59 protein-coding genes and 2 other annotated features (2 of these 61 only partly in view) are annotated in these 57,671 nt (G+C 47.4%); of the genes, 53 read left to right on the top strand and 6 right to left on the bottom strand.

The genetic code is table 11. From position 1 onward, the window contains the following. The 9 genes from leuB to yihA all read left to right on the top strand — a co-directional run. Positions 1 to 238, top strand: partial view of a 3-isopropylmalate dehydrogenase gene (gene leuB / locus GNE05_RS14175; RefSeq protein ID WP_061046579.1) — the 3' end only. It extends 860 nt beyond the left edge of the window; the window shows 238 of its 1,098 coding nt (coding positions 861-1,098); the start codon falls outside the window, past its left edge; the stop codon is at positions 236 to 238. A gap of 49 nt (positions 239 to 287) precedes the next feature. Beyond that, complete coding sequence (gene leuC, locus GNE05_RS14170) at positions 288 to 1,706, top strand: 3-isopropylmalate dehydratase large subunit (RefSeq protein WP_160182902.1); 1,419 nt, start codon at positions 288 to 290, stop codon at positions 1,704 to 1,706. Between the two features lie 15 nt (positions 1,707 to 1,721). After that, positions 1,722 to 2,321, top strand: a complete 600-nt coding sequence (gene leuD, locus GNE05_RS14165) for a 3-isopropylmalate dehydratase small subunit (RefSeq protein ID WP_007408146.1) — start codon at positions 1,722 to 1,724, stop codon at positions 2,319 to 2,321. Between the two features lie 118 nt (positions 2,322 to 2,439). Next, the gene (ddcA, locus tag GNE05_RS14160) at positions 2,440 to 3,444 is read left to right on the top strand and encodes a DNA damage checkpoint antagonist DdcA (protein WP_160182901.1); all 1,005 of its coding nucleotides are present in this window, start codon (positions 2,440 to 2,442) and stop codon (positions 3,442 to 3,444) included. Between the two features lie 216 nt (positions 3,445 to 3,660). Next, the gene (gene tig, locus GNE05_RS14155) at positions 3,661 to 4,935 is read left to right on the top strand and encodes a trigger factor (protein WP_003152618.1); all 1,275 of its coding nucleotides are present in this window, start codon (positions 3,661 to 3,663) and stop codon (positions 4,933 to 4,935) included. Between the two features lie 271 nt (positions 4,936 to 5,206). After that, on the top strand, positions 5,207 to 6,469 hold the full coding sequence (gene clpX, locus GNE05_RS14150) for an ATP-dependent protease ATP-binding subunit ClpX (RefSeq protein WP_007408149.1): 1,263 nt from the start codon (positions 5,207 to 5,209) through the stop codon (positions 6,467 to 6,469). 150 nt (positions 6,470 to 6,619) lie between these two features. After that, positions 6,620 to 8,278 carry an ATP-dependent protease LonB gene (lonB, locus tag GNE05_RS14145; RefSeq protein WP_063094637.1) on the top strand — a complete coding sequence of 553 codons (1,659 nt, stop codon included), beginning with the start codon at positions 6,620 to 6,622 and terminating at the stop codon, positions 8,276 to 8,278. A 198-nt stretch (positions 8,279 to 8,476) separates the two neighbouring features. Then, a complete protein-coding gene (gene lon / locus GNE05_RS14140; protein ID WP_160182900.1) occupies positions 8,477 to 10,801 on the top strand; it encodes an endopeptidase La in 2,325 nt (774 codons plus the stop codon). After that, positions 10,798 to 11,385, top strand: a complete 588-nt coding sequence (gene yihA, locus GNE05_RS14135; protein ID WP_003152626.1) for a ribosome biogenesis GTP-binding protein YihA/YsxC — start codon at positions 10,798 to 10,800, stop codon at positions 11,383 to 11,385. The genes lon and yihA overlap by 4 nt, the downstream gene beginning before the upstream one ends. Positions 11,386 to 11,417: 32 nt before the next feature. Here yihA and GNE05_RS14130 read toward each other — a convergent pair whose 3' ends face one another. Continuing rightward, positions 11,418 to 11,909 (bottom strand): hypothetical protein, encoded by a 492-nt coding sequence (locus GNE05_RS14130; protein ID WP_007612894.1) that lies wholly within the window; start codon positions 11,907 to 11,909, stop codon positions 11,418 to 11,420. A 194-nt stretch (positions 11,910 to 12,103) separates the two neighbouring features. Here GNE05_RS14130 and hemA point away from each other — a divergent pair, with 194 nt between their 5' ends. From hemA to ysxE, 8 genes are all read left to right on the top strand, one after another. Beyond that, positions 12,104 to 13,471, top strand: coding sequence for a glutamyl-tRNA reductase (gene hemA, locus GNE05_RS14125; RefSeq protein ID WP_060562760.1), 1,368 nt, complete (start codon positions 12,104 to 12,106; stop codon positions 13,469 to 13,471). A gap of 7 nt (positions 13,472 to 13,478) precedes the next feature. Then, positions 13,479 to 14,309 (top strand): cytochrome c biogenesis protein, encoded by an 831-nt coding sequence (locus tag GNE05_RS14120; protein WP_007408154.1) that lies wholly within the window; start codon positions 13,479 to 13,481, stop codon positions 14,307 to 14,309. A 34-nt stretch (positions 14,310 to 14,343) separates the two neighbouring features. Continuing rightward, positions 14,344 to 15,285, top strand: coding sequence for a hydroxymethylbilane synthase (gene hemC, locus GNE05_RS14115; protein ID WP_007408155.1), 942 nt, complete (start codon positions 14,344 to 14,346; stop codon positions 15,283 to 15,285). Then, positions 15,275 to 16,054 (top strand): uroporphyrinogen-III synthase, encoded by a 780-nt coding sequence (locus GNE05_RS14110; RefSeq protein ID WP_060562688.1) that lies wholly within the window; start codon positions 15,275 to 15,277, stop codon positions 16,052 to 16,054. The genes hemC and GNE05_RS14110 overlap by 11 nt, the downstream gene beginning before the upstream one ends. Positions 16,055 to 16,059: 5 nt before the next feature. Then, positions 16,060 to 17,034 (top strand): porphobilinogen synthase, encoded by a 975-nt coding sequence (gene hemB / locus GNE05_RS14105; protein WP_160183213.1) that lies wholly within the window; start codon positions 16,060 to 16,062, stop codon positions 17,032 to 17,034. A 28-nt stretch (positions 17,035 to 17,062) separates the two neighbouring features. Further along, entirely contained in the window at positions 17,063 to 18,352 is a 1,290-nt protein-coding gene (hemL, locus tag GNE05_RS14100; protein ID WP_060562686.1) for a glutamate-1-semialdehyde 2,1-aminomutase, read from the top strand. Between the two features lie 132 nt (positions 18,353 to 18,484). After that, positions 18,485 to 20,413 carry a LysM peptidoglycan-binding domain-containing protein gene (locus GNE05_RS14095; protein WP_160182899.1) on the top strand — a complete coding sequence of 643 codons (1,929 nt, stop codon included), beginning with the start codon at positions 18,485 to 18,487 and terminating at the stop codon, positions 20,411 to 20,413. 33 nt (positions 20,414 to 20,446) lie between these two features. Beyond that, positions 20,447 to 21,469 (top strand): spore coat protein YsxE, encoded by a 1,023-nt coding sequence (gene ysxE, locus GNE05_RS14090; protein WP_160182898.1) that lies wholly within the window; start codon positions 20,447 to 20,449, stop codon positions 21,467 to 21,469. A 15-nt stretch (positions 21,470 to 21,484) separates the two neighbouring features. On the opposite strand, the gene GNE05_RS14085 is transcribed toward ysxE, so the two are convergent. Beyond that, positions 21,485 to 21,676, bottom strand: coding sequence for a hypothetical protein (locus GNE05_RS14085; RefSeq protein WP_003152639.1), 192 nt, complete (start codon positions 21,674 to 21,676; stop codon positions 21,485 to 21,487). 172 nt (positions 21,677 to 21,848) lie between these two features. Further along, positions 21,849 to 22,070, top strand: a binding site (T-box leader). Positions 22,071 to 22,128: 58 nt separating this feature from the next. Here GNE05_RS14085 and GNE05_RS14080 point away from each other — a divergent pair. From GNE05_RS14080 to pheA, 20 genes are all read left to right on the top strand, one after another. Continuing rightward, a complete protein-coding gene (locus GNE05_RS14080) occupies positions 22,129 to 24,771 on the top strand; it encodes a valine--tRNA ligase (protein WP_012118109.1) in 2,643 nt (880 codons plus the stop codon). A 58-nt stretch (positions 24,772 to 24,829) separates the two neighbouring features. Continuing rightward, positions 24,830 to 26,122: a bifunctional folylpolyglutamate synthase/dihydrofolate synthase gene (locus GNE05_RS14075; RefSeq protein ID WP_017418285.1), complete on the top strand. Its 1,293-nt coding sequence runs from the start codon at positions 24,830 to 24,832 to the stop codon at positions 26,120 to 26,122. A gap of 140 nt (positions 26,123 to 26,262) precedes the next feature. After that, positions 26,263 to 27,015 carry a prepilin peptidase gene (locus GNE05_RS14070; protein WP_022552879.1) on the top strand — a complete coding sequence of 251 codons (753 nt, stop codon included), beginning with the start codon at positions 26,263 to 26,265 and terminating at the stop codon, positions 27,013 to 27,015. Between the two features lie 126 nt (positions 27,016 to 27,141). Continuing rightward, the gene (locus GNE05_RS14065; protein WP_022552880.1) at positions 27,142 to 28,143 is read left to right on the top strand and encodes an SPOR domain-containing protein; all 1,002 of its coding nucleotides are present in this window, start codon (positions 27,142 to 27,144) and stop codon (positions 28,141 to 28,143) included. A 140-nt stretch (positions 28,144 to 28,283) separates the two neighbouring features. Further along, on the top strand, positions 28,284 to 28,853 hold the full coding sequence (locus GNE05_RS14060) for a Maf family protein (protein WP_160182897.1): 570 nt from the start codon (positions 28,284 to 28,286) through the stop codon (positions 28,851 to 28,853). Positions 28,854 to 28,884: 31 nt separating this feature from the next. Then, positions 28,885 to 29,580: a RadC family protein gene (radC, locus tag GNE05_RS14055; RefSeq protein ID WP_007408165.1), complete on the top strand. Its 696-nt coding sequence runs from the start codon at positions 28,885 to 28,887 to the stop codon at positions 29,578 to 29,580. Between the two features lie 91 nt (positions 29,581 to 29,671). Then, entirely contained in the window at positions 29,672 to 30,685 is a 1,014-nt protein-coding gene (gene mreB, locus GNE05_RS14050; protein ID WP_003152647.1) for a cell shape-determining protein MreB, read from the top strand. 30 nt (positions 30,686 to 30,715) lie between these two features. Further along, positions 30,716 to 31,579, top strand: coding sequence for a rod shape-determining protein MreC (gene mreC, locus GNE05_RS14045; RefSeq protein WP_007408166.1), 864 nt, complete (start codon positions 30,716 to 30,718; stop codon positions 31,577 to 31,579). Beyond that, on the top strand, positions 31,576 to 32,094 hold the full coding sequence (mreD, locus tag GNE05_RS14040) for a rod shape-determining protein MreD (protein WP_003152650.1): 519 nt from the start codon (positions 31,576 to 31,578) through the stop codon (positions 32,092 to 32,094). Before mreC ends, mreD begins: the two co-directional genes overlap by 4 nt. A gap of 53 nt (positions 32,095 to 32,147) precedes the next feature. Continuing rightward, on the top strand, positions 32,148 to 32,828 hold the full coding sequence (gene minC / locus GNE05_RS14035; RefSeq protein ID WP_003152653.1) for a septum site-determining protein MinC: 681 nt from the start codon (positions 32,148 to 32,150) through the stop codon (positions 32,826 to 32,828). Positions 32,829 to 32,830: 2 nt separating this feature from the next. Continuing rightward, positions 32,831 to 33,634 carry a septum site-determining protein MinD gene (gene minD, locus GNE05_RS14030; protein WP_016938784.1) on the top strand — a complete coding sequence of 268 codons (804 nt, stop codon included), beginning with the start codon at positions 32,831 to 32,833 and terminating at the stop codon, positions 33,632 to 33,634. Between the two features lie 123 nt (positions 33,635 to 33,757). Next, positions 33,758 to 34,561 (top strand): M23 family metallopeptidase, encoded by an 804-nt coding sequence (locus GNE05_RS14025; protein ID WP_080130327.1) that lies wholly within the window; start codon positions 33,758 to 33,760, stop codon positions 34,559 to 34,561. Next, a complete protein-coding gene (locus GNE05_RS14020; RefSeq protein WP_007408169.1) occupies positions 34,554 to 35,420 on the top strand; it encodes a M50 family metallopeptidase in 867 nt (288 codons plus the stop codon). The genes GNE05_RS14025 and GNE05_RS14020 overlap by 8 nt, the downstream gene beginning before the upstream one ends. A gap of 58 nt (positions 35,421 to 35,478) precedes the next feature. Continuing rightward, positions 35,479 to 35,552: a sequence feature (ribosomal protein L21 leader region), on the top strand. Positions 35,553 to 35,565: 13 nt separating this feature from the next. Continuing rightward, positions 35,566 to 35,874, top strand: a complete 309-nt coding sequence (rplU, locus tag GNE05_RS14015) for a 50S ribosomal protein L21 (protein ID WP_003152660.1) — start codon at positions 35,566 to 35,568, stop codon at positions 35,872 to 35,874. Between the two features lie 2 nt (positions 35,875 to 35,876). Continuing rightward, a complete protein-coding gene (locus tag GNE05_RS14010; protein WP_012118103.1) occupies positions 35,877 to 36,218 on the top strand; it encodes a ribosomal-processing cysteine protease Prp in 342 nt (113 codons plus the stop codon). A gap of 12 nt (positions 36,219 to 36,230) precedes the next feature. Further along, positions 36,231 to 36,515, top strand: a complete 285-nt coding sequence (rpmA, locus tag GNE05_RS14005; protein WP_003152662.1) for a 50S ribosomal protein L27 — start codon at positions 36,231 to 36,233, stop codon at positions 36,513 to 36,515. Positions 36,516 to 36,832: 317 nt separating this feature from the next. Then, complete coding sequence (locus GNE05_RS14000) at positions 36,833 to 37,411, top strand: sporulation initiation phosphotransferase B (RefSeq protein ID WP_014418543.1); 579 nt, start codon at positions 36,833 to 36,835, stop codon at positions 37,409 to 37,411. A 31-nt stretch (positions 37,412 to 37,442) separates the two neighbouring features. Then, on the top strand, positions 37,443 to 38,729 hold the full coding sequence (obgE, locus tag GNE05_RS13995; RefSeq protein WP_007408172.1) for a GTPase ObgE: 1,287 nt from the start codon (positions 37,443 to 37,445) through the stop codon (positions 38,727 to 38,729). A gap of 53 nt (positions 38,730 to 38,782) precedes the next feature. Beyond that, positions 38,783 to 39,226, top strand: coding sequence for a transcriptional regulator ThrR (gene thrR, locus GNE05_RS13990; protein WP_007408173.1), 444 nt, complete (start codon positions 38,783 to 38,785; stop codon positions 39,224 to 39,226). A 13-nt stretch (positions 39,227 to 39,239) separates the two neighbouring features. Further along, a complete protein-coding gene (pheA, locus tag GNE05_RS13985) occupies positions 39,240 to 40,097 on the top strand; it encodes a prephenate dehydratase (RefSeq protein WP_003152668.1) in 858 nt (285 codons plus the stop codon). Between the two features lie 25 nt (positions 40,098 to 40,122). Here pheA and GNE05_RS13980 read toward each other — a convergent pair whose 3' ends face one another. After that, positions 40,123 to 40,665: a transcription repressor NadR gene (locus tag GNE05_RS13980; RefSeq protein ID WP_014418541.1), complete on the bottom strand. Its 543-nt coding sequence runs from the start codon at positions 40,663 to 40,665 to the stop codon at positions 40,123 to 40,125. Next, complete coding sequence (locus tag GNE05_RS13975) at positions 40,662 to 41,813, bottom strand: IscS subfamily cysteine desulfurase (RefSeq protein ID WP_159354428.1); 1,152 nt, start codon at positions 41,811 to 41,813, stop codon at positions 40,662 to 40,664. Before GNE05_RS13975 ends, GNE05_RS13980 begins: the two co-directional genes overlap by 4 nt. Positions 41,814 to 41,918: 105 nt before the next feature. Here GNE05_RS13975 and nadB point away from each other — a divergent pair, with 105 nt between their 5' ends. The 13 genes from nadB to yajC all read left to right on the top strand — a co-directional run bounded on the left by nadB (position 41,919) and on the right by yajC (position 52,836). Beyond that, positions 41,919 to 43,484, top strand: coding sequence for an L-aspartate oxidase (nadB, locus tag GNE05_RS13970; protein ID WP_053573157.1), 1,566 nt, complete (start codon positions 41,919 to 41,921; stop codon positions 43,482 to 43,484). Further along, complete coding sequence (gene nadC, locus GNE05_RS13965; RefSeq protein WP_021494389.1) at positions 43,466 to 44,314, top strand: carboxylating nicotinate-nucleotide diphosphorylase; 849 nt, start codon at positions 43,466 to 43,468, stop codon at positions 44,312 to 44,314. Before nadB ends, nadC begins: the two co-directional genes overlap by 19 nt. Position 44,315: 1 nt before the next feature. Then, positions 44,316 to 45,419, top strand: coding sequence for a quinolinate synthase NadA (gene nadA, locus GNE05_RS13960; RefSeq protein ID WP_014418538.1), 1,104 nt, complete (start codon positions 44,316 to 44,318; stop codon positions 45,417 to 45,419). Positions 45,420 to 45,545: 126 nt separating this feature from the next. Beyond that, entirely contained in the window at positions 45,546 to 46,736 is a 1,191-nt protein-coding gene (gene safA / locus GNE05_RS13955) for a spore coat assembly protein SafA (RefSeq protein WP_160182896.1), read from the top strand. Between the two features lie 147 nt (positions 46,737 to 46,883). Continuing rightward, complete coding sequence (locus GNE05_RS13950; RefSeq protein WP_038461552.1) at positions 46,884 to 47,477, top strand: YhcN/YlaJ family sporulation lipoprotein; 594 nt, start codon at positions 46,884 to 46,886, stop codon at positions 47,475 to 47,477. A gap of 133 nt (positions 47,478 to 47,610) precedes the next feature. Then, positions 47,611 to 47,730 (top strand): hypothetical protein, encoded by a 120-nt coding sequence (locus tag GNE05_RS21540; RefSeq protein WP_007612850.1) that lies wholly within the window; start codon positions 47,611 to 47,613, stop codon positions 47,728 to 47,730. A gap of 130 nt (positions 47,731 to 47,860) precedes the next feature. Continuing rightward, entirely contained in the window at positions 47,861 to 48,370 is a 510-nt protein-coding gene (locus GNE05_RS13940) for an intercompartmental signaling factor BofC (RefSeq protein WP_127069593.1), read from the top strand. 134 nt (positions 48,371 to 48,504) lie between these two features. Next, a complete protein-coding gene (gene ruvA / locus GNE05_RS13935; protein WP_003152683.1) occupies positions 48,505 to 49,110 on the top strand; it encodes a Holliday junction branch migration protein RuvA in 606 nt (201 codons plus the stop codon). Positions 49,111 to 49,120: 10 nt separating this feature from the next. Further along, positions 49,121 to 50,125, top strand: a complete 1,005-nt coding sequence (gene ruvB / locus GNE05_RS13930; protein WP_003152685.1) for a Holliday junction branch migration DNA helicase RuvB — start codon at positions 49,121 to 49,123, stop codon at positions 50,123 to 50,125. Beyond that, complete coding sequence (locus GNE05_RS13925; protein WP_003152687.1) at positions 50,118 to 50,318, top strand: DUF2905 domain-containing protein; 201 nt, start codon at positions 50,118 to 50,120, stop codon at positions 50,316 to 50,318. The genes ruvB and GNE05_RS13925 overlap by 8 nt, the downstream gene beginning before the upstream one ends. A 25-nt stretch (positions 50,319 to 50,343) precedes the next feature. After that, positions 50,344 to 51,372: a tRNA preQ1(34) S-adenosylmethionine ribosyltransferase-isomerase QueA gene (gene queA / locus GNE05_RS13920; RefSeq protein WP_100261919.1), complete on the top strand. Its 1,029-nt coding sequence runs from the start codon at positions 50,344 to 50,346 to the stop codon at positions 51,370 to 51,372. A 27-nt stretch (positions 51,373 to 51,399) separates the two neighbouring features. Continuing rightward, positions 51,400 to 52,545, top strand: a complete 1,146-nt coding sequence (gene tgt / locus GNE05_RS13915; protein WP_014305500.1) for a tRNA guanosine(34) transglycosylase Tgt — start codon at positions 51,400 to 51,402, stop codon at positions 52,543 to 52,545. A 30-nt stretch (positions 52,546 to 52,575) separates the two neighbouring features. Then, a complete protein-coding gene (gene yajC / locus GNE05_RS13910) occupies positions 52,576 to 52,836 on the top strand; it encodes a preprotein translocase subunit YajC (RefSeq protein WP_007408187.1) in 261 nt (86 codons plus the stop codon). A gap of 51 nt (positions 52,837 to 52,887) precedes the next feature. Here yajC and GNE05_RS13905 read toward each other — a convergent pair whose 3' ends face one another. Then, positions 52,888 to 53,274 (bottom strand): TIGR04086 family membrane protein, encoded by a 387-nt coding sequence (locus GNE05_RS13905; RefSeq protein ID WP_003152697.1) that lies wholly within the window; start codon positions 53,272 to 53,274, stop codon positions 52,888 to 52,890. Positions 53,275 to 53,440: 166 nt separating this feature from the next. Here GNE05_RS13905 and GNE05_RS13900 point away from each other — a divergent pair, with 166 nt between their 5' ends. After that, positions 53,441 to 54,097, top strand: a complete 657-nt coding sequence (locus tag GNE05_RS13900; RefSeq protein ID WP_095061077.1) for a DUF421 domain-containing protein — start codon at positions 53,441 to 53,443, stop codon at positions 54,095 to 54,097. 7 nt (positions 54,098 to 54,104) lie between these two features. Here the strand turns inward: GNE05_RS13900 and spoVB are convergent, their stop codons facing one another. After that, positions 54,105 to 55,661, bottom strand: a complete 1,557-nt coding sequence (gene spoVB / locus GNE05_RS13895; RefSeq protein ID WP_007408188.1) for a stage V sporulation protein B — start codon at positions 55,659 to 55,661, stop codon at positions 54,105 to 54,107. A 115-nt stretch (positions 55,662 to 55,776) separates the two neighbouring features. Here spoVB and GNE05_RS13890 point away from each other — a divergent pair, with 115 nt between their 5' ends. After that, positions 55,777 to 56,073 (top strand): post-transcriptional regulator, encoded by a 297-nt coding sequence (locus tag GNE05_RS13890; protein ID WP_021494385.1) that lies wholly within the window; start codon positions 55,777 to 55,779, stop codon positions 56,071 to 56,073. Positions 56,074 to 56,109: 36 nt separating this feature from the next. After that, positions 56,110 to 57,671, top strand: the 5' portion of a protein-coding gene (secDF, locus tag GNE05_RS13885; protein WP_022552888.1) for a protein translocase subunit SecDF. The gene runs 658 nt beyond the window's last position; the window shows 1,562 of its 2,220 coding nt (coding positions 1-1,562); it begins with the start codon at positions 56,110 to 56,112; its stop codon lies off the right edge, out of view.

Genomic DNA, 57,671 nt, shown 5'->3' with positions numbered 1-57,671 from the left:
CGCCGGTAAAGGGATGGCCAATCCGTTTGCGGCGATTTTATCAGCGGCGATGCTTTTGAGAACATCTTTCGGGCTTGAAAACGAAGCGCAGGCGGTGGAAAAAGCGGTCGCAAAGGTGCTTGCAGATGGCAGCCGTACACGTGATATCGCCCGGGACGGCCAATATGCCGGAACGCATGACATTACTGAAAAAGTAAAAGCCGCATTAGCCGGCTCGAATACAAAATCTATAGTGTGACGCTTTAAAGAAAGCGGTCTTAGTTCATAGGTAGAGGGAGGAAACAAAGATGATGCCTCGAACAATCATCGAAAAGATTTGGGATCGGCATATTGTAAAAAGCGGTGAAGGAAAACCCGACCTTCTCTATATTGATCTGCACCTAATTCATGAGGTGACGTCTCCTCAGGCGTTTGAAGGGTTAAGGCAGAAGGGGAGAAAGGTCAGACGGCCGCAGAACACATTCGCGACGATGGACCACAATATTCCGACCGTCAACCGTTTTGACATTAAAGATGAAGTCGCAAAGCGCCAAGTAACCGCGCTTGAACGGAATTGTGAGGAGTTCGGCGTCCGTCTTGCGGATCTTCACAGCGCAGACCAGGGAATCGTTCACGTGGTCGGGCCTGAGCTTGGTCTGACACTGCCGGGAAAAACGATCGTTTGCGGAGACAGCCATACATCGACTCACGGCGCATTCGGAGCGCTTGCCTTCGGTATCGGCACAAGTGAGGTGGAACATGTTCTTTCCACTCAGACATTATGGCAGCAGCGGCCGAAAACGCTTGAAATCCGCGTTGACGGAACGCTCCAAAAAGGAGTGACCGCGAAGGATGTCATCTTGTCGGTCATCGGAAAATACGGGGTGAAATTCGGTACCGGATATGTCATTGAATACACCGGGGAAGTATTCAGAAACATGTCTATGGACGAACGCATGACGGTCTGCAATATGTCAATTGAAGCGGGAGCACGGGCGGGACTGATCGCTCCGGATGACACGACGATTGAATATTGTAAAAACCGTAAATACGCGCCAAAAGGCGAGGAATTTGAAAAAGCCGCCGCAGAATGGAAAGCGTTAAAAACCGATCCGGGCGCCGTATACGATCATTCCATCGTACTAGACGGCAGCGAGATTTCTCCAATGGTAACATGGGGCGTCAATCCCGGCATGGTTCTTCCGGTCGATGCCCAAATACCGGCGCCGGAAACGATTGATTCTGAAGACGGTAAAAAAGAAGCCATCCGCGCGTACGAATACATGGGAATCGCACCGAATCAAAAAATTGAAGATATTAAAGTCGAGCATGTGTTTATCGGCTCCTGTACAAATTCGCGGATGACCGATCTTCGCCAGGCTGCGGATATAATCAAAGGCCGAAAAGTCGCCGGCAGCGTCAGAGCCATTGTGGTGCCGGGTTCTCAAAGCGTGAAACAGCAGGCCGAAGAAGAAGGGCTGCACCGCGTGTTTCTCGAGGCCGGATTTGAATGGAGAGAATCAGGCTGCAGCATGTGCCTCAGTATGAACAATGATGTCGTGCCTGAAGGGGAACGATGCGCTTCCACTTCCAACCGCAACTTCGAAGGCAGACAGGGAAAAGGCGCGAGAACACACCTTGTCAGTCCGGCGATGGCGGCAATGGCAGCCATTCACGGGCATTTCGTCGATGTAAGAAAGTTTTATCAAGAAAAAACAGTTGTGTAAGGAGTGCGCGAAAAGATGGAACCTTTAAAAACGCATACGGGAAAAGCGGCTGTCTTAAATCGGATCAACGTCGATACGGACCAGATTATTCCGAAACAGTTTTTGAAAAGAATTGAAAGAACAGGATACGGCAGATTCGCGTTTTTTGATTGGAGATACCTTGAGAACGGTGAGCCTGATCCTGAATTTGAATTAAACCGCAAAGTCTATGAAGGCGCGTCCATATTAATTGCCGGAGAGAATTTCGGCTGCGGATCATCCCGTGAGCACGCTCCTTGGGCGCTGGATGATTACGGCTTCAAAATCATCATTGCTCCGTCATTTGCCGATATTTTTCATCAAAACTGTTTTAAAAACGGTATGCTTCCCATCCGTATGCCGTATGATCAGTGGAAAAAACTCGCCGGTCAATATGAAAATCAGTCTCTTAACATGACGGTTGATTTGGAAAACCAGCTCATTCACGACAGTGAAGGAAAAGAGATTTCATTTGAAGTCGATCCTCACTGGAAGGAAATGCTGATAAACGGCTATGATGAAATTTCATTAACGCTTCTGCTGGAAGACGACATACAGCAGTTTGAATCGAAAAGAAGTTCATGGCTTCAAGCCTGAAAAAAAGCCGCCCGGCATCTGTCCGGCGGCTTTTTGTACCGTGCGCACCATCCTTTCTTGTGTTTCATGACGCGTGTTGATACACTTGAACAAAATAGCGCCTGAAAGGAAATAAAGTATGACGCATGACAAGAAAAAAGCTGATATCATTCCTTTCCCCCGTCTGAAAGAACGCTTGGTTGATAAAGGGATGGCCGCCATGAAGGACAAACAGTATGAGGAGGCCCTCGAACTGTTTTCAGAGGCGGTAAGCCACGGCGATACCGAGTCCGACGTACATTTAGGCATGGCGATTTGTTTTCTGGAACTCGGGGAATTGGAAGAAGCAAAACAAGTTTGCGAGAAAATGCTGAATGAAGGGTACGGCCATTATTTCACCGTACTGCAGGTGTACATGACCATTTTAATTCAGCTGAAACAATATGAAGAAGTCAAAAGCACAATTGAAGCTGTGCTGGAAGAAAACCAGCTGCCCGCAGAAAGTGCGGAGCAATTCTACCGGCTGCTCGAATTCAGCCGCAAAATGACCGATCCCGACCAGCAGGATGAAGCGTGGGAGGAGGAATACGGGGACATTCTTGATGCGGAAAAAGTGCTGAACAGCCCCGCTGAACAAATGAATCTCATTCATTCTCTCAAAGACCGCAATATTGCAAAATACACGGGTCTCTTAAAAACAATTCTTCAAGATCCGGGCGCGCATCCTCTTATCAAGACGATGATTTTGACGCTGATGGCGGAGCATGACTACAGCAAGCCGGTCCATATTACAAAATTCGGCGATTCAATGACCGCGGTTCCGAGTGAAACGGTTCAGCCTGATGCGGCTCCGATTTTGCATCGCGTTCTCCGGGTGCTTGATGAAACGCTCGGCAATGAAAACCCTACATTATACGCTGCCGTCGAGGAGCTGTGGAGAAGGCATCTGTACGTCCTGCACCCTTTTATGCCGAAGTTTTTGAACGCAGATTTATGGGCGGCGGCGCTTCATAAGGTCGGTTACGAGATGCACGGCATTGACATTGAGCCGGAGGAACTTCATATGATGTACGAGTTTGACAGCCGCGAACTCGAAGAAGCCTGCACGATGATTAAGGATATTGAAGAAATTTCTTATTTGTAAATCACGCCATATAGTTGAAAGCGGTAGGCGTTATGTTATAATATAGTGGTTGTATTTATGTATAGCGGTTTAACTGAAATGAGAATTACGGTTGGACAGGCTGCCAGTTCATTACATAATGATTCTGATTCAAAGCGGTTTTTTCTTTGACAAAGCCGCGGATTGCTTTAGAATGGAAGACCGACACAACCTGAATAGATTTTTGGAGGGAAACACATGTCTGTAAAATGGGAAAAACAAGAAGGCAACGAAGGCGTATTAACGGTTGAAGTTGATGCCGATACGTTCAAAACAGCTCTTGATGATGCATTTAAAAAAGTAGTAAAACAGGTTTCTATTCCTGGATTCCGTAAAGGGAAAGTTCCCCGCGGTTTATTCGAACAGCGTTTCGGCGTTGAAGCTCTTTACCAGGATGCTTTAGATATTTTACTTCCTGTAGAATACCCTAAAGCGGTTGAAGAAGCCGGCATTGAGCCTGTAGACCGCCCTGAAATCGATGTTGAAAAAATCGAAAAAGGCGAAAGCTTGATTTTCACTGCAAAAGTGACTGTAAAACCGGAAGTGAAACTTGGCGACTACAAAGGCTTAGGAATCGAAAAAGATGACACTGCCGTTACTGACGAAGATGTACAAAACGAACTTAAAGCGCTTCAAGAGCGTCAGGCTGAGCTTGTCGTGAAAGAAGAAGGCGCTGTTGAAAACGGCGATACAGTCGTTCTTGACTTCGAAGGTTTCGTTGACGGCGAAGCGTTTGAAGGCGGAAAAGCTGAGAACTACTCACTTGAAGTAGGATCAGGTTCATTCATCCCGGGCTTCGAAGAGCAGTTAACAGGCCTTGAAGCAGGCGCTGAAAAGGATGTTGAAGTAACATTCCCTGAAGAGTACCACGCTGAAGAGCTTGCCGGAAAACCAGCTGTTTTCAAAGTGAAAATTCATGAAATCAAAGCGAAAGAGCTTCCTGAGCTTAACGACGAATTCGCAAAAGACATTGACGAAGAAGTTGAAACGCTTGCTGAATTAACTGAGAAAACAAAAAAACGCCTTGAAGAAGCAAAAGAAAACGAAGCTGACGCTAAATTGCGTGAAGAGCTTGTTCTGAAAGCATCTGAAAACGCTGAAGCTGATGTTCCTCAAGCGATGATCGACACTGAGCTTGACCGCATGCTGAAAGAATTCGAACAGCGTCTGCAAATGCAAGGCATGAACCTTGAGCTTTACACTCAATTCTCAGGCCAAGACGAAAACGCGTTAAAAGAGCAAATGAAAGAAGATGCCGCAAAACGCGTAAAATCAAACCTGACTCTTGAAGCGATCGCTCAAGCAGAAAACCTTGAAGTAACGGACGAAGAAGTTGAAGCTGAGCTGACTAAAATGGCTGAAGCTTACAACATGCCGGTTGAAAACATCAAGCAGGCAATCGGTTCAACTGACGCGATGAAAGAAGATTTAAAAGTTCGAAAAGCAATTGATTTTCTTGTAGAAAACCGTTAATATGGTTCATAATAATAGACATAATAAAACAGGGCGCGATTAATTCGTGCCTTGTTTTGTACAATTATGATATAACTCTTTTTCTTGGGGCAAGATAGTCATTGCCGGGCTGTTTTTCGTCATACATATAGAATGTGCAAGTGCGAAACACATTGTTACCGTCTTACTGGAAAGTATGGTAAAATGCAATACATACTCGATCGTAGCAAGAACCGTTTTCTTTTGCCCTTCAGGTAAAAGAAAAAGTGAGACAAGATTAAGGGGTGAAAGAATGTTTAAATTCAACGAGGAAAAAGGACAATTGAAATGCTCGTTCTGCGGAAAAACGCAAGATCAGGTTCGTAAGCTGGTTGCAGGACCGGGTGTATATATATGCGACGAATGTATTGAGCTCTGTACAGAAATCGTAGAAGAAGAGCTTGGTACAGAAGAAGAAGTCGAATTTAAAGACGTTCCGAAGCCGCAGGAAATCCGTGAGATTCTGAATGAATATGTCATCGGACAGGATCAGGCGAAGAAATCACTTGCGGTTGCGGTATACAACCATTACAAACGCATCAACTCCAACAGTAAAGTGGATGATGTCGAGCTTTCTAAAAGTAATATTTCTTTAATCGGACCGACTGGAAGCGGGAAAACACTTCTTGCCCAGACGCTTGCGCGTATTCTGAACGTGCCGTTTGCGATTGCGGACGCTACATCTCTGACTGAAGCCGGATATGTCGGTGAGGACGTAGAAAACATCCTCCTCAAGCTGATTCAGGCAGCAGACTATGATGTGGAAAAAGCAGAAAAAGGCATTATTTATATCGATGAAATCGATAAAGTAGCGCGAAAATCTGAAAACCCGTCCATTACACGCGACGTATCAGGCGAAGGCGTTCAGCAGGCGCTGCTGAAAATTCTTGAAGGAACGGTTGCAAGCGTGCCGCCTCAAGGAGGACGCAAACATCCTCATCAGGAATTCATCCAGATCGATACGACGAACATTCTGTTCATTTGCGGCGGTGCATTTGACGGCATCGAACAAATCATCAAACGCCGTCTCGGACAAAAAGTCATCGGCTTCGGCTCTGATAATAAAGCGGCAGACCTGGAAAAAGAAGAACTGCTTTCTAAAGTGCTTCCGGAAGACTTGCTCCGTTTCGGTCTGATTCCTGAATTCATCGGCCGTCTTCCTGTCATTGCAAGCCTTGAGCAGCTTGACGAAACGGCACTGGTTGAAATTCTGACTAAACCGAAAAACGCACTCGTCAAACAATACAAGAAAATGTTAGAACTTGATGATGTCGAGCTTGAATTTGAAGACGAGGCATTATCTGAAATTGCGAAAAAAGCGATCGAGCGTAAAACAGGCGCACGCGGCCTGCGTTCTATCATTGAAGGCATCATGCTTGACGTCATGTTTGATCTGCCGTCCCGCGATGATATTGAAAAATGTGTCATTACCGGAGCGACAGTCGCAGACGGTGAAGCACCGCGTCTTGTATTAAAAGACGGCACAGTTGTCGGCCAAGATAAAACATCAGCATAACATGACAAAACCTCCTGACCCGAATTGATCAGGAGGTTTTTTTTCTTGTCCTGACCCTTCTGAAAATGTTTATTCCGGGCTTTGCTGGGAGATACTAGCGGACAGAGGAATGAATTGGATACATAAATCGTTTTTTCAGGAGGGACCAGCATGAGTTGGACAGGGATCGCATTATTTGTACAGCTGTTTTTCGGGATAGTCATCGGATTATATTTTTGGAATCTGCTCAAAAACCAGCGTACACAAAAAGTGACGATAGATAAAGAATCAAAAAAAGAAATGGAACAGCTGCGCAAAATGCGCGCCATCAGTTTATCAGAACCTTTATCAGAAAAGGTGCGGCCGAAAAGCTTTCAGGACATTGTCGGCCAGGAAGACGGAATTAAAGCGTTAAAAGCAGCGCTTTGCGGACCGAACCCGCAGCACGTCATTATTTACGGTCCTCCGGGAGTCGGTAAAACGGCTGCGGCGCGGCTGGTATTGGAAGAAGCGAAAAAACATAAACAGTCACCGTTTCAAAAGCAGGCTGTATTTGTTGAACTTGATGCGACGACCGCGCGGTTTGATGAACGGGGGATTGCCGATCCGCTTATCGGTTCAGTGCATGATCCGATTTATCAGGGAGCGGGTGCGATGGGCCAAGCAGGCATTCCGCAGCCGAAACAGGGGGCTGTGACCCATGCTCACGGCGGGGTATTGTTTATTGATGAAATCGGCGAGCTTCACCCGATTCAGATGAATAAAATGCTGAAGGTGCTTGAAGATCGAAAAGTATTTTTAGACAGTGCGTATTACAGTGAAGAAAATACGCAAATACCGAATCACATTCATGATATTTTTCAAAATGGGCTTCCGGCAGATTTCCGTTTGATCGGAGCGACAACGAGAATGCCGAATGAAATTCCGCCGGCCATCCGTTCGCGCTGTCTTGAAGTATTTTTCCGCGAGCTGGAAAAGGATGAACTTAAAATCGTTGCGAAAAAAGCAGCCGACAAAATTCAGAAAGAGATTTCTGACGAAGCTCTCAGTGTGCTGACCACATATACGAGAAACGGACGTGAAGCCGTCAATATGATCCAGATCGCCGCCGGCATGGCGGTGACTGAGGACAGAAAAGAAATTACGACAGAAGATATAGAATGGGTTGTTCATTCCAGTCAGCTTACACCTAAAAATGAGCAGAAAATCGCCGATGAACCGCAAGTCGGCATCGTGAACGGACTTGCCGTCTACGGGCCGAACAGCGGCGCATTGCTGGAAATCGAAGTGAATGTCACACCTGCGCAGGACAAAGGAAGCCTGAATATCACGGGAATTGCAGAGGAAGAAAGCATCGGCAGCCAATCGAAGTCGATCCGCCGCAAAAGCATGGCGAAGGGATCTGTGGAAAATGTTCTGACGGTTCTCCGCACAATGGGCATCAAACCTTCAGACTATGATATTCACGTCAATTTTCCGGGCGGAGGCCCGATTGACGGACCTTCAGCAGGTATCGCGATGGCTGCGGGGATTTTTTCCGCGATTCACCGCATCCCGATCGACCATACGGTGGCGATGACGGGAGAAATCAGCCTGACGGGGCTTGTCAAACCGATCGGCGGCGTCATTCCGAAAATTAAAGCCGCAAAACAGGCCGGAGCAAAAACGGTCATTATCCCATATGAAAATCAGCAGTCCATTCTGAAACGAATAGACGGAATCACCATTAAAACGGTAAAAACGTTCCAGGAAGTGCTGGACGTCATATTGGTTGACCCTCCTTCAGAACAAAAACCGTTTGATATCCAAATGAATAAAGAATCCGTATAAACCCCATTTTTATAATGGGGTTTTTTTATGGAGGACATCTTTTCCTTTTTCAGAACAGAAAGAAAGGGTATACTACGAAGAGACTGTTTTATATACAGGGCAGGCGGATAAGCCGATTTTGCCCGATCCCGGAATTGTACAACGATGAAAAAGTTGTATTATAATGGTTCATACTAAAGTCACGGAGGTGTCAGTCACATGGCAGAAGATACAAAACGCAGCATCCCGCTCCTCCCTTTAAGAGGCTTATTGGTATACCCGACAATGGTTTTACATTTAGATGTAGGCCGTGACAAGTCGGTTCAGGCTCTTGAACAGGCAATGATGCATGATCATATGATTTTTTTAGCCACTCAGCAGGATATTTCGATAGACGAACCGGGTGAAGAGGATATTTTCGCCGTCGGCACTTATACAAAAATTAAACAGATGCTGAAGCTGCCCAACGGTACGATCAGAGTGCTTGTAGAAGGAATTCAGCGGGCGCAGATCCTTGAATACACCGAGCTCGAAGATTATACTTCGGTCGATATACAGCTGATGCATGAGGATGATTCAAAAGACGTGGAAGACGAAGCGCTTATGCGGACGCTGCTGGACCATTTTGACCAGTACATAAAAATTTCTAAAAAAATCTCCGCAGAAACGTATGCGGCTGTGACTGATATTGAAGAGCCCGGCAGAATGGCGGATATCGTCGCTTCTCATCTCCCGCTGAAATTAAAGGACAAGCAGGACATTTTAGAAACGGCGGATATTAAAGAACGTCTGAATAAGGTCATCCGTTCCATTCATAATGAAAAAGAAGTGCTGGAGATTGAGAAAAAAATCGGTCAGCGCGTCAAACGTTCGATGGAACGCACTCAAAAGGAATACTACTTGCGTGAACAGATGAAAGCCATTCAGAAGGAGCTTGGCGACAAAGAAGGAAAAACCGGCGAAGTTCAGTCGCTCGCGGAAAAGATAGAAGAAGCAGGCATGCCTGAGCGTGTCAAAGAAACGGCGCTTAAGGAATTAAGCCGTTACGAAAAAGTGCCGTCAAGCTCAGCGGAAAGCTCTGTTATCCGCAACTATATTGACTGGCTCATCGCCCTTCCGTGGTCGGATGAAACAGAAGATAAACTTGATATTAAAAAAGCCGGGGAAATCTTAGATAAAGAGCACCACGGCTTAGAGAAAGTGAAAGAGCGGATTTTGGAGTATTTGGCCGTGAAACAGCTGACGAAAACGCTGAAAGGGCCGATTCTTTGTCTGGCCGGACCTCCGGGAGTCGGTAAAACATCTCTTGCAAAATCAATCAGTACGAGCATGGGGCGCCGTTTTGTGAGAATTTCACTGGGCGGAGTGCGCGATGAGTCTGAAATCCGCGGGCACCGGCGTACATACGTCGGAGCGATGCCGGGCCGTATTATACAGGGGATGAAAAAAGCCGGTAAACAAAATCCGGTCTTTCTCCTGGATGAGATCGACAAAATGTCGTCTGATTTCAGAGGCGATCCGTCTTCAGCGATGCTTGAGGTGCTGGATCCGGAACAAAACAGCACATTCAGCGACCACTATATTGAAGAGACGTTCGATTTATCGAAAGTGCTGTTTATCGCGACTGCGAATAACCTTGCTTCCATCCCGGGCCCTCTCAGAGACAGAATGGAGATTATCAGCCTGTCAGGCTATACTGAAAACGAAAAGCTGGAGATCGTGAAGGACCACCTGCTTCCGAAACAAATCAAAGAGCACGGGCTCACAAAGAGCAACCTGCAGATTCGGGACCAGGCGATTACGGACATCATCCGCTACTACACGAGGGAAGCCGGCGTGAGAACGCTTGAACGCCAGATTGCTGCCATTTGCCGAAAGGCTGCAAAAGCCATTGTGTCTGAGGAGAGAAAACGCATTACCGTTACAGAGAAAAATCTGGCCGACTATCTCGGAAAACGGATATTCAGATACGGACAGGCGGAAACCGAAGATCAAATCGGGGTTGTCACGGGGCTCGCGTATACGACGGTCGGCGGAGATACGCTGTCAATCGAAGTGTCATTGTCACCGGGAAAAGGAAAGCTGATTCTGACCGGGAAGCTTGGAGATGTCATGCGGGAATCAGCGCAGGCCGCTTTCAGTTATGTCCGCTCGAAAGCGGAACAGTTCGGAATCGATCCGAAATTCCATGAGAAGTATGACATTCATATCCATGTCCCTGAAGGAGCGGTGCCGAAAGACGGCCCTTCTGCCGGAATTACGATGGCCACGGCGCTCGTTTCAGCATTAACGGACCGTGCGGTAAAACGCGAAGTCGGTATGACGGGAGAAATCACGCTGCGGGGCCGCGTGCTTCCGATCGGCGGACTGAAAGAAAAGGCGCTCGGCGCGCACAGAGCGGGCCTGACCACTATTATTGCGCCTAAAGATAACGAAAAAGATATAGAGGATATTCCAGAAAGCGTCAGAGAAGGACTGAAGTTTATATTCGTTTCTCACCTGGATGACGTTTTGGAACATGCCTTAGTAGGAGAGAAGAAATGAAAGTCACAAAGTCAGAAATCGTGATCAGCGCGGTCAAACCCGAACAGTACCCTGATGGGGGGCTTCCGGAAATCGCGCTGGCGGGAAGATCAAATGTAGGAAAGTCATCTTTTATCAATTCATTAATCAATCGGAAAAACTTGGCCAGAACGTCATCAAAACCGGGGAAAACACAGACCTTAAACTTTTATATCATCAATGATGAATTGCATTTTGTCGATGTTCCCGGGTACGGATTTGCGAAAGTTTCCAAAAGCGAGCGGGAAGCATGGGGGAGAATGATTGAAACCTATATGACGACCCGCGAAGAGCTGAAAGCCTGCGTGCAGATTGTCGACCTCAGGCACGCGCCGTCTGCTGAAGACGTGAACATGTATGAATTCCTGAAGTATTACGGCATTCCCGTCATCGTTATCGCGACAAAAGCGGATAAGATTCCAAAAGGAAAATGGGACAAGCACTTAAAGGTTGTCAAACAGACGCTTGATATGGATCCTGAAGATGAGCTGATTTTATTTTCCTCTGAAACGAAAAAAGGCAAAGATGAAGCATGGGGAGCCATTAAAAAAATGATCAGCCGGTAATGAAAAACCCAAAACGCAGTGCGTTTTGGGTTTTATCGTATAGTTTTGTTCCGCTTGATAAACAATAATAAAAGGCTGATTCCGATGAAAACATACGGCCAGTATGTTTTGAAGTGTTCCGTCGGAATATGGACGGACTCCAGCCACGCCGTAATTTGTTTAAAAAAGTATAAAAAGAGGGAAAAACCTATCATGGCAACCGCTTCGTATACATATTCTTTTCTGGCTGCCGCAAATAAGGAGAATCCGAAGACGAAGAGAATCATTTCAAAATCTCCCGGCCACCATGAGAGCTCAGGTTTGGCGAAAAAGTGTAAACCTATGCCGAAAAGAAGCATGCCGATCAGGACGTGAGGCCCGGCCGCTTCCTTTTTGCCCTGATACAAGAGCACGGCGCCCAAAAGCATAAGGAGCACCGGCCATTCCCCCTGATTCTCAAACAGGTGAACCTGTCCGCTCTGAAGCCATGCGAATAATGAAGCGGCAAGCAGAAGTCCCGGTAATAAAATTGATGTTTTTTTCATCCTGTCACCTACCCGCAGTAAAGGATTTTTAGTATGATGATTACAGTGGAAACGAGCTTTTTATACTATAGCATAACATTTTTGAAATCTGTTCACATTTTCCCGAAGAAACTATGTTATAATTATTATAAATAATAAATTCTATGTTAGAATGATTATAAATAAATTGCGATGTACGGGGGTGCATGAAAGCGATGCATATTCTTGTTGTGGGAGTAGATTATAAATCCGCCCCTATTGAAATACGCGAAAAAATAAGTTTTCAGCCGGATGAGCTTGCAGAAGCGATGCTTCGTTTAAAAGAAGAAAAAAGCGTTCTTGAAAACATTATCGTGTCAACCTGCAACCGCACCGAAATATATGCGGTGGTCGACCAGCTTCATACCGGCCGTTATTATATAAAGACATTTTTATCCGAATGGTTCTCGCTGCCGAAAGAAGAGCTGTCTCCGTTTCTGAAATTTTATGAGAGCGACGCGGCGATCGAGCATTTATTCCGTGTGGTGTGCGGCTTGGATTCCATGGTCATCGGAGAAACGCAAATACTCGGCCAGGTCCGCTCAAGCTTTAAAACGGCGCAGGCAGAAAAGACGATCGGCACCATTTTCAATGAGCTGTTTAAACAGGCGGTGACCGTCGGCAAACGCACGCATGCTGAAACCGATATCGGCGCCAATGCCGTTTCCGTCAGTTACGCCGCCGTTGAACTCGCGAAAAAAATCTTCGGCTCATTGTCAAATAAGCACATTTTGATTCTCGGTGCGGGAAAAATGGGCGAGCTCGCCGCAGAAAACCTGCACGGTCAGGGCATCGGCAAAGTAACGGTCATCAACAGAACGTTTTTGAAGGCAAAAGCGCTCGCTGACCGTTTCTCCGGAGAAGCGCGCAGCTTAAACCAGCTTGAACATGCACTTGCTGAAGCTGATATTTTAATCAGTTCGACAGGCGCAAGTGATTTCGTTGTGTCTAAAGAAATGATGGAGAGAGCGGGCAGACAGCGGAAAGGCCGTCCGTTATTTATGGTGGATATCGCTGTGCCGCGAGACCTCGATCCGGCGCTGAACGATCTTGAAGGTGTTTTTCTGTACGATATTGATGACCTTGAAGGAATCGTTGAAGCCAACTTACAAGAACGCCGTGAAACCGCTGAAAAAGTCGAGCTGTTTATTGAAGCGGCAATTGTTGAGTTTAAGCAGTGGCTTAATACGCTCGGCGTCGTGCCGGTCATTTCGGCGCTGCGTGAAAAGGCGCTGTCCATCCAGTCCGATACGATGCAGAGCATTGAGCGCAAGCTGCCTCATCTGACGGTAAGAGAGAAAAAACTTCTCAGCAAACATACGAAAAGCATCATTAACCAAATGCTGCGCGACCCGATTCTGAAAGCGAAAGAGCTTGCGGCTGAAGCGGATTCAGATGAAAAGCTAAAGCTGTTTATGCAAATATTCGATATTGAGGAAGAGGCCGGCCGCCAGCTGGACAAAAGCCTGGATAACCGCCAGACGGTTCATTCGTTTCAAAAGGCAGAAGCAAAAACGGGCTTACGTCCGCTTGTAAGTGAGTGAGGGCTGTATGATTGATACAGCAATGGCAAGACTTAATGAAGCGACAATTGTTATTTATGCAGTAAGCGTCCTTTTTTACTTTATAGATTTTCTTCAACACAACCGGAAGGCTGGGAAAATGGCCTTCTGGTTGCTTTCTATTGTCTGGACTCTGCAAACCGTCTATCTTTCTTATTTCATGTGGCAGACGGGCAGATTTCCGGTCTTGAATATTACAGAGGCCCTTTACTTTTATGCGTGGGTGCTTGTCACGCTCTCACTTGTGGTCACGCAGATTCTGCGCGTTGATTTTATCGTGTTTTTCACGAATGTCATCGGTTTCTCGATGATTGCGATCCATACGTTTTCACCGACGGATCAGCATTCGGCCGCTTTTTCCGGCCAGCTGGTCTCAGAGCTTTTGGTCATTCATATTACAATGGCGATTCTGTCTTACGGCGCTTTTTCCCTTTCTTTTGTCTTTTCGCTTCTTTATCAGTTTCAATACTCTTTATTAAAGAAGAAAAAGTGGGGAAAATGGCTGTTGAGAATTGAAGATTTGTCAAAACTTGATTATATGGCTTACGTTTTAAATGTCATCGGGGTTCCGATGCTGCTGTTGAGCCTGATATTAGGCGTGATCTGGGCGTATGTGTCGCTGGAAACGCTGTACTGGTTTGATTCAAAAGTGCTCGGCTCGTTTATTGTGCTGCTTTTATACAGCTACTATTTATATATCAGAATGATTAAGGAACTGCAGGGAAAAGTGGCGGCGTTATGGAATTCAGCATGTTTTCTCGTGCTGATGATTAATTACTTCCTGCTCGGAAGCCTGTCGCAATTCCATTGGTTCAGTTAACGCACGCGCCCAAACAGATTCGGGAGGAAAGAAAATGAGAACGATTAAGGTAGGTTCCAGACGGAGCAAACTGGCTATGACCCAGACAAAATGGGTGATTAACAAATTGAAGGAATTGAACCCTTCCTATAACTTTGAAATCCGGGAGATTGTCACAAAAGGCGACCGCATCCTCGATGTTACGCTGTCAAAAGTGGGCGGCAAAGGTTTGTTTGTCAAAGAGATTGAACAGGCGCTGCTGCATCAGGAGATTGATATGGCGGTTCACAGCATGAAAGACATGCCCGCCGTTTTGCCTGAGGGCCTTGTGATAGGCTGCATACCGAAACGTGAGGACCCGCGTGATGCGCTCATTTCAAAAGGGCATCAAAAGCTGGACGACATAAAAGAAGGGGGCATCATCGGCACCAGCAGTTTAAGAAGAAGCGCCCAGATTCTTGCTGAACGCCCTGACCTTACAATTAAGTGGATCAGAGGCAATATCGATACGAGACTTCAAAAGCTTGAAACGGAAGATTACGATGCTATTATTTTAGCGGCTGCGGGACTTTCGAGAATGGGCTGGAAAGATGATGTTGTATCTGAATTTCTCGAACCGGACCGCTGTCTGCCTGCGGTCGGCCAAGGCGCTCTTGCCATTGAATGCAGAGAGTCGGATGAGGAGCTTTTGAAGCTGTTTGCGCAATTTACCGATGAGTATACGCAGCGCACGGTGGCAGCCGAACGGGCTTTCTTACACGCGATGGAAGGCGGCTGCCAAGTGCCGATAGCCGGGTATGCGTCCGTCAATGACCGGGATGAGGTTGAATTGGTCGGTCTTGTCGCGTCTCCGGACGGAAAAACGATTTATAAAGAAACAGCGGCGGGACATGATCCGGAAGAAATCGGAAAACGCTGTGCGGCGATGATGTCTGAAAAAGGAGCCAAAGCATTAATCGACAGCGTGAAACAGGAGCTCGATCAGGATGGCAAATGACCTTCCTTTACAAGGAAAGACCGTGCTTGTCACTCGGAACAAAAGACAGGCCGCACCGTTCCGAAAAAAAGTGGAGGCGCTCGGCGGAACGGCTGTTTCCGCTTCTCTGATCGCTTTTCAGGAAGCGCTCCCGGATGAATGTGCGGACAGTCTCCGGGAAGACCTTTCTGAGCCGGGATGGCTTGTGTTTACAAGCGTAAACGGTGTCCGGTTCTTTTTTTCCTATCTTGATCGTCACGGTCTTGCGCTTTCGGGACGGAAAAAAATCGCAGCCGTCGGTGAAAAGACTGCGCGCGCCCTGAAAGAGCGGGGAGCCCGGACGGATGCGATGCCTGACGAGTATGTGGCGGAATGTCTGGCTGATACTTTAAAACGGCACGCATCAGCTGCCGAACCCATTTCAGTGATAAAGGGCAATTTATCACGCGATGTCATAAAAGCGGAGCTTGAGCCGCTTGGCTATCAAATAAGGGAATGGGTGTTATACAATACCATTCAGGATGAAAAAGGCATGGACGAGCTGAGACGGGCTGCATCCCGCTCTCATTTTGATTTTATTACGTTTACCAGCTCATCGGCGGTGCATACGTTTATGAACGCGGTCGGAGACGGAGAAAAAGCGTGGGAAAACAGCGGTGCGAGCTATATCAGCATCGGCCCTTTGACAGAGAAAGCGCTCTTGGAATACGGGATCTCATCCCATGTGCCTGACACTTATACGATTGAAGGCATGCTGGACGTCATGTGCAGCATGTCGGGAAAGGATTGATAATGATGAATCAAACATTTAACAGACACCGCCGTTTGCGCGCGAACGCTGCGATGAGAGATTTAGTAAAAGAAACACGTCTTCGCCCCTCAGATTTTATTTACCCGTTATTTGTCGTTGAAGGACTCGAAGGAAAAAAAGAAGTTCCTTCCATGCCGGGGGTTTATCATGTATCACTTGATTTGTTAAAGGATGAAATGGCTGAGCTGATATCGCTCGGCATTAAGTCGGTCATCGTTTTCGGCGTGCCGGAAGAAAAAGACGCCTGCGGAACCCAGGCTTTTCACGATCACGGCATTGTGCAGAAAGGGATTGCTGAAATTAAAAAGCATTATCCTGAAATGATCGTAATCGCTGATACGTGTCTCTGTGAATACACGGATCACGGCCATTGCGGCGTCGTGAAAGACGGAGAAATCCTCAATGACGAGTCGCTTGAACTGCTGGCTCAGACGGCCGTCAGCCAGGCCAAAGCCGGCGCTGATATCATCGCTCCTTCAAATATGATGGACGGTTTTGTCACAGTGATCAGGGAAGCGCTCGACAAAGAAGGATTCACGAATATTCCGATCATGTCTTATGCCGTGAAATATTCAAGTGAATTTTACGGTCCGTTCCGCGACGCCGCTGACAGCACGCCGCAGTTCGGAGACCGAAAAACATATCAGATGGATCCGGCCAACCGCTTGGAAGCGCTCCGTGAGGCTGAATCAGACGCGGCAGAAGGCGCTGACTTTTTAATCGTCAAACCGTCTATGTCATACTTAGATATTATGCGTGATGTGAAAAACCGCCATCACCTGCCGCTGGTCGCATATAATGTGAGCGGGGAGTATTCCATGGTGAAAGCGGCAGCCCAAAACGGCTGGATTAAAGAAAAAGAAATGGTGCTGGAAATTTTAACGAGCATGAAACGTGCAGGAGCCGATCTGATTATGACGTATCATGCAAAAGACGCAGCAAAATGGCTTGCTGAGTAACGATTTCATTTGACGGGAGCTGAGGCAGATGAGAAGCTATGAAAAATCAAAAGCCGCTTTTAAAGAAGCGCAGAAACTGATGCCGGGCGGAGTGAACAGCCCGGTGCGCGCGTTTAAATCAGTCGATATGGATCCGATTTTTATGCAGCGCGGAAAAGGATCGAAAATATTTGATATTGACGGCAATGAATATATCGACTACGTCCTGAGCTGGGGGCCGCTCATTTTGGGCCACACGAACGACCGGGTCGTTGAAAGCCTGAAAAAAGTAGCCGAGAACGGGACAAGTTTCGGGGCATCTACTGAAGTGGAAAACGAACTGGCCAAATTGGTCATTGACCGTGTGCCGTCTGTTGAAATCGTGCGGATGGTCAGCTCCGGCACAGAGGCGACAATGAGCGCCCTGCGTCTTGCAAGAGGATATACCGGCCGCAACAAAATTTTGAAATTCGAAGGCTGTTACCACGGCCATGGAGATTCGCTGCTGATCAAAGCGGGATCCGGAGTGGCGACACTCGGCCTTCCGGACAGCCCGGGCGTGCCGGAAGGAATAGCAATGAATACGATTACCGTTCCATACAACGACTTGGAAAGCGTTGCACTCGCATTCCGGGAGTACGGTGAAGATATTGCCGGGGTCATTGTTGAACCGGTAGCAGGCAATATGGGCGTTGTTCCGCCGCAGGAAGGCTTTTTACAAGGACTTCGCGACATGACGGAACAGTATGGCGCGCTGCTCATTTTTGATGAGGTCATGACCGGTTTTCGCGTGGATTATAACTGTGCGCAAGGGTATTTCGGCGTGACGCCTGACTTAACGTGTCTCGGCAAAGTCATCGGCGGCGGTCTTCCTGTCGGTGCGTATGGCGGAAAAGCTGACATTATGGAACGAATCGCGCCGAGCGGTCCGATCTACCAGGCGGGAACATTGTCAGGAAATCCGCTTGCCATGACAGCGGGACTTGAGACGCTACAGCAGCTCACACCTGAATCTTACCAAGAATTTGTGAAAAAAGGCGATATGCTTGAAGAAGGCATTTCAAAAGCAGCTGAAGCACATGGCATTCCGCACACGTTTAACCGGGCGGGTTCAATGATCGGCTTCTTTTTCACAAATGAGCCTGTCATTAACTATGAAGCAGCCAAATCATCTGATTTAAAGCTGTTTGCTAAATATTATAAAGGGATGGCTGATGCAGGCGTATTTCTGCCGCCGTCTCAATTTGAAGGATTGTTTCTCTCCACTGCGCATACAATGGAGGATATTGAAAAAACCATTCAAGCCGCTGAGAAAGTGTTCCAGGCGATCAGCCGCTGATACAGAAAAGCCGATGCAAGCAAGACTTGTATCGGCTTTTTTCAATGCCTCCATTATCATATTTTTCCGGATTGCGGCATACACCTTTAGTGACATCTAATTGTATGGATTAGATGAAAGGAGGATATGAACTTGCCGCATAATCACCGATTGCAATTTTCTGTTGAAGAATCAATCTGTTTCCAAAAAGGACAGGAAGTTTCTGAATTACTTTCGATTTCATTAGACCCTGACATCAGGGTGCAGGAAGTAAATGATTATGTCTCAATTAAAGGATCATTAGAACTTACTGGCGAGTACAACATAGATCACAGCAGTCATTTTGAAGAGCTTAATAGGGAGCTGAGGCATGTAGAGGAAGTGAGGGCGAGGGAGGATGGCACGGCCGAGCTCATTCATTGTTTCCCGGTGGACATTACGATTCCGAAAAATAAAGTGAGCCACCTCAATGATGTTTTCGTATTTATCGATGCCTTTGATTATCAGCTGACGGATTCAAGGATCTTAACCATTCAGGCTGATTTGGCAATTGAAGGGCTGCTTGAGGAATCCGAGCCAAAAGAGCCGGAGATCCCTCTGTACGTGGCGCCTGAATTTGCCAGAGAAGAAATGATCAATCTTGCCGGACATCATTCGGAGGACGAAAACGAACCAGAATTAATGATACGCCATCAGCCTGAAATACCTTTGAGTGTATCAAAAGAAGCAGCACAAGAAACCGAGAAGAACGAGGAAGAAACCCCGCCTTTACTCAGGCAGGAGGAAGAAGAGCAGGAAACTGCCCCGATTCTGAGGGAACGGGAAGAAGAAGAGCAGGAAGCTGAACCGATTCTGAGGGAGCGGGAAGAAGAAGAGCAGGAAGCTGAACCGATTCTGAGGGAACGGGAAGAAGAAGAGCAGGAAGCTGAACCGATTCTGAGGGAGCGGGAAGAAGAAGAGCAGGAAGCTGAACCGATTCTGAGAGAGCAGGAAGAAGAAGAGCAGGAAGCTGAACCGATTCTGAGGGAGCGGGAAGAAGAAGAGCAGGAAGCTGAACCGATTCTGAGGGAGCGGGAAGAAGAAGAGCAGGAAGCTGAACCTATTCTGAGGGAGCGGGAAGAAGAAGAGCAGGAAGCTGCCCCGATTCTGAGAGAGCAGGAAGAAGAAGAGCAGGAAGCTGCCCCGATTTTGAGGGAGCGGGAAGAAGAAGAGCAGGAGACTGCCCCGATTCTGAGGGAGCAGGAAGAGGTGCCGAAACCTGTTTCCTTTACTGAGCCTCCTCCTCCCGTTTCCTTCCAACACGAAGAAGAGCTGGAAGAAGCTGAGGAGCCTGCAATCATGTCGGCTGTGAGGAATGAACCTGTATTTGAGGATGATTCAGCAGAAGTGCAGGAAGAGCCAAAAGATGATAACGAGCCGGTTTTCCCTGCGTTCACTCTGACTCCGCATGCAGAAAAGCCAAAAATTGCGGAACAGCCCTTCCTTCAAAAAGAAGAGCAGCCAGAGGCCGAGCCGCTTCTCCGTCAGAGCGATCATGAGGCGGCAGAAGACGAAGATGAGCCTGCGGTTTTTCAAGAAGAGCAGGCGCCCGTTTATCGCGAGTTCGTTCCGGAACGGCAGGAAGAGGAGTTTTACAGCGCTCCTAAGCTGCTTGAAGAAGAGGCTCATGATGAAGAAGGGTTTGAAATTGAGGTAAGGAAGATGGCGCAGCCGGAGGAGGAAACCGGAAAGCCTCTCGATTTGTCTTTTCAGTTTTCCAAACTGTCGCCTGAGGAGCCGGCGCAAGCTGAACCGCCTGAGCCGCTTAAGTCTGAAAGAAAGAATGAAGAAGCGGCACCGGGAACCGAGCAGAAGGAAAATGACAACTCTCATTACTTGACAAAATTATTTACAAGGGAAGAAGAAAAGTTTTCAAGAATGAAAATTTGTATCGTACAGCAGCAAGATACTATCGACCGGGTGTGTGAACGATATGACATAACATCCCAGCAGCTCATCAGAACGAATGCTTTATCGTTTGATGACGAGCTTGAAGAAGGTCAGCTTCTGTATATACCTGAATATAATAACAGCCATGCGTAAGCACAAAGAGGCCGTAAAAATGTGGTGAATGGAATGGAAGCAGTCCAATCAGTGCTTCAGGAATACGGGCTGGCGGCTGAGTATATTGAGCCTGTCAGCCCGCATGTTTGGAAGGTCTACTCAAACTACGGCATTTTTGCTTTGAAACAGCTCAAGCCGGCCCGCAGCAGTGAATTTACGGATCTTATGATTGAGATTGAGGAGAAAGGCTACCGATCATTTGTGCCGATCTGCCGCACGTATGCCGGCGATTTTTTTGCGGGAAGACAGACGGAGAATTCTTATTATTTAATGCCTTGGCTTCAGTACGATCAGGAAGAAGAACGGGATCAAAAACATGTTTACCTTTTTAAAGAGGTCGCGAAGCTCCATTCTGCGACTGTGCGGGACATCCAAATCCGGACTGAAGATATCAGCGGCTTTTATGAAGCAACGAAAAGAGATTGGGAAAATGATAAGTTTGTCTATGAACAATTCGCCGACCGGGCGGAAAAAGAGTGGTATCTTTCACCTTTTGAACTGCAGGCTGTTACGTATCTTACAGAAACGGTTTCTGCCGTCAATTTTGCTCTGGAACGTCTGGAAGAATGGTTTGACGCGGCAAAGGATCATGACAAGACGAGAGCGGTGATCAACCACGGCAGCTTATCGAGCCGCCACTTTCTGTATAATGATGCGGGATCGGGCTTTTTCACGAATTTCGAGAAAGCTGCGCTGGGCCCTCCGCAAAACGACCTGCTCGGCTTTTACTCCAGAATGTTCAGAAGCTATCCGAAAGCATGCCCGGAGTGTCTGGACTGGTTTTATACGTATCACAAATCATTCCCGCTCCGTGAAGCGGAAATCAGTCTGTTTCTCAGCTATATGGCTTATCCGTCCGCCATGTACAAAGTGCTGAAACGGTATCAGACCGGCCAAAGGGGCTCTGAAAAAGAAGAGTGCACGCAATTATTAAGAGCGTTTTGGCAGATGAAAAATGTTGAGCCTTTTCTCATGAAGGTTCATCAGATTGAGCGGGAGAAAAAAATAAAAGCGGAAAACGAGTCCTCTTCATAACGGGACTCGTTTTTTTTATATCCATTCCAAATGCAGGGCGCACGCTAAAAACAGCAGGATGGCAAGCAGCAGGACATCAAAAGTCGTCGGAAAGAAAATCGTCCTGATCCCCTGAAAGATCGTAATCGGGATAATGACTTGCACGGATACAAGGCGGACCTGTCTGGCCCACTGGGGGAGCGAATAAGAATTGAATTTTTTTCTCACGGGCAATTCCTCCTCACATTCGCCTTTCTATGTATCGTATGTAAGGGAAAGGGCGGGGTGCATGCCCATTTATGTATGACGGCAGCGGTTTTTGGAAAAGATGATTGACGAATCAAAAACACTTTTACTATAATAAAGAACATAATAAATAAGATCATGAGCTGATATAAATACACCTGCTTTGAACGGGAAGAGTACAAGAAAGACGCATGAAGAGAGAGAAGCTACTGTGCTGAAAGGCTTCTTATGCCGTCTCATTGGAAGGTCGCCCGGGAGCATAATTTCTTGAACATACAGTAGAGAAATTCGGGCCGCACCCGTTATCCGTTTAAGTGCATGAACAAATCTGTTCATGAAAAAAGGTGGTACCGCGAAAGAGCTTTTCGTCCTTTATCAGGATGAAGGCTCTTTTTTAGTTGCTCAGCCATTTCTAAACATGCTGGAGGGTTATCATGGATACAAACGAACAAACAATGCCGACAAAATATGATCCGTCTGCGATTGAAAAAGGCCGCTATGATTTTTGGCTGAAAGGAAAATATTTTGAAGCGGGCGGCGATCAAACGAAACAGCCGTATTCTGTCGTCATTCCGCCGCCGAACGTGACGGGCAGGCTGCACCTCGGACATGCGTGGGATACGACGCTGCAAGATATCGTTACGCGTATGAAACGCATGCAGGGCTATGACGTGCTCTGGCTTCCGGGCATGGATCACGCCGGCATCGCCACTCAGGCAAAAGTCGAAGCGAAACTCCGCGAACAGGGCACGAGCCGTTATGACCTCGGCCGTGAAAAGTTTTTGGAAGAAACATGGAAGTGGAAAGAAGAGTATGCTGATTTCATCCGCAGCCAATGGGCCAAGATGGGACTCGGACTCGATTATTCGCGCGAACGTTTTACTCTTGATGAAGGGCTGAACAAAGCCGTGCGTGAAGTATTCGTCAAGTTGTACAAAAAAGGCTTGATTTACAGAGGCGAATATATCATCAACTGGGACCCTGCCACAAAAACGGCTTTATCCGATATTGAAGTGATTTACAAAGACGTACAGGGCGCGTTTTATCATTTGCGCTATCCGTTAGCAGACGGTTCAGGCTCAATTGAAATCGCGACCACCCGCCCGGAAACGATGCTTGGCGACACGGCTGTCGCGGTTCATCCTGAAGATGAGCGCTACAAGCACTTAATCGGCAAAACGGTGATTCTGCCGATTACAAACCGCGAAATTCCGATCGTCGGCGATGATTATGTTGATATGGAATTCGGATCAGGCGCCGTTAAAATCACGCCTGCCCATGACCCGAATGACTTTGAACTCGGAAACCGCCACAATTTAGAGCGGATTCTCGTCATGAATGAAGACGGAACAATGAATGAAAAAGCGCTGCAATATAACGGCATGGACCGGTTTGAATGCCGCAAAAAACTCGTCAAAGATCTTCAGGAATCCGGTGTTCTCTTTAAAATCGAAGACCATATGCATTCTGTCGGACATAGTGAGAGAAGCGGCGCCGTTGTTGAGCCGTACCTGTCCACACAATGGTTTGTCAAAATGCAGCCGCTGGCCGATGCTGCGGTTGACCTTCAGTCAAAAGAAGAGAAAGTTCACTTCGTTCCTGACCGGTTCGAGAAAACGTACCTGCACTGGATGGAAAATATCCGTGATTGGTGTATTTCCCGTCAGCTGTGGTGGGGCCACCGCATCCCGGCTTGGTATCATAAAGAAACAAAAGAAGTGTACGTCGGCCTTGAGGCGCCTGAGGACAGTGAAAATTGGGAACAGGATTCAGACGTGCTTGATACATGGTTCAGCTCCGCGCTTTGGCCGTTTTCTACAATGGGCTGGCCTGATGAAAACGCTGAAGACTTTAAGCGGTATTACTCAACCGATGTTCTTGTAACGGGATATGACATCATTTTCTTCTGGGTATCCCGGATGATTTTCCAAGGTCTTGAGTTTACCGGCGAGCGTCCGTTCAAAGACGTGCTGATTCACGGCTTAATCCGTGACGAGCAGGGCAGAAAAATGAGTAAATCCCTTGGGAACGGCGTGGACCCGATGGATGTCATCGACAAGTACGGAGCGGATTCACTGCGCTATTTCCTGGCAACCGGAAGTTCACCGGGACAGGATCTCCGTTTCAGTTATGAAAAAGTGGAATCCACATGGAACTTCGCAAATAAAATTTGGAACGCCTCCCGTTTTGCATTAATGAACATGGACGGCATGACGTATGACGAGCTTGATCTGTCCGGTGAAAAATCAGTTGCTGATAAGTGGATTCTCACAAGACTGAATGAAACGATTGAAGATGTAACCCAGCTTGCGGATCGTTATGAATTCGGTGAAGTCGGACGCCACCTGTACAACTTTATCTGGGACGATGTGTGCGACTGGTATATCGAAATGGCGAAGCTTCCGCTGTACGGGGAAGATGAAGCGGCGAAGAAAACAACCCGTTCTGTTCTGGCATACGTGCTTGACCAGACGATGCGTCTTCTTCACCCGTTTATGCCATTCTTAACGGAAGAAATCTGGCAGCACCTTCCTCATGAAGGCGAGTCAATCACGATCAGCTCTTGGCCGGTTCCGGTGCCGGAACATACGGATAAAGAGGCAGCGGCGGATATGAAACTGCTCGTCGAATTAATCCGTTCTGTCCGCAATATCCGGAGCGAAGTCAACACGCCGATGAGCAAGCAGGTTGAGCTTTACATTAAAACATCTACCGAAGACATTGCCGGCCGCCTTGAGAAGAACCGTTCTTACGTTGAACGCTTTACGAATCCGAGCACGCTGAAAATCGGGACGGATATCACTGCGGCAGACAAAGCGATGACAGCGGTCGTCACCGGAGCGGAAGTCATTCTGCCGCTTGAAGGGCTGATTAACATTGATGAGGAGATCGCCCGTCTGCAAAAAGAATTCGACAAGCTGACAAAAGAGGTCGAACGCGTTCAGAAAAAACTCGGCAACGAAGGATTCATTAAAAAAGCTCCTGAGCATGTCATTGAAGAAGAACGCGGAAAAGAGAAAGACTACACGGCAAAACGCGAAGCTGTCCGGCAGCGGATTGCAGAGCTGAAAGGCTGATAAAACAGCGGGGCGGTTTCCTAAGAAACCGCCTTGTCGTATAAAAGAGGGGATTTCATTGTTTAATACGTACAAAGAAGCGATCAGCTGGATTCACGGCAGACTCAAGTTCGGCGTTAAGCCGGGCCTTCTCCGTATGGAAAAGCTGATGGAAAAACTGGAACACCCGGAAAAGAACATTCGCGCTATTCATGTGGCGGGCACAAACGGCAAAGGATCGACCGTCGCTTTTATCCGTTCCGTGCTTCAAGAAGCCGGTTATACGGTCGGCACGTTCACATCGCCTTACATTATTACGTTTAATGAGCGTATCAGCGTCAACGGCACGCCGATTTCTGATGAGGAATGGAGAACGCTCGTTAATGACATAAAACCGATAGTCGATGAGCTTGATAAGACCGATGCCGGGACGGTGACAGAATTTGAAATCATTACAGCGTGTGCATTTTTATATTTTGCGAAGCGGGCTGATATCGATTTTGTCATTTTTGAAGCGGGACTGGGCGGCACATTTGATTCAACCAATATTGTGAATCCGCTTCTGTCGGTCATTACAAGTATCGGACATGACCATATGGCGATTTTAGGCAATACCATCGAGGAGATCGCCGGGCAGAAAGCCGGTATCATTAAAAATTCCATTCCGGTCATTACGGGCGTCAATCAGCCGGAAGCACTCGGCGTTATTGAAGCGGAAGCCGAAAAAAAGCAGGCTCCATATCAGTCACTATATAAAACGTGCAGACTGTCTAATGAAGCGGCGCTTCCGTCCGGTGAAAGCTTTTCGCTGGAAACGGAAACGAAATGCTATGAAGACATTCAAACGTCGCTGATCGGCATTCACCAAAGGCACAATGCAGCATTGGCGATATTGGCCGCTGAATGGATGAATCGTCTGGGAGCCGCAGCCATTTCTGAAGAAGCGATGCGAAACGGTCTGAAAAAAGCTTCCTGGCCGGGCCGGTTTGAACGTCTTCAAAGCCGCCCTTTAGTGTTTGCGGACGGCGCACATAACGAAGAAGGCGTTGACACACTGACAGAAACGATCAGGCAGCGCTTTGCCGATAAAAACGTCCATGTCGTATTCAGCGCATTAAAAGACAAACCGTATCAGGAAATGATTAAAAAGCTTGAAACCGAAGCGGACTCTATTCACTTTGTATCATTTGACTTTCCGCGTGCTTCAAGCGCCGAAGCCCTTTACAATGCAAGCAGTTTAACGGATAAGAGCTTCGATGAGAACCCGGACAGTGTGAAAGAATGGATAGAACAAAAAGACGGGGCGGATGATGTCATCATCATTACCGGCTCCTTATATTTTATTTCAGAAATGAGAAAGCGGCTTATCTGACAGCCCCTCGGATGCCCGGCAGACCCTTTTTAGGTTTTGCCGGGTGTTTTTATGCTGAAAATATATTTTCAGCCATTTCAGTCATGGTGTTTTTCTTTGCTATAATCTGAGCCAGATTGATAGTAAAGGTGTGGTCTCTAGTGCTTTTGATTCTGTTTTTTCTCGGCTTGATTTTCGGTTCTTTTTTTTATACAGCAGCGTGCCGTATCCCGCTGCGAATCTCGGTTATTTCGCCGCGTTCAGCCTGTTCGTTTTGCCGCTTGCCGCTCTCCTGGGGGGAGCTTGTGCCTGTCGTTTCCTATATTCTGCAAAGAGGCAGATGCAGAAACTGCCGTGCGAAGCTGTCGGTTATGTATCCGGCGGCGGAATGCTGGACGGCATGTTTATTCACGGCTGCAGGCATTCATTTCGGTTTCTCGAAAGAACTGTTAGTCGCGCTGTTATTTCTGTCTCTGCTCATGATTGTTACTATGACGGATCTGCAATATATGCTGATTCCTGACAAGGTTCTGCTGTTTTTTCTTCCGCTTTTCATCGCCGGCCGTATGTTTTCTCCGCTGGATTCATGGTATGCAGGGTTTGCCGGAGCCGTTTGCGGATTTTTTCTGCTTGTTTTTATCATGTTTGTCAGTAAAGGAGGCATCGGTGCAGGTGATGTGAAACTGTTTGGGGTGATCGGCCTGACGCTCGGCGTGAAGCTCGTGCTCATTGCATTCTTTCTTTCCGTTATGATCGGAACCGTATACGGTATGTGCGCCGCAGCCCGGGGCAGGCTTGGTAAAAAGCAGCCATTTCCGTTTGCGCCGGCCATCTCAGCCGGGAGCGCTTTGAGTTATTTATACGGTGAAGAGCTGTTTTCGTTTTACATCAAGCTCGCTTCAGGCGGGGCTTAAAAAATTTGGCGAACGTTTTTTGGACAAGACGACAAAAGTCTTGTTCTTTTTTTTTACGCCTATGCTAAAGTGTGAACCATGATCAGTTCAAGGTACGGCCAAGACGAATGCAAGGGGGAAGAGACGTTGAAAAAAAGGAAGAGCAAAAAGCACAGCAAAGCCAAAAATAATGCCCTTAAAGTAACCATTAACGGACAAGAAGAAACGATGTATGGACAAGAAGATGTGAAAGAAGGCGGGGAGAAAACCGTCACATTTTCAAATTGGGAGGAAACAAAAAAGGCGGAGCAGGAGACCGCCGCATCCCATGAAGATCCGAAAGAAGAAGATTTCAATTGGGATCATGAGAAGAATTCTGAGGTATTTGAAGATGACCCGAAAGTCGTTCCGCCATACCAGAAGAAAAAAACAGGCCCTCATTTTCCGAAAAAAAAGCAGCCGTCTTCTCCAGTTAAAAAAGCGGTCACGACAATTGCCGTTGCGGCTGTTTTAGGCACCGGGCTCGGCCTTGTCGCCTTAAATATGTCGGGAAGTAAAGAAGCCTCCGCTCCGGCATCAGCTGACAAAGGTTCACAAGGGCAGACGGCGAAAGCGGGAGATGTTTCTAAAGACAAATCTGAAACAGCCGGTACAGGAGATGCGGAAACTTCAGAGGGAAACTATAAAACATATGCGGTGCAGGCCGGAAAATTTTCATCAGAAAAAGGAGCGCAAACGCTTGTTGACCAGCTGACTGAAAAAGGATACTCGGCCGTCTCTCTGGCTAAAGAAGACGGATACACATACGTGATCGCCGGGCTTGCAGCGGAAAAAAGCTTATCACAGCAATTGGGTCAGACACTGATAGACCATGATTTTGAGGCTTGGGGCGGTAAAGAGCTCAGCTTTGCGGTCGATTCAGGACTGGAAGACTCTTTTAAACAAGCATCTGAGCTCTCCGCCAAAGCGATTACCGGCAAAGATCTTTCAAAAACGGAAGTGGCTGAAGCGGCAAAAGCGGCAGACGGTGCAGACGCCGCTGACAAAAAGCAGAAAGAGGCCGTGCTTCAAGCGCTGAAAGAACTGGAAACGTCGGGTTCGGAATCCGGCTGGAAAGCCCAAAAAGAGCTTTTAAGTGTTGTAAAATAGTATCTCATTTCCCGTCATCCGGCGGGATTTTTTATTTTGTCATCAAAAAGTTATTTTTCTGAAATTGTGGTTGCCCGTTTGATTTGGTAGGATAGACAAGTATCTTTTTTTCTTAAGCAAACCCTGAAAGGATGACAATCATGACAAAACGCTTAATACTCGCATCACAATCTCCGCGAAGAAAAGAACTCCTTAATCTTCTTCAGATTCCTTACAGCATTATTGCAAGCCGCACAGAAGAAAAATTAAATCGAAACCTTTCGCCGGAAGAAAACGTCCAATGTTTGGCCGAGCAAAAAGCCGGTGCTGTATTGGCCGAAAATCCCGATGCAGTCGTTATCGGGGCTGACACGATGGTGTGCATAGACGGCGAATGCCTCAGCAAACCGCATGACAGAGAAGAAGCGGCACACATGCTGCGGAGGCTTTCCGGCCGAAGCCATCAAGTCATTACGGCGGTCAGCATTCAGACGCATGACCGGAAAGAAACGTTCTGTGACACGACGGAAGTGACGTTTTGGCCGCTCAGTGAAGACGACATACAGCTCTACATTGAAACAAAAGAACCGATGGATAAAGCAGGTGCATACGGCATCCAAGGAAAAGGCGCGCTTTTAGTGAAAAAAATAGACGGTGATTTTTATTCTGTCGTCGGGCTTCCTGTCGCTAAAACAATGAGAGCCTTGAAAGAATTTAATATAAAAGCTTGATGTTCAAACCGGGAAGGGGAACAAGGAGGGGTTGATCATCCGTGATCTGCCGTTAAAATTAAGAGATTTCCCCGAAAAAGAAAAACCGAGAGAGCGGCTTCTGCACTTCGGAGCCGAACATCTCTCTAACAATGAATTGCTCGCCATCCTGCTGCGGACGGGAACGAAACATGAGTCCGTCATGAACCTCGCTCACCGGCTGCTGCGGACGTTTGACGGGCTGCGACTGTTAAAAGGCGCCTCTGCCCAGGAGCTTTCCAGCATTCCGGGAATCGGCACGGTGAAAGCCGTTCAGATTCTTGCCGCAATTGAGCTGGGGAGCCGCATTCATAAGACATCCGCCGGGGAGCATTGCGTCATCCGCTCTCCGGAAGACGGGGCGAAGTATGTGATGGAGGATATGCGCTTTTTATCCCAGGAGCATTTTGTCTGTTTATATTTAAATACCAAAAATCAAGTCATTCATAAACGCACCGTTTTTATCGGAAGTCTGAATTCATCTATTGTCCACCCGCGGGAGGTGTTTAAAGAAGCTTTCAAACGATCCGCCGCGTCCTTCATTTGCGTTCACAATCATCCTTCAGGAGATCCTACACCGAGCAGGGAAGATATAGAGGTAACCAGGCGGCTTTTTGAGTGCGGAAATTTAATCGGCATCGAGCTGCTGGATCATTTGGTCATTGGTGACAAAAAATTTGTGAGTTTAAAGGAAAAAGGATATTTGTAACACTTTTTTTTTCGTTGATTTAAGATATAATAGATTTTATGAGTTTTTCCCTTTAGGGTATTTTTGCTTTAAGAAAGGAAGATACATACATATGTTCGGAATTGGTACAAGAGACCTTGGTATAGATTTGGGAACCGCGAATACGCTTGTGTTTGTTAAAGGTAAAGGAATCGTAGTGAGAGAGCCGTCTGTCGTTGCTCTGCAAACGGATACGAAGTCCATCGTTGCGGTCGGTAACGATGCGAAAAACATGATCGGAAGAACTCCGGGCAACGTGGTTGCGCTCCGTCCGATGAAAGACGGCGTTATCGCTGACTATGAAACAACTGCGACAATGATGAAATACTACATTAATCAGGCTGTGAAAAATAAAGGATTGTTTGCGAGAAAGCCTTACGTTATGGTGTGTGTGCCGTCAGGTATTACGGCCGTTGAAGAACGGGCGGTCATCGACGCGACAAGACAAGCGGGCGCACGTGACGCTTATCCGATTGAAGAACCGTTTGCGGCAGCAATCGGCGCGAATCTTCCGGTATGGGAGCCGACGGGCAGCATGGTCGTTGATATCGGCGGCGGAACAACTGAAGTGGCGATCATTTCTTTAGGCGGCATTGTTACGTCTCAGTCAATCCGCGTAGCCGGTGACGAAATGGACGACTCAATCATCAGCTATATCAGAAAAACATATAATCTGATGATCGGTGACCGTACGGCGGAAGCTATTAAAATGGAAATCGGTTCAGCAGAAACCGGTGAAGAAAATGCGTCAATGGAAATCCGCGGCCGCGATCTTCTGACAGGTCTGCCGAAAACGATCGAAATCACGGGAACGGAAATTGCAAATGCACTGCGTGATACAGTTCTCTCAATCGTTGACGCGGTGAAGAGCACGCTTGAAAAAACACCGCCTGAGCTGGCCGCTGACATTATGGACAGAGGTATTGTATTAACAGGGGGAGGCGCCCTGCTCCGCAATCTCGACAAAGTCATCAGCGACGAAACGAAAATGCCTGTTCTTATCGCTGAAGATCCGCTGGATTGTGTTGCGATCGGCACTGGAAAAGCACTGGAGCACATCCATCTTTTCAAAGGAAAAACAAGATAATCAGGAGTTAAATAGAAGAGGTGTATCACGATGCCGAACAAACGGTTAATGCTATTACTTCTGTGTATTATCATATTGGTGGCTATGATTGGATTCTCGCTGAAGAACGGCCGTAATACCACCTGGCCTGAAAAGCTGATCGGTGATACGACGGGAGTATTTCAAAACATTTTTCACACGCCTGCCGAATATTTTGCAGGGTTCTTCGGGGACATAAAAGACCTGAAAAACACGTACAAGGAAAACGAACGCTTAAGACAAAAGCTGGACGGACAGACACAATATGAAGCGAAGCTCCAAGAACTCAAAGATGAAAACAAGAAGCTGCGTGATGAACTCGGGCATGTCAAATCAATTTCCGACTATGATCCGATTTTAGCGACCGTTATCGCCAGAAACCCTGATCAATGGTACAAGCAGATCATGATCAATAAGGGAACGAAGCAGAAAGTGGCCAAAGACATGGCTGTCACGAACGAAAAGGGTGCGCTGGTCGGGAAGATCAAAAGCAGCGGACTCAACAGTTTCACATCCGCCGTTCAGCTGCTGAGCGATGTTGACCGCAATAACAGAGTGGCCACCAAAATCTCCGGCAAAAAGGGAAGCAAAGGCTACGGTTTAATTGAAGGGTACGATAAAAAGAAACAGACCCTGAAAATGACTATCCTTGAGCCGGATGAAAAACGTGAAGTGAAAAAAGGCGACCTCGTGGAGACATCCGGAACGGGCGGCGTATTTCCTCAAGGGCTTACGGTCGGGGAAGTGACCGATGTAGAATCAGATGCTTACGGCCTGACGAAAATCGCTTACGTGAAACCGGCTGCCGACCTGTACGATCTTGACCATGTCATCGTCGTGAACCGAAGCGTAGCAACAGGGGAGGAAGGATCGTGAAACGTTTCCTTCTCCCTTTGATTATGATTTTGGTCTTTTGTGCGGAAAGCATCTATACCGATCTGGTGCGTTTTCCTTTCGTTTCCGTCGAGCAGCAGGTCGTTCCGCATTTTCTTTTGCTTGCGCTGATTTTTATGTCCGCTTATATCAACCAAAAGCATGCGGTGATCTACGGTTTCATTTTCGGATTTCTTTATGACATCAATTATACGGGTGTTTTAGGCGTTTATATGTTTGGTTTTGCCGGTTTATGCTATCTGGCGGCCAAAGCGTTTAAAGTGCTGCAGACAAACGCCCTGATGGTCATTCTGGTCGCGGTGCTGAGCGTATGTGTGCTTGAATTTTACGTCTACGGCATTCAGACGTTAATCCGCAGCGGCACAATGACGTTTAACGATTTTGTCATTCAGCGGTTCTTGCCGACCGCTTTGCTGAATATTGCGGGGGCCGTTATATTAGTCCTGCCCTTCAGGCTGTTTTATATAAGTCTGAAGAAAGAATTAAGAGATGAGTAAAAAGGATTTTATCTTTTTTTGACGAAAAGAGTATGTTGTTGAGGTGAACATTGATGAAGACCAAAAAGCAGCAATATGTAACAATAAAAGGAACAAAAAACGGCTTAACATTGCATCTGGATGATGCGTGTTCTTTTGATGAGCTTCTCGATGGTCTTCAAAACATGCTGTCGATTGAACAATATACTGATGGCAAAGGCCAAAAAATCAGTGTTCATATTAAACTCGGGCATCGGTATCTGTATCAGGAACAGGCAGAGCAGCTGACTGATCTGATCGCGTCAAAGAAAGATTTAGTCGTGCATTCAATTGACAGTGAAGTCATCGCCAAAGAAGAAGCGCAGCGGATGAAAGAGGAGCAGGAAATTGTTTCTGTTTCCAAAATCGTCCGTTCGGGCCAGGTGCTTCACGTGACGGGAGATTTGCTTTTAATCGGAGATGTGAATCCCGGCGGTACGATCAGAGCCGGAGGAAATATATTTGTTCTCGGTTCATTAAAAGGGATTGCCCACGCGGGTTATAACGGAAATAACCGGGCTGTGATCGCCGCATCCGAAATGATGCCGACACAATTGAGGATCAATCACGTGTTAAATCGCTCCCCAGACCACATTCAAAAAGGGAACGACATGGAATGTGCTTATTTAGATACTGACGGAAATATGGTCATTGAACGCCTTCAGCAATTGGCTCATTTAAGACCTGATCTAACAAGGCTTGAGGGAGGAATGTGAAATTGGGTGAGGCTATCGTAATAACTTCGGGAAAAGGCGGAGTAGGTAAAACAACAACATCTGCAAACCTCGGTACCGCCTTAGCCATTTTAGGGAAGCGCGTCTGTTTGGTAGACACAGATATCGGACTGCGCAACCTTGATGTCGTAATGGGTCTTGAAAACAGAATTATTTACGACTTAGTAGATGTAATTGAAGGCAGATGCAAGACGCATCAGGCGCTTGTCAAAGACAAACGTTTTGATGATCTGCTGCATTTAATGCCGGCTGCCCAGACAAGCGACAAGACGGCTGTTGTCCCTGAGCAGATCAAATCGCTTGTGCAGGAGCTTAAGCAGGAATTTGATTATGTCATTATTGATTGTCCGGCCGGAATTGAACAAGGCTATAAAAATGCCGTCTCCGGAGCTGATAAGGCGATTGTTGTGACGACGCCGGAAATATCAGCGGTGCGGGACGCTGACCGCATTATCGGACTTTTGGAGCAGGAAGATATCGAACCGCCGCGCCTTATCGTGAACCGCATCAGAAATCACCTGATGAAAAACGGTGACACGATGGATGTGGATGAAGTTGTTCATCATCTCTCTATTGATCTCCTCGGAATCGTTGCTGACGATGATGAAGTGATCAGGGCTTCAAATATCGGCGAACCGATTGCCATGAATTCCAAAAACCGCGCCAGCATTGCGTACCGCAATATCGCCCGGCGCATTTTAGGAGAATCCGTTCCTTTGCAGGTGCTTGAAGAGCAGCAAAAAGGGATGATGGCGAAAATCAAGTCATTTTTCGGCGTGCGTTCATAATATATACCATACAAAGATCTGATGAAGCCCAGCTTATCAGGTCTTTTTGTTTTTCAAGAGCGCATATTTGCAATGGACAAGACATAGGATGTACAAACCCAACGATTGCAAAGGATGATGGCGATGAGTCACAGAGCTGATGAAATTAGAAAAAGACTGGCCAAAAGAAGAAAACAGCGGCCTGAATCAAAACGGACTTTCGTTCAAAACGCCCAAACGCAGAATTTTCCCACGTGGCAAACGGTCAAGGAGCAGGAAAAGCACAAACTTCTTCCGGACTACGAATATCAAACGGAACACCCGCCCGAATTTAACGGACGGCATCCATTGATCAGTGCTCATTCTATTATTTTAAAATGCCTGCTGGCCGCCTGTCTCGTACTGATCTCCGCTATTGCCTATAAAACTGACAAACAGCCGCTGAGTCAGATCAAACCGGCGATCGCACAAACCTTTCAAAAAGAATTTCAGTTTGCTGCCGTAAGCAATTGGTTCGTATCTTCCTTCGGAAATCCGCTCGCTTTTCTTACGCCGGGAACGAAAAAGAAGGACGGTCAGGTGGCGGTCAGTCAGGATATGGCCGTTCCTGCCGCGGGGAAAATCCAGCAGGACTTTCAAAATAACGGAGAAGGCGTCGTCGTCGAAACCGCCAGCGAAGCCATTGACAGCGTAAAAGAAGGCTACATTATGGAAGTGAGCAAAGATAAAAAAACAGGGCTGACGGTGAAGGTGCAGCACGCCGACAATACCAGCAGCATTTACGGCCGGCTAAAAGATGTTAACGTTTCATTGTACGACTTTGTCGATAAAGGGAAAAAGATCGGTTCGATCAAGCTTAACGATAAAAGTAAAGGCCAGTACTATTTCGCGATCCAGGATGGCGATAAATTCATAGATCCGATCCAGGTGATCACATTTGATGAATAAATGGCTCATCCTCCTTTTTAAAATTCATGTCCATCCTTTTCTTTGGATTATCATGGGGCTTGGTCTTATGACGGGGCACATCAAAGCGCTGCTGTGTCTTTTGCTGGTCGTATCCGTTCATGAGCTGGGGCATGCTGCTCTGGCTGTGTTTTTTTCGTGGCGCATTAAACGCATCTTTCTGCTCCCTTTCGGCGGGACGGTTGAGGTGGAGGAGCACGGAAACCGGCCGCTTAAAGAGGAATTCGCGGTCATCCTGGCGGGCCCGCTTCAGCATGTGTGGCTTCAGGCGGCAGCCTGGCTCTTTTTCATGTCAGGCTTTGCAAGTGAGCAGACATTTGAGATGTTTACCTTTTATAATCTCTCCATTCTTTTCATCAATCTTTTGCCGATCTGGCCGCTTGACGGCGGAAAGTTCGTGTTTTTATACTTCTCTAAACAAATGGCTTTTCAAAAAGCGCATCTCCTCAGCCTGCAGACATCGGCCGTTTCCGCGCTTTTGCTCTGCTGCTGGATTGTGCTGGCAGTCCCCCTTCAGGTCAGCGCATGGGTGCTGTTCGTCTTTCTCGCCGCTTCTTTATGGGATGAATACCGGAAGCGGCATTATATTCAGCTGAGGTTTCTTTTGGAGAGATACTACGGCAAAAACCGCGATGTCGCCATGCTGCATCCTTTGACGGTCGCGGCCGATGCCAAAGTAAAGCATGTCATGGCCGAATTCAAACGGGGATGCAAGCACCCCATTATCGTTGAAAAAGCCGGCGAAAAGCTCAGCCAGCTCGATGAAAATGAAGTGCTTCATGCGTATTTTGCCGATAAACGGACAGATTCCTCTATGGAAGACCTGCTGCTGCCTTACTAGAAATAGATTGACATATCCTTTTGGTTCTGATATATTTTTTAATGTTATGGATGTAGCACCAATGCTACAACCGCTCGGGACAGGTGATAAGAGCTTTAAAGCCCCCTGTTGCTGGCGAGTCTTAGTCTAATAGGAGGTGCAGAGAATGTACGCAATCATTAAAACAGGCGGAAAACAAATCAAAGTTGAAGAAGGTCAAACTGTTTACATCGAAAAACTTGCTGCTGAAGCAGGTGAAACAGTGACGTTTGAAGACGTATTGTTTGTTGGCGGAGACAGCGTGAAAGTCGGCAACCCAACAGTTGCAGGCGCGACAGTTACAGCTAAAGTTGAAAAACAAGGCCGTGCGAAAAAAATCACTGTTTTCCGTTACAAGCCAAAGAAAAATGTTCATAAAAAACAAGGTCATCGTCAGCCTTATACTAAATTGACAATCGAAAAAATCAACGCGTAAGCATGATAGAGGCAACAATTCGAAGATCCCGGAATGACGGGGGCATTTTGTCCTTTGAAATGACGGGACATGCCGATTTTGCTGAACATGGACGAGATCTCGTATGCGCCGGGGTCACGGCTGTCGTTTTCGGAGCGGTCAATGCGGTTATCGCGCTGGCTCCTCTCGAACCGATTCTTGATATAGGCGAGGACGGGGGTTATTTCTACTTTGAATTCCCTGAAGCCGCTGATCAGGAAGCTTTGCAAAAAGCGCAGCTGCTGATTGAAGGCATGATTGTTTCTCTTGAAACGATCGAGCGGGATTACAGTGAACACTTACGGTTGACTGCAAACCAAATATAGGAGGTGAGTTACATGCTTAGATTAGATCTTCAGTTTTTCGCTTCTAAAAAAGGTGTAGGTTCTACAAAGAACGGACGTGACTCTGAATCTAAACGTTTAGGCGCTAAACGTGCAGACGGTCAATTCGTAACAGGCGGATCTATCCTTTACCGTCAACGCGGAACGAAAATCTACCCAGGTGAAAACGTGGGCCGCGGAGGAGATGACACTCTTTTTGCTAAAATCGACGGAACTGTTAAATTCGAACGTTTCGGCCGTGACCGCAAAAAAGTGAGCGTATATCCTGTAGCTCAATAATGACACAAAAAACTCCGGTCGTTGACTGGAGTTTTTTTTGCAGTAAGCGGAGTAACATCAAGAATGAAAAGCAGAGGATGCGTGAGTGAACCCCGCCTTGAATGAGGACATCAGCTTCCCATACCCACTGGATATGTTCCCCAAGCAGTGATACCAAAAATGTTTCTGCCTGGCATCCGCATTGTATGCGATCCGAAAAAGGAACATGATGAACCAGGAAAAACAAGTGTTTTTTTAACAAAGCCTTCTCTGTTATAATTCATAGTACACACTTATCAAGACTCCTAAAAAGAAATTAAACGATTGGGAGTGCGAAAATGAAGGATGTATCGAAGAAACAAGAAGAACCTGTAAGCGATGCGGCTCTGATCAATGAGCTGATCCAATTAATGGGCCATTTCCGTCATGATTGGATGAATAAGCTGCAGCTGATAAAAGGAAACTTAAGTTTGCAGAAGTATGACAGGGTCGTTGAAATTATTGACGAAATGGTCATAGATGCAAAGCACGAATCAAAGCTCTCAAACCTGAAAACCCCGCACTTGGCGTTTGACTTTCTTACATTTAATTGGAAGTCCCGTTATATGAGGCTCGAATACGAAGTGCTCGGAGAAATTAAAGATTTATCGGCATATGATCAAAAGCTGTCGAACCTGATGAGAAAACTGTTTCATCTGTTCGGTCTGGCGGTAAACAATGAAAGTGAAAATCATCTGACCGTATCGCTGCAGACGGATCACCCTGACAGACAGCTTATTGTATATCTCGATTTTCATGGAACGATTGCAAATGCAGATGTGTTTGATGAATTTCGCAAATCCCGGTATGAGGACTTTGATGTCATGCAATTTGAGCTGACCGGCCATGAATGTGTGGCCGAAATTGGAATGAACTAGCGGTTTTTTACGGTTTAGAACGGAGGATATTATGTTTGTAGATCAGGTGAAAGTATATGTAAAAGGCGGCGACGGCGGTAACGGAATGGTTGCGTTCCGCCGTGAAAAATATGTGCCGAAAGGCGGGCCTGCCGGCGGTGACGGAGGTAATGGAGGCGACGTCGTTTTTGAGGTTGATGAAGGACTGCGCACGCTCATGGACTTCCGGTACCAGCGGCATTTCAAAGCGATACGCGGCGAACACGGCATGTCTAAAAACCAGCACGGCAGAAATGCGGACGATATGGTTGTTAAAGTTCCGCCCGGCACAGTCGTAACGGATGACGATACAAAACAGGTCATTGCCGATCTGACTGAGCACGGGCAGCGCGCCGTCATCGCGAAAGGCGGACGCGGCGGACGCGGGAATACCCGCTTTGCAACACCGGCCAACCCGGCACCGCAGCTGTCAGAGCACGGAGAGCCCGGAAAAGAGCGCTATATCGTGCTTGAACTGAAAGTGCTTGCAGACGTAGGTCTCGTCGGCTTCCCGAGCGTCGGAAAATCTACGCTTCTGTCTGTCGTTTCATCGGCAAAGCCGAAAATTGCCGATTATCATTTTACAACGCTTGTTCCGAATCTGGGCATGGTGGAAACGGATGACGGAAGAAGCTTCGTCATGGCGGATCTGCCCGGTTTGATTGAAGGAGCGCACGAAGGAGTCGGCTTAGGCCACCAATTTCTCCGCCATATCGAACGGACGCGTGTCATCGTTCATGTCATTGACATGTCAGCGATGGAAGGCCGTGATCCGTATGAGGATTATGTGACCATTAATCAGGAGCTCAGTGAATATAATCTGCGGCTGACGGAGCGTCCGCAAATTATCGTTGCGAATAAAATGGACATGCCCGAGGCGGCTGAAAATCTTAAAGCGTTTAAAGAAAAGCTTCAGGATGATCACCCTGTCTTCCCGATCAGCGCGGTGACGAGAGAAGGGCTCCGCGATCTTCTGTTTGAAGTCGCCAACCAGCTGGAAACAACGCCTGAATTCCCGCTGTATGATGAAGAAGAACTGGCGGAAAACCGCGTAATGTACACGATGGAAGACGAAGAAATTCCATTTAACATTACCCGTGATCCGGACGGTGCGTTTGTGCTTTCAGGTGACAGCCTGGAACGCCTCTTTAAAATGACTGACTTCTCCCGTGACGAATCCGTCAAGCGTTTTGCAAGACAGATGCGCGGTATGGGCGTTGATGAAGCGCTCAGAGAACGCGGTGCTAAAGACGGCGATATCATCCGGCTTCTGGAATTTGAATTTGAATTTATTGATTAAAAAAACGGAGAGCTTGCAATGCAGGCTCTCTGATGTAAAAGGGAGGGGTGCAGGTGAAAGAAGAGACATTTTATTTAGTGCGTGAAGACGTTCTGCCTGATGCGATGCGGAAAACCCTTGAAGTCAAAAAGCTGCTCGATAGAAAAAAGGCTGAATCGGTTGCAGATGCCGTGCAGAAAGTTGATTTAAGCAGAAGCGCTTTTTACAAATACCGAGATGCGGTTTTCCCTTTTTACACGATGGTTAAAGAACAAATAATCACACTTTTCTTTCATTTGGAGGATCGGTCAGGCGCGTTATCTCAGCTTTTGCAGGCGGTGGCTGACTCAGGAAGCAACGTGCTTTCCATTCACCAGACGATTCCGCTTCAGGGCAGGGCGAATGTCACGCTCTCAATCAGTACGTCCGCAATGGAAGAAAACATTCATACGTTAATGAATAAACTGAGAAAATTTGATTTTATAGAAAAAGTTGAGATCTTAGGGTCAGGCGCGTAAGGAGAGAAGAGACATGAAAGTCGGTTATTTAGGGCCAGAAGCCACATTTACACATCTAGCAGTCAGTTCCTGCTTTCAAAACAGCGTGACACAAGCACCTTATCAAACAATACCGGCATGCATGGATGCGGCGGTTGCGGGAGAAGTTGATCTTGCATTTGTTCCTTTGGAAAACGCGCTGGAGGGCTCGGTTAACTTAACGATTGACTATTTGATTCATGAGCAGCCTCTTGCGATCGTGGGGGAAATGACGCTGCCGATTCACCAGCATCTGCTCGTTCACCCTTCGAGAGAAAATGAGTGGAAAAAGCTTGAGAAAATTTATTCTCATTCCCATGCGATTGCGCAATGCCACAAATTTCTTCACCGGCATTTTTCGTCCGTTCCTTATGAGTATGCGAAGTCAACAGGTGCGGCTGCCAAGTATGTCAGTGAGCATTCGGACCTTCCGATCGGCGTGATTGCAAATGAAATGGCCGCCGCTACATACGGATTGAGCATCGTGAAGCGGGATATTCAGGATTATCAGGACAACCACACGAGATTTGTCATTCTTTCGCCTGAAAAAGACGTCTCATTCGAAGTGAATGCGAAACTGTCTTCACGGCCGAAAACGACGATGATGGTAACGCTTCCTCAAGATGACCAATCAGGTGCGCTGCACAGGGTGCTGTCCGCTTTTTCATGGAGAAACCTGAATTTATCAAAGATCGAATCGCGCCCGACAAAAACGGGTCTCGGCAACTATTTCTTTATTATTGATATTGAACAGGCGATGGATCAGGTTCTCATTCCCGGTGCCGTTCAAGAGATGGAAGCCCTCGGCTGCCGGGTCAAGCTTCTGGGAACATATCAATCCTATTCGATATAAAAAAAGCCCTTCAGGGGGCTTTTTTTTAATCTTTTATTAAAATACCCGCGTCGTCCAGCGCTTGGCAGGCTTGGTCAATCCGCTCTTTTGTCGGGGCGCTTAACGTATGGAGGTGCACGCCTCCGGTCAGCTGTGAAAGGTAAGCGGCATTTGTCGAGTTAATGTGATCCATGAATTGTTTGACTTCTTTCCGTGTGCTGACTCTTATGGCGGCGGTTAAATCGCCGTATACGGGGTGTTCAATAATGACGTCCTTTATGGTGACGCCTTCATCGACAATGAGTTCAAGCTCTTCTTCCGTCCGCTCCGGGCCGTGCAGACAGGCGACAATCCGTTCGGCGTTTTTTTCACCGCCGGCATTCATGCTGATGTATAAGTAGCCTTGGCTCGTCGCGATGATCGGCTCGTTTTTTGCTTTCAAGAGCGATATGTCCTGCACGATCACCTGTCTTGAGACATTTGCTTTTTTGGCCAATTCGCCTCCTGTTAATGGCGAGCCGGCTTCTTTCAGCCAATGAAGCAGCATGTCGCGTCTTTTCTCCCCAGTAAGCTTCGTTCCTTCTGTCAAATTGCTGATTCTCCTTTCTTTTGCTCCCATAGCGCCGTAAATGTATGTATCAGCATATCGAGCTGTTCACATGTTGTTTCGTTTCCGAATGAGATCCGGAAAAACTGCCGCGCTTCCCGTTCGGTTTTTCTCAGCGCCTTCATAGCTGAAGAAGGGCCGTGGCTGCCGGCGGAACATGCGCTCCCGGTTGAGATGCAAATATCGTTACGATTACATTCTAACATAATATATTGTCCTTCAAAGGAGTGAAAAAAACACCCGACAATGTGGGGCAGGCATTCACCGCCGGTTTCTTCCTCTGAAAATGAAATGGGGAGGCCTTGACGCCGAATTTGGTCATACAAATAATTCCTCAGCCTGTCAGCATGCTCACGGTGTTCCTCCATATGTTTCACTGCATACTCCGCAGCAGCGGTAAAAGCGCCGATGGCCGGCACATTCACCGTACCGGGCCTGAACCCGTTTTCATGCACGGTATGCGGATAAACCGGGTTCCAGCTGACACCGGGCCGAATGTAAACAGCCCCGGTGCCTTTCGGGCCGTATACTTTATGACCGGAGACGGAAAGGGCGTCGATTCCCGCCTGATCCGCATCAATCGGCAGTTTGCCGAAACTTTGAACACAATCGCAATGCAGCAAAATGTTTCTCTGGTGAAGAAAAGCGGCCAGACGATTCACAGGCTGGATGAGGCCGGTTTCTGAATTGGCGTGCTGTATGGAAACGAGCCCCGTGTCAGGACGGATATGAGCCGCCAGTATGTCCTCGGTTATAAGGCCGTTTTCGTCGGGATATATGATGGTGATATCAATTCCCCGATCAGCTAAAAACGCCGCAGCATTATGGATCGAATGGTGTTCCATTGCGGTCGTAATAAAATGTTTTTTGTGATCGGGCAGACCGTGCAGCAATGATTGGACGGCCAGGATGTTCGCTTCCGTTCCGCCGCTTGTAAAGTAAATGCCGTCTGCCGCTCCGCCGATCAATTTTCCTGCAGAATGTCTGCAATATTCCAGCACGTCCGCCGCTCTTCCTCCGGCGTCATGAAGGCTGCTTGCATTGCCGTATACCTCTGTGCTGAGATGCTGAAAGACTTTTGCGGCTTCTTTGCTTAAAGGCGCTCCCGCCGCGTAATCAAGATAAATCATACAGCCCGTCTCCTATCCGTTTATGTTAAAAAAAGCTTGAGTTTATTTTATCGTTGTGTAAATATAGGTGTCAAGACATGTGTAAATATAACAGGAGGATGATGTATGTCTGAAAAAACAATTATCGTCATTGGTTCCGGGACGGCGGCCCTTGCCTGTGCTTCCTCATTTCCTCCGTCATACCAAGTGACCGTCATCACAAAGAGAAACGTAACGAACAGCAATTCGCATTATGCTCAAGGCGGGATTGCTGTTTCATACGCAAAAGATGACTCTTTAGAATCCCATGTGAACGATACACTGTATGCGGGATGCGGACACAATGACGTGACAGCCGTGCGGCATTTGCTGAAAAGCGGACAGAGCATGATAAACAGGCTGATAGAAGGCCATTTCCCTTTTGATACGAAGTCGGACGGAACGTTTTGTCTCGGCAGGGAAGGCGCTCATTCCAAAAGGAGGATTCTGCACGCCGGGGGAGATGCGACCGGACGGATGTTGGTTGAGTTTCTGGTTCAGCAGCTGAGGGACGGCATACGGATCATTGAACACGAGACGGTTGTTGATCTGCTGATTGAACACGGACGATGCGCAGGCGTTGCCGTAAAGGATGCTTCAGGGACTGTTTCTTACAGAAGAGCGGATTGTGTAGTGCTTGCATCAGGCGGCTGCGGCAGTCTGTACCAATATCACACAAATGATTCCGCCATAACGGGAGACGGCATCGCTCTTGCCTTCCGCGCTGGAGCTGAGATCACGGATATGGAGTTCACCCAGTTCCACCCGACCCTCCTTGTGAAAAACGGGACTGTGTACGGCCTGATTTCTGAAGCAGTGAGAGGAGAAGGAGGATATTTAGCGGATCGCTTCGGGCGCAGGATCATGGCTGGCAGACACGCACTAGAAGATTTGGCGCCCCGGGATGTGGTTTCACGGGCGATTTATGAAGAAATGATGAAAGAAAATCCTGTTTTTATAAATTGCAGCCGAATAGCCGATTTTAAGAAACGTTTTCCGACCATAACAGAAATTTGTCAAACAGCCGGTGTTGATCTTGAAAGCGGAATTCCCGTAGCACCCGGAATGCATTTTTTAATGGGCGGAGTAAAAGCCGATACATGGGGGAAAACATCCGTGCCTGATTTGTACGCCATAGGCGAGACCGCCTGCACAGGATTGCACGGGGCGAACCGCCTTGCGAGCAACTCACTGCTGGAAGCGCTGGCAAGCGGGCAACGATGTGCTGAACATATCATTCAAACACCGTTAAACGGAAGATATAAAAAAACCCCGAAGAAATTTGACGTCATCTTAGAAGTGCCGGACACAACGCTTCATGTGCTCCAAGCCAAAATGACAACCGGAGCGGGCATCGTCAGGGAAAAAGAAAACATGCAGGCGCTGGCATCCTGGCTTAACAACGTATCTGTGCGTCATATAAATGTGAAGGATATCACAATAGAACAAGCCGAGCTATCCTGCCTATGGAAGACTGCGCAACTTGTTGTGACCTCAGCCCTTATTCGGGAAGAAAGCAGGGGCGCTCATTTTCGCGCTGATTTTCCCGGGACGGAGAAAGAGTGGCACGGAAAACAAATCATTCATTCAACATCTGGAACAGTTATCAGAAAAAACGAAAGGATTGGGGAACTATGGACATTCTGCAGCTGAAACAAATGCTGACTCATTTTTTTCAGGAAGATATCGGAACGGGTGATGCGACGTCACAAGCGATTTTTTCTGATCAGCAATGTAAAGCGCGAATCATCGCAAAAACAGATGGCGTGTTTGCCGGAGAAGCCGTTATCCGTGAAGGATGGAAGCTTTTACACGATGATATCCGCATCCGCTCCCTGAAAAAAGACGGAGAACGGATGAAAAAAGGAGACGTGCTCGCTGAAATGGAAGGCCAGGCGGCGGCTCTTCTTACGGGGGAGCGGGTCATTCTGAATCTCTTACAAAGAATGTCAGGCGTTGCGACAATGACGGATGAGGCCAAAAGGCGTCTTGATGATCCGTCCATTAAGATTTGTGATACGAGAAAAACGACACCCGGGCTCAGAATGCTGGAAAAATACGCCGTTCGGGTCGGAGGCGGCTTTAATCATCGCTTCGGCTTATATGACGGCATCATGATAAAAGATAATCATATTGCCGCCTGCGGATCGATAAAGGCGGCCGTGGAGCGGGCAAGAAAAACGGCGGGGCAGATGCTTGCGGTTGAAGTCGAAATCGAATCCGAACAGCAGCTGCTCGAGGCAATAGAAGCGGGCGCAGACGTTATTATGTTTGACAACTGTCCGCCTGAGTCCGTCCGGCGTTTTGCAGGCATGACACCGGGCCATATCAAAACGGAAGCATCTGGAGGCATAACGCTCGACACATTGCCCGCTTATAAAGGAACGGGCGTCCAATATATTTCACTCGGATTTCTGACTCATTCAGTAAAAAGCGCCGACATCAGCATGGATGTTGAGGCTGCGGAACAGGGGGATTTTTAAGATGTCTATTTTTGACGTGTTAACTGCATCAGCCGAAATGATGCCGAGCCATTATAAAGACATGAGCACCGGAGAAATGGAGAAGCGGGTCGCTGCCATTAAACGGGATTTCGGAAAGCGCCTGTTCATTCCGGGGCATCACTATCAAAAAGACGAAGTAATACAATTCGCCGATACGGCAGGTGACTCCCTGCAGCTTGCTCAAGTGGCAGAAAAAAATAAAGAGGCGGAATATATTGTGTTTTGCGGCGTGCATTTTATGGCGGAAACCGCTGATATGCTGACTGATGATAACCAAACCGTCATTTTGCCCGATATGCGCGCCGGATGCTCGATGGCTGATATGGCAGATATTCAGCAGACGGACAAAGCATGGCAAGAGCTTCAAGAACTGTACGGTAACACCATCATTCCGTTAACATATGTTAACTCGACGGCGGAAATTAAAGCATTCGTCGGACGGCACGGAGGAGCGACCGTCACCTCTTCGAATGCCCGGAGTGTGCTGAAATGGGCTTTTAAACAAAAAGAGAGAATTTTATTTTTGCCGGATCAGCATTTAGGCAGAAATACAGCCTATGATCTCGGCATTCCGCTGACAGAAATGGCTGTATGGGACCCGGGGCAGAACCGATTGCTTACTGACCATCCGGAAAACATTAAAGTCATCCTTTGGAAAGGGCATTGCTCCGTACACGAAAAGTTCACAGCGGAAAATATTTCTCAGCTGCGGCAGCGGGATTCCGGCATCCGCATTATCGTTCATCCGGAATGTTCGAGGGAAGTGGTCTCGCTCAGTGACGACAGCGGGTCTACCAAATACATTATTGATACGATTGAACAGGCTGAACCGGGAAGCAAGTGGGCGATCGGAACGGAAATGAATCTTGTTCAGCGCCTCATTCAATCGCATCCGGATAAACAGATTGAATCATTGAATCCCGATATGTGTCCGTGTCTGACAATGAACAGAATCGATCTGCCGCATTTATTGTGGTCGCTTGAGCAGCTTGAAAAAGGCGAGCTGAAGGGTGTCATTAAAGTTCCGGAAGCGGTTCGGACAGAAGCGCTTCGTGCTTTGAACAGAATGCTGAGTCATACGTAGTTATAAAAATTTCCCCTCCTTCCCAAATTTTTTATCATCATGCCCAGTCCATCGGCATATAGTGTGAAGAAACGTATTGTAATGACAAATGTACCGTTCACGTTTTGTGCATAGGAGGGGAAAACGTTGAAAATTCATATCGTTCAAAAAGGCGATTCGCTCTGGAAAATAGCTGAAAAATACGGAGTTGATCTTGAAGAGTTAAAAAAACTGAATCATCAGCTTAGCAATCCAGACTTAATTATGCCTGGAATGAAGATAAAGGTGCCTTCAGAAGCCGTTCCGGTCAGAAAAGAACCTAAGGCCGGCTTCGGAACGTCTGCGCATAAGCATGAGCATCCATATGCCAAAGAAAAACCGAAATCAGTTGTGGACATTGAAGACACCATACCGGAAGAACCAAAGCCGTCGATTCCATATGTGCCGCCAATCCCTGAAAAGCATGAAAATGTGCTGCCGGAAGCTGATATGAACCAATATTACCCGTCCAATCAGCTGTTTCAGCCGTGGTCGCCTCCTAAGCCGGAGGAACCGGTGACACATTTTGTCGAGCCGAAAGAAAAAGAGCATGACAATAACATTCCACAACAGGAGGAAATGATCAACATGGAAAACGCGAATTACCCGAATATGCCAAAGGCGCCTGAAGCCGGAAAGATGGAAGAAGAAAACGCCGCTTATCATCTGCCGAACATGCCAAACATTCCGAATGTCCCGTTTCCGAATATGCCGGCCGTTGAACCGCCTTTTATGCATTACCCGATGCCGTGCATGCCTTGTCCTTGTCCGGTTCCGGTGACACCGATGCTGCCGGGTTCTGGATTATGCCATCCGTGCTTCCCGGTAGGCGGAGGTTTCGGCGGTTTTGGAGGAGGTTTCGGAGGCTTTCCGGTCATGCCGATGCCGTTACCGTACGGATTCCATCATCCGGGATTTGGGCCGCATGCGGGTTACGGTGAATATGAAAATCAGGCCCATGAAAATGCAGAGCATTATGATGGTTCTGCATCTGGTTTCGGCGGTGCTCCTTACGGTCAAATGCCGTATTACGGCGGATATTCGTCACATTACGCACACGCCCCTCATCATGATGGAAAATATAAGGATGATGATTGCGGCTGCCATGATTCACATCACCACCACCATCACCACCACGGTTCACATCATCATCACGCAAATATGCCTGTGCAGCCATATCCGAATATGGGCGCAAATGCCGGATATTTTATGCCTTACGGCGGAGCAAATCCCAATGTCGCGCCGAATCAGCCGAGTCCAAATCAAGTATTCGGACGGCCGGAGGAAGAAGAAGATTAATGTTTCGGGACGATGTATGTCGTTCCTTTTTTTATGTCCAACTGAGGAATGGACATAACTGACAAGCTTAAACCCGCCGCCCGCCGCGCATCCTAAACATGAGCGGAAAACGCTCAAACAGCGATGAATCCACGGGGGGTTTTTCCATTGGGTAAAAAACTGATGACGATCGCGGGCGTTTTAGCCGTGACAGCAAGCTTAACGGCATGCGGAGCAAATAATGCCATGAATGACGGACGCTACAATCAGTCAACACGTCCGGTCGGATATTATTCGAATGATAATGGTAACGGCAGAGGCCAGTACGGAATGGACCATCAAGGACCCGTTTCTGAAATGATGGAAAACCGAAACGGCCGTCAAAATACGACAAACGTGTCCGACCAGTACGCCCCTAATGACGGGGTTCCGTTAACGACGGACGGCACATATAACGGCCGAAATGTCAATACGCCGCCGGCAGCAATGTCTTATAATGGGTATGACAACGCTGAAAACATCAGGTTGGCGGCAAAAGTTGCAAACCGCGTGAAAAAAGTAAAAGGCGTACAGGATAGTCAGGTCATCGTGACTGACACGAGAGTCGTCATTGCCGTCAGAACAAATCATCCTTTTACGAAAAATGATGATAAACATGTCAAACATGCGGCCAAAAAATTCGCGGACGGCCGTACAATTCAAGTGTTTACCGACAACGCTACTTTTACAAAGCTGCAAGACATGAACAGAAACAGCCGTTAAACGGGACTGCCGGATGATTTCATCCGGCAGTATTTTTATGGATAAAGCTTCATCATTTCTTTACATATTCTTAAAACGCTCTTTATGTTGCGGTGTTAACATAAAAGTAATAAAACGTAACGGAGGGGCCGGAATGAAAAAAACGGAGCATGACAAAAGCCGCGGAGCAAAAACTGTGTATCTGACCGTAAGGGGATACCGGCTCAAACTGACGCCCGGACAAATGAAACTGATTTCAGCCGGCCGGGCATAATCATCGCAGCAGCCCTCATTTAGAGAGCTGCTTTTTTTCGGCTGAAAGACAAATGAAAGAAAACGATTAAGCACCGGCATCTTTGGTCAAACTAGCATCAAGAGTTTGATTGAATAAAGAGGTGTTATTGGTGAAACGATTTTACGGTGCTCGTCTATTGTTTATGCTTATCTTATCGTCTGCAGTCCTGATTTGCGGAGGAAAAGGCGCATACGGGGCGGAGGTCGAGCATTACGGGCCGCTTCGGGTGCACGTCCAGCTGGAAAAGGTCTATCTGGACGGTGATGTCGGCATCGAACATACGGATGAAACCGTTTTGGCGATGGAGGATTTTTGGGCCGCATATGCGGGCTGGACGCTCGTTGAGCAGAAAAAAGGCTTCGTCCTTTTCCGTAAGCATGTTGATGACATTTCTCCGCTCAGTAAGGTTAACGGTTATATCGGCGTCACGGACGGAGGCGTCATCTCCACTTTTCACGGCCGTCCCGGATCGCTGGCCGAGCCGATTCAATCTTTCTTCCAGATTGATATAGAAAGACTGGAAAGCCGATTGCAAAAGCACTTGGAACACGGCATACCGTACAGGACAAAAGCGGAGTTTGAGAGCGTGATCGATCATATTAAGACTTACAGCGGCTGACTTTGAGGCAAGACATGTGACACATGTCTTTTTTTTCTGAATGGAAGGTGTCAAAGCGAACATACGTTAACTTTTCTATAAGACTTTGGCTGTTTTTGTGTTACAATGATAAGCAGTCAAAGAGGTGAATAGGTGTGATTGAATTCGTGAAGGGGACGATTGATTATGTATCTCCCCAATACATCGTGATTGAAAACGGCGGAATCGGCTATCAGGTCTTCACTCCGAATCCGTTTATTTATAAGGTAAGCAATCAAGAGACCATTTTTACGTATCATCATATAAAAGAAGATGCCTTTTCTTTGTACGGTTTTTCAACCCGGGAAGAAAAAGCGCTTTTCACAAAGCTGCTGAACGTCACCGGCATCGGGCCGAAAGGGGCGCTCGCCATCCTCGGTTCCGGTGACCCCGGAGCCGTCATCGAAGCGATCGAACAGGAAGATGAAGCCTTTTTGGTGAAATTTCCGGGTGTGGGCAAAAAAACGGCGCGGCAGATTATTCTTGATTTGAAAGGCAAACTGGCCGACGTCGTGCCTGAAATGATTGACAACCTGTTCAATCATGAAGCGCGCATTGAAAAACAAGAGGCTGAAACGGCGCTTGACGAGGCGCTTGAAGCGCTCCGGGTTCTCGGCTACGCCGAAAAAGAAATTAAAAAAGTGCTTCCTCACTTAAAAGAGGAAACAGCGCTCTCAACAGATCAATATGTGAAAAAAGCATTGCAAAAATTATTAAAGTAAGGTGATGTTCATGGATGAACGGCTCGTTTCAAGTGAAGCAGACAGCCATGAATCAATAATCGAGCAAAGCCTCAGGCCGCAGAATCTCGCCCAGTATATCGGCCAAAAGAAGGTGAAAGAAAATCTGCGCGTGTTTATCGATGCGGCGAAAATGAGGCAGGAAACGCTGGACCACGTTCTTTTATACGGGCCTCCGGGTCTCGGGAAAACAACGCTTGCGTCTATCGTGGCCAATGAGATGGGTGTGGAGATGCGGACGACGTCAGGCCCCGCCATCGAAAGACCGGGAGATTTGGCAGCCATTTTGACGGCGCTCGAACCAGGGGATGTGCTGTTTATTGACGAAATTCACAGGCTGAACCGCTCAATTGAGGAAGTGCTGTACCCGGCGATGGAGGATTTCTGCCTTGATATCGTCATCGGAAAAGGCCCGTCCGCCCGCTCCGTCCGTCTCGACCTTCCCCCTTTTACGCTTGTAGGAGCGACGACAAGGGTCGGATTATTGACCGCACCGCTCAGAGACCGGTTCGGGGTGCTGTCGCGCCTTGAATACTATACGCAGGAAGAGCTGACAGATATCGTGTCAAGAACGGCTGACGTTTTTGAAGTGGATATCGAAGAAGCCCCGGCTCTGGAAATCGCCAGACGGTCAAGGGGAACGCCGCGGGTTGCAAACCGGCTTCTCAGAAGGGTGAGGGATTTTGCCCAGGTGCTCGGCGACAGCCGCATCACGGAAGAAATCGCTCACGACGCGCTCGAACGTCTTCAAGTCGATGCGCTCGGCCTTGACCATATCGACCATAAGCTGCTGATGGGCATGATCGAAAAATTCAGCGGCGGTCCAGTCGGCCTTGATACGATTTCCGCGACAATCGGCGAAGAACCTCATACAATAGAGGATGTGTACGAACCGTATCTGCTGCAGATCGGATTTCTCCAGAGGACGCCGAGGGGACGGGTCGTGACTCCGGCTGTGTATGAACATTTTCGATTGGAGGCGCCCGCCCGTGACTGACTTTCCGAAGGTTCTCATGGTTCTCGGTGCCGTTTTGCTTATTGCCGGCGCAGTCTGGCACTTTGTCGGAAGGCTGCCCGGAGATATTTTCGTTAAGAAGGGAAATGTTACATTTTTCTTTCCCGTTGTCACTTGTATTGTGATCAGTGTGATACTATCCATTCTGCTTAATTTTTTCGGCAGAATGAAATAACAATAGACAGAATAAAGGTGAAATGATGAAAGTCGATTTATTTGATTTTGAACTGCCTGAACGCCTCATTGCCCAAGTGCCGCTGAGAGAGCGTGACGCATCGCGGCTGATGGTGCTCAACAAACAGACGGGCGGGCTGACGGACAGTTCATTTAAAGAGATTGTAAGCTTTTTTAATGAAGGGGATTGCCTCGTCTTGAACAATACCCGTGTGCTGCCTGCAAGATTATTCGGCACAAAAGAAGATACGGGGGCGAAAGTGGAGCTTCTGTTATTAAAACAGGAAGAAAATGATACATGGGAAACGCTCGTAAAGCCGGCGAAACGCGTAAAAAAAGGAACGGTCCTGACATTCGGCGACGGCCGGCTGACAGCGGTCTGCACGGAGGAGCTTGATCACGGAGGCAGAAAAATAAAATTCCGGTATGACGGGATTTTTTACGAAGTGCTTGAATCACTCGGTGAAATGCCGCTGCCTCCTTATATTAAAGAGCAGCTTGATGATAAAGAACGGTATCAGACCGTCTTTTCAAAAGAAATCGGATCTGCCGCAGCTCCGACGGCCGGACTTCATTTTACGGAAGAGATTTTGGACGAGCTGAAGCAAAAGGGTGTGCGGATTGAATTTATCACACTTCATGTGGGACTCGGCACATTCCGCCCGGTCAGTGCGGATGATGTGGAAGAGCATAACATGCACGCGGAATTTTATGAAATGACGGAAGAAACCGCCGCCTCTTTAAACGAGGTCAGAAAGGCGGGAGGGCGCATTGTGTCGGTCGGGACGACATCAACGCGCACCCTGGAAACCATTGCCGGCGAGCATGACGGCGTATTTACCGCTTCAAGCGGCTGGACGTCCATCTTCATTTATCCGGGATATGAATTTAAGGCGATTGACGGCATGATCACCAATTTTCATCTTCCGAAATCTTCCCTTATCATGCTCGTTTCTGCGCTTGCCGGCAGAGAGCATGTTCTTTCCGCCTACCGTCATGCGGTAGAAGAGGAATATCGTTTCTTCAGCTTTGGCGACGCCATGCTGATTATCTAATTTGAATGACAGGAGGCCTCATACAAAGTGGCTGAACAACCGATACGTTATGAATTTATAAAGGAATGCAAACAAACGGGAGCGCGCCTGGGCAGAGTTCATACGCCCCACGGCTCCTTTGAGACGCCTGTATTTATGCCGGTCGGCACGCTTGCTACGGTAAAGACGATGTCTCCGGACGAGCTGAAATCTATGGATGCGGGCATTATTTTAAGCAATACGTACCATTTATGGCTCCGTCCGGGACACGATATTGTAAAAGAAGCGGGCGGGCTTCATAAGTTTATGAACTGGGACCGTGCGATTTTAACGGATTCCGGCGGTTTTCAGGTCTTTTCATTGAGCAAGTTTCGTAATATAGAAGAAGAAGGCGTTCATTTCCGCAATCACTTAAATGGAGACAAACTGTTTTTATCTCCGGAAAAAGCGATGGAAATTCAAAACGCCCTCGGCTCTGATATCATGATGGCGTTTGATGAGTGTCCGCCGTATCCGGCAGAGTATGATTACATGAAACGCTCTGTGGAACGCACCAGCCGCTGGGCGGAACGCTGCCTGGAGGCGCACGGGCGCTCAGATGAGCAGGGGCTGTTCGGAATCGTACAGGGCGGAGAATACGAAGATCTGCGGACACAAAGTGCAAAAGACTTGGTTTCGCTTGATTTTCCGGGTTACGCCATAGGCGGATTATCTGTCGGCGAGCCGAAGCACGTCATGAACCGAGTGCTTGAGTTTACAACTCCGCTTTTACCGAAGGACAAGCCGAGATATTTAATGGGTGTGGGTTCACCGGATGCCTTAATTGACGGCGCCATCCGCGGCGTGGATATGTTTGACTGCGTACTGCCGACCCGGATTGCCCGAAACGGCACGGTGTTTACGAATGAAGGGCGTCTGAATATGAAAAACGCCAAATATGAGCGTGATTTCCGTCCGATTGACGAAGAGTGCAGCTGCCATACATGCCAAAATTACTCTCGCGCTTACATCAGACATTTGATCCGCTGTAATGAAACGTTTGGAATTCGATTAACAACTTACCATAACCTTCATTTTCTGTTACACTTAATGGAGCAGGTCAGACAAGCCATCCGGGAGGATCGTCTTGGTGATTTCCGAGAAGAGTTCTTTGAGCGTTACGGCTATAATAAGCCAAATGCGAAAAGCTTCTAAATAAAACCATTCTTGAAAGGAGGGAAACAGATGGGTACTTTAGGCACAATCGTTCCTATTATTTTAATGTTTGCAGTGCTTTATTTCCTGCTCATCCGTCCGCAGCAAAAGCAGCAGAAGGCCGTACGCCAGATGCAGGAAGAGCTGAAAAAAGGGGATACAGTGGTGACAATCGGAGGATTGCACGGCACTGTTGATTCAATTGATGAAAGCAAGGTCGTCATTAAAACAGGTGATAACACCCGTTTAACATTTGACCGCCGCGCAATCAGAGAAGCTTCCGCTGAATAACAGCGAAGCTCATACATACAAAAAAAGAGCGGAGAATCCGCTCTTTTTTTATTACGCTGATCTGCTTCCTTTCAAATTCACTCCGAAAATGCCGCCCAGCATGCTGACTCCCAAAAAGCCGAGATGAAACAAAAGCTGACCGGATGTAAACGTTTTTCCGAACCCTAAATATTGAAACAGCAAGATGATTAATGAAAAACAGACGGCGGTTAACGCTCCGATCATCCAGCCTTTTTCCTTCGCTTTGCCGCCCGATATAAAACCGCCCGCAAATAAAGAAAGAAAGGAAAGCGCGGTGATCAGCCAGCTGAAAGATGATTCTTCCATTGAGGTAACCGTCAGTAAAAGCGAAATCGCCAAACTCGTAAGAAGCATCACCGCAAAGATAGCCACTAAGCCGTACAAGACGCCTCTTCCCACTTGTTTCGTTTCTTCCATTTTTATCTCCTCTCCGCCCTGCGGCCTGATATATGACAAGCCGGAGCCCGTCTTTTTCTAAATGTATTCTCTGAATGTTCGAATTAGACGTAAATGCATGATGTTCAGCCCTTTTCTTACATAATTCAGAGCCGGTGGCAAATGCTATGACCGTTGGAGGTGCGATATGGAAGATATTTTCATTATTACGTTTCGTACGATTGTGCTTTATTTTATCATTCTTGTGATTTTCAGACTGATGGGAAAACGGGAAATCGGAGAACTGAGCATTTTAGACCTTGTCGTCTCCATTATGATTGCCGAGATTGCCGTATTGGCAATTGAAAATGTAAAAGATAAGCTTTTGCATACAATTGTGCCGATTGTCGTTTTAATGATTATTCAAGTAAGCCTTGCTTTTATTTCGCTCAAAAGCCAAAAAATACGGCAGCTGCTTGACGGAAAACCCACCATTATTATAAAACAGGGAAAAATTGATGAACGGGCGATGAGATCGCAGCGCTACAATTTTGACGATCTTCTTATGCAGCTGAGGGAGAATAACATCGATAGAATCTCTGACGTGTCATATGCCATTTTGGAGTCTTCAGGCAAACTGTCGATCGTCAAAAAGAAAACTAATAAGGATAAGCAGATGGAAACATCGCTTATCGTTGACGGGGTCATTCAGAACGAGCATCTGGACAGAATCGGGAAAGATAAACACTGGCTCGAAAAAAATTTAGCAAAAAGAGGATATCGCGATCTTTCGGTTATATCATTCTGCACGTTTACGGACGGCGCTTTTTTTATTGATCTTAAAGATGAAAAAGGGGAGCCATAAATCGGTTTCACCGCGTCACGAACTTGCCGATGACCGGAATCCGGATCAGCTCTTCCCTTTTAATCAGCCTGAATAACAGAAGAAGCGCAATGTACAAAATCGCGGTCATTGCAATCCAGCCTGTGAGATTAACAGCCTCTGACCCTGAAAAATGAACGGCGTGCTTGATGATGCGGCTGACATAACCGCAAATGAATATAACGGCAAAACAGAGCGCGTATTCTTTTATTTTAATGCTGATCGGAAGCACCTTGCTTACGGTGGCCGCATGCAGCAGGGTGACAAGGACCATCCCCGTTACAATCGCAAGTGCGGCGCCCATGATGCCCAATGAAGGCCTGGTCGCCAAAACAAAAATCAGGCCGGTTTTGACAGCGGCGCCGATAAAACTGTTCATCATGGCGGCCCCGGCTAAATTGAGAGCCTGCAGCACCGCCTGAAGGGGCCCCTGAAAATAGTAAAGCAGAAAAAACGGCGCCATCACTTTAACAAATACCGCCGCATTAGTTGATCCGTACATGACGGACATCAGTTCATCAGCGAAAGAGAATAAAATAACCACCGAAATGCCTCCGCTTAAAAGACACAGCCTCATCGCCTGTTCCAGACGGTATTCGACAACTTGCAGCTTTTTTTGCTCCATTCCTTCACTGATCGCAGGAACAAGCGCCGTTGACAGAGAATAGGTTATAAAGCTGGGCAGCGTCAAAACCGTCATGGCAAATCCGGTCAGCTCCCCGTACTGGCTGGTGGCGGCAGCGGTGGCCACTCCTGCAATCGCAAGGCTCTGCGCGACGACAATAGGTTCAAAAAACCAAGATAAATTTCCGATGAAGCGGCTTCCGGTTGTCGGGAGCGACACGCTCATCAGCTGGCGGAAGGTTTCTTTTCCATTTGCAATCGACTTGAAAAATTGTTTTCTGATTCTGATTGTTTTATTTGCTTTAAAACAAATGAATAAATAAATAAGAGAGGCAAGCTCCCCGATGACAGACGAAATCATAGCTCCGGCTGCGGCATATTCAATCCCGTACGGCAGAAACACCGTCGTGCAGACTGCGACAAGTGAAATCCGCACGATCTGCTCCAGCACTTGGGAAAACGCCAGCGGGTTCATATTCTGCCTGCCCTGAAAGTAACCGCGCAGCACGCTGGAGATTGCGATAATCGGCACGACGGGCGTAATCGCCAGAAGCGGGTAAACCGTGCGCTGATCCGTCAGCATCGTTTCGGACATAATCGGCGCAAAGCATAAAAACAGCGGCGTGAAGATGAGACTTAATATCCCGGTGACGGTAAGCGACATCACTAAAATGTGTTTCATTTTCTGCCGGTCCCCCCGCGCGCTTGCTTCAGCGACAAGTTTGCTGATGGCAACGGGGAGGCCGAATTGAGTCAAAGTGGTGGCCAAAAAAAATGTCGGGGCAGCCATCATGTATAAACCGACCCCTTCTTCACCGATAAACCGGGCGATAACCACCCGGTTGACAAAGCCGAGCATTCTCGTAATCATCCCGGCTGCGATGAGAATAAGAGTGCCTCTTAAAAAAGTCTGTTTTGCCATTTTATAAACCCCTGCCTTCTCAAACTACCTGGAATCATATACAATAAAGATATGCGCCGATGTCGTCCGAGCATGACAAGTCTTCGAGAAAAATGGAAAAAGGAGCGAGCGCCCAGTGGAGAAACATCCCGCCGAAATATACAAAGATCATTTGCGGCCTTTTTTGTACAGTAAACTTGAAGAGTTCAAAATCCTCGGATACGATGATGTTGAGCACGAGAGTTTATGGTCATACTTAATACATAAAAAGTGGAAACAGAAAAAGGAACTGCCGCTGCATGAATTGGCCGGTAATATTTTATCAGTTAAAATTGGCGATTTTATGAACTATGCAACCGTTGAAGCTTTTAAGTCGTCTAATTGGCTGGAAAGCGATGAGGGTCAGGAAGCTTTAGATGAACTGCTGAGATAATGATTTGACGGCATAGGTTTAAGGAGGAAATACATAATGAAAAAAGGACGCTTGATTGCGTTTTTCCTGATCGTATTATTGATCGGCACAGGGCTGGGGTATTTTACAAAACCGGCTGCCAATAATATTACGTTAGGATTGGATTTACGCGGCGGGTTTGAAGTTCTGTACGATGTGCAGCCCGTCAAAAAAGGCGATAAAATCACAAAAGACGTGCTCGTCAGCACGGTGCAGGCGCTGAACCGCCGGGCTAACGTTCTCGGCGTAAGCGAGCCGAACATTCAGATTGAAGGAAATAACCGCATCCGCGTACAGCTGGCGGGCGTCACGAATCAGAACAGGGCGCGCGAAATTCTGTCAACGGAAGCGCAGCTCTCGTTCAGGGATACGAATGATAAAGAGCTGTTAAACGGCTCTGATCTCGTGGAAAACGGCGCGAAGCAAACCTTTGATCCGACGACGAACGAACCGATTGTCAGCGTTAAGCTGAAGGATGCGGATAAGTTCGGAGAAGTGACGAAAAAAGTCAAGAAAATGGCGCCTAATAATCAGCTTGTGATCTGGCTTGATTACCAAAAAGGCGATTCATTTAAAAAAGAAGTCGGCAAAAAACATCCGAAATATGTATCCGCTCCGAATGTGAGCCAGGAACTAAATACAAAGGATGTCACGATTGAAGGCCAGTTCACCGTTCAAAAAGCGAAGGACTTGGCCAATATTTTAAACGCGGGCGCGCTGCCTGTGAAACTGACCGAAAAATACTCTACTTCCGTAGGGGCGCAATTCGGACAGCAGGCTTTGCATGATACGGTAGAGGCCGGCATCATCGGTATTGCAATTGTTTTCTTATTTATGCTGCTTTATTACAGACTGCCTGGACTCATAGCGGTAATTACGCTTTCTGTATACGTGTATATTACGCTTCAAGTGTTTGACTGGATGCAGGCGGTGCTGACGCTTCCGGGTATTGCGGCGCTCATTTTGGGTGTCGGGATGGCGGTTGACGCCAACATCATCACCTATGAACGGATAAAAGAAGAACTGAAACTCGGCAAATCCGTCCGCTCAGCTTTCCGTTCAGGGAACAGACGGTCATTCGCGACGATTTTCGATGCGAACATCACAACGATCATCGCAGCGGTCGTACTCTTTATTTTCGGGACAAGCTCTGTAAAAGGGTTTGCGACGATGCTGATTTTGTCAATTCTGACAAGCTTTATTACAGCTGTCTTCCTTTCAAGATTCCTGCTCTCTCTTCTCGTGGAAAGCAGATGGCTTGACCGGAAAAAAGGCTGGTTCGGCGTCAAGAAAAAACATATTATGGACATTCAAAAAACGGATGAAAATACTGAACCGCATACGGCATTCCAAAAATGGGATTTCACGAGCAAGCGAAAATATTTCTTTATTTTCTCAAGCGCTGTAACCATTGCGGGAATTATCATCTTACTGGTCTTTAAGCTCAACCTGGGAATCGATTTTGCAAGCGGCGCGCGGATTGACGTGCAGAGCAATCATTCTTTGACGGCGCAGCAGGTTGAAAAAGATTTTGATTCTCTCGGCATGGAGCCGGAAAACATCGTGCTTTCTGGTAAAGA

It is taken from the genome of Bacillus sp. AM1(2019) (genome assembly GCF_009906915.1).
Lineage (GTDB): Bacteria > Bacillota > Bacilli > Bacillales > Bacillaceae > Bacillus > Bacillus velezensis.
The sequence above is the reverse complement of the archived record's forward strand: the minus strand, read 5'-3'. Positions and strand labels throughout refer to the sequence as shown.

Bases quoted from the DNA above. Each gene is read 5' to 3' on its own strand.
- leuC (WP_160182902.1), top strand. From the start codon at position 288: ATGATGCCTCGAACAATCATCGAAAAGATTTGGGATCGGCATATTGTA.
- leuD (WP_007408146.1), top strand. From the start codon at position 1,722: ATGGAACCTTTAAAAACGCATACGGGAAAAGCGGCTGTCTTAAATCGG.
- ddcA (WP_160182901.1), top strand. From the start codon at position 2,440: ATGACGCATGACAAGAAAAAAGCTGATATCATTCCTTTCCCCCGTCTG.
- tig (WP_003152618.1), top strand. From the start codon at position 3,661: ATGTCTGTAAAATGGGAAAAACAAGAAGGCAACGAAGGCGTATTAACG.
- clpX (WP_007408149.1), top strand. From the start codon at position 5,207: ATGTTTAAATTCAACGAGGAAAAAGGACAATTGAAATGCTCGTTCTGC.
- lonB (WP_063094637.1), top strand. From the start codon at position 6,620: ATGAGTTGGACAGGGATCGCATTATTTGTACAGCTGTTTTTCGGGATA.
- lon (WP_160182900.1), top strand. From the start codon at position 8,477: ATGGCAGAAGATACAAAACGCAGCATCCCGCTCCTCCCTTTAAGAGGC.
- yihA (WP_003152626.1), top strand. From the start codon at position 10,798: ATGAAAGTCACAAAGTCAGAAATCGTGATCAGCGCGGTCAAACCCGAA.
- GNE05_RS14130 (WP_007612894.1), bottom strand. From the start codon at position 11,909: ATGAAAAAAACATCAATTTTATTACCGGGACTTCTGCTTGCCGCTTCA.
- hemA (WP_060562760.1), top strand. From the start codon at position 12,104: ATGCATATTCTTGTTGTGGGAGTAGATTATAAATCCGCCCCTATTGAA.
- GNE05_RS14120 (WP_007408154.1), top strand. From the start codon at position 13,479: ATGATTGATACAGCAATGGCAAGACTTAATGAAGCGACAATTGTTATT.
- hemC (WP_007408155.1), top strand. From the start codon at position 14,344: ATGAGAACGATTAAGGTAGGTTCCAGACGGAGCAAACTGGCTATGACC.
- GNE05_RS14110 (WP_060562688.1), top strand. From the start codon at position 15,275: ATGGCAAATGACCTTCCTTTACAAGGAAAGACCGTGCTTGTCACTCGG.
- hemB (WP_160183213.1), top strand. From the start codon at position 16,060: ATGAATCAAACATTTAACAGACACCGCCGTTTGCGCGCGAACGCTGCG.
- hemL (WP_060562686.1), top strand. From the start codon at position 17,063: ATGAGAAGCTATGAAAAATCAAAAGCCGCTTTTAAAGAAGCGCAGAAA.
- ysxE (WP_160182898.1), top strand. From the start codon at position 20,447: ATGGAAGCAGTCCAATCAGTGCTTCAGGAATACGGGCTGGCGGCTGAG.
- GNE05_RS14080 (WP_012118109.1), top strand. From the start codon at position 22,129: ATGGATACAAACGAACAAACAATGCCGACAAAATATGATCCGTCTGCG.
- GNE05_RS14060 (WP_160182897.1), top strand. From the start codon at position 28,284: ATGACAAAACGCTTAATACTCGCATCACAATCTCCGCGAAGAAAAGAA.
- mreB (WP_003152647.1), top strand. From the start codon at position 29,672: ATGTTCGGAATTGGTACAAGAGACCTTGGTATAGATTTGGGAACCGCG.
- mreC (WP_007408166.1), top strand. From the start codon at position 30,716: ATGCCGAACAAACGGTTAATGCTATTACTTCTGTGTATTATCATATTG.
- minC (WP_003152653.1), top strand. From the start codon at position 32,148: ATGAAGACCAAAAAGCAGCAATATGTAACAATAAAAGGAACAAAAAAC.
- GNE05_RS14025 (WP_080130327.1), top strand. From the start codon at position 33,758: ATGAGTCACAGAGCTGATGAAATTAGAAAAAGACTGGCCAAAAGAAGA.
- GNE05_RS14020 (WP_007408169.1), top strand. From the start codon at position 34,554: ATGAATAAATGGCTCATCCTCCTTTTTAAAATTCATGTCCATCCTTTT.
- rplU (WP_003152660.1), top strand. From the start codon at position 35,566: ATGTACGCAATCATTAAAACAGGCGGAAAACAAATCAAAGTTGAAGAA.
- GNE05_RS14010 (WP_012118103.1), top strand. From the start codon at position 35,877: ATGATAGAGGCAACAATTCGAAGATCCCGGAATGACGGGGGCATTTTG.
- rpmA (WP_003152662.1), top strand. From the start codon at position 36,231: ATGCTTAGATTAGATCTTCAGTTTTTCGCTTCTAAAAAAGGTGTAGGT.
- GNE05_RS14000 (WP_014418543.1), top strand. From the start codon at position 36,833: ATGAAGGATGTATCGAAGAAACAAGAAGAACCTGTAAGCGATGCGGCT.
- obgE (WP_007408172.1), top strand. From the start codon at position 37,443: ATGTTTGTAGATCAGGTGAAAGTATATGTAAAAGGCGGCGACGGCGGT.
- pheA (WP_003152668.1), top strand. From the start codon at position 39,240: ATGAAAGTCGGTTATTTAGGGCCAGAAGCCACATTTACACATCTAGCA.
- GNE05_RS13975 (WP_159354428.1), bottom strand. From the start codon at position 41,813: ATGATTTATCTTGATTACGCGGCGGGAGCGCCTTTAAGCAAAGAAGCC.
- nadB (WP_053573157.1), top strand. From the start codon at position 41,919: ATGTCTGAAAAAACAATTATCGTCATTGGTTCCGGGACGGCGGCCCTT.
- nadC (WP_021494389.1), top strand. From the start codon at position 43,466: ATGGACATTCTGCAGCTGAAACAAATGCTGACTCATTTTTTTCAGGAA.
- nadA (WP_014418538.1), top strand. From the start codon at position 44,316: ATGTCTATTTTTGACGTGTTAACTGCATCAGCCGAAATGATGCCGAGC.
- GNE05_RS21540 (WP_007612850.1), top strand. From the start codon at position 47,611: ATGAAAAAAACGGAGCATGACAAAAGCCGCGGAGCAAAAACTGTGTAT.
- ruvB (WP_003152685.1), top strand. From the start codon at position 49,121: ATGGATGAACGGCTCGTTTCAAGTGAAGCAGACAGCCATGAATCAATA.
- queA (WP_100261919.1), top strand. From the start codon at position 50,344: ATGAAAGTCGATTTATTTGATTTTGAACTGCCTGAACGCCTCATTGCC.
- yajC (WP_007408187.1), top strand. From the start codon at position 52,576: ATGGGTACTTTAGGCACAATCGTTCCTATTATTTTAATGTTTGCAGTG.
- GNE05_RS13905 (WP_003152697.1), bottom strand. From the start codon at position 53,274: ATGGAAGAAACGAAACAAGTGGGAAGAGGCGTCTTGTACGGCTTAGTG.
- GNE05_RS13900 (WP_095061077.1), top strand. From the start codon at position 53,441: ATGGAAGATATTTTCATTATTACGTTTCGTACGATTGTGCTTTATTTT.
- spoVB (WP_007408188.1), bottom strand. From the start codon at position 55,661: ATGGCAAAACAGACTTTTTTAAGAGGCACTCTTATTCTCATCGCAGCC.